Origin of the sequence: Pseudoalteromonas shioyasakiensis, from assembly GCF_024518675.1 — a bacterium.
Taxonomy (GTDB): Bacteria; Pseudomonadota; Gammaproteobacteria; order Enterobacterales; family Alteromonadaceae; genus Pseudoalteromonas; species Pseudoalteromonas shioyasakiensis_B.
In genome coordinates, this window is sequence record NZ_JANIGL010000001.1 from 1 (window position 1) to 57,671 (window position 57,671).

General features: G+C 40.7%; 51 protein-coding genes, 1 rRNA gene, 2 pseudogenes and 1 riboswitch. Of the genes and pseudogenes, 31 read left to right on the top strand and 23 right to left on the bottom strand.

Annotated features, from left to right (window positions below):
* Positions 1-112: ribosomal RNA gene (rrf, locus tag NQT69_RS00005) — 5S ribosomal RNA — on the top strand; the annotation flags it as partial.
* A 490-nt stretch (positions 113-602) separates the two neighbouring features.
* Here rrf and NQT69_RS19560 read toward each other — a convergent pair.
* Complete coding sequence (locus NQT69_RS19560; RefSeq protein ID WP_372822927.1) at positions 603-878, bottom strand: helix-turn-helix domain-containing protein; 276 nt, start codon at positions 876-878, stop codon at positions 603-605.
* Between the two features lie 265 nt (positions 879-1,143).
* Positions 1,144-1,434 (bottom strand): annotated as a pseudogene (locus tag NQT69_RS00010) (TonB-dependent receptor); the annotation flags it as partial.
* A gap of 582 nt (positions 1,435-2,016) precedes the next feature.
* Between NQT69_RS00010 and NQT69_RS00015 the strand changes: the two are divergent.
* Together NQT69_RS00015 and NQT69_RS00020 are read left to right on the top strand one after the other, a co-directional pair.
* Positions 2,017-3,030, top strand: a complete 1,014-nt coding sequence (locus tag NQT69_RS00015) for a DUF5924 family protein (protein WP_256825690.1) — start codon at positions 2,017-2,019, stop codon at positions 3,028-3,030.
* Between the two features lie 16 nt (positions 3,031-3,046).
* Positions 3,047-4,045, top strand: coding sequence for a DUF2971 domain-containing protein (locus tag NQT69_RS00020; RefSeq protein WP_256825691.1), 999 nt, complete (start codon positions 3,047-3,049; stop codon positions 4,043-4,045).
* Positions 4,046-4,244: 199 nt separating this feature from the next.
* Here NQT69_RS00020 and NQT69_RS00025 read toward each other — a convergent pair whose 3' ends face one another.
* A complete protein-coding gene (locus tag NQT69_RS00025) occupies positions 4,245-4,751 on the bottom strand; it encodes a M48 metallopeptidase family protein (protein WP_256825692.1) in 507 nt (168 codons plus the stop codon).
* A 4-nt stretch (positions 4,752-4,755) separates the two neighbouring features.
* Entirely contained in the window at positions 4,756-5,604 is an 849-nt protein-coding gene (locus NQT69_RS00030) for a DUF72 domain-containing protein (RefSeq protein WP_256825693.1), read from the bottom strand.
* A gap of 202 nt (positions 5,605-5,806) precedes the next feature.
* On the opposite strand from NQT69_RS00030, the gene aspS reads away from it, so the two are divergent.
* Both aspS and NQT69_RS00040 read left to right on the top strand, forming a co-directional pair.
* Complete coding sequence (gene aspS / locus NQT69_RS00035) at positions 5,807-7,585, top strand: aspartate--tRNA ligase (RefSeq protein ID WP_256825694.1); 1,779 nt, start codon at positions 5,807-5,809, stop codon at positions 7,583-7,585.
* 91 nt (positions 7,586-7,676) lie between these two features.
* Positions 7,677-8,270: a pentapeptide repeat-containing protein gene (locus tag NQT69_RS00040; protein ID WP_256825695.1), complete on the top strand. Its 594-nt coding sequence runs from the start codon at positions 7,677-7,679 to the stop codon at positions 8,268-8,270.
* Between the two features lie 40 nt (positions 8,271-8,310).
* On the opposite strand, the gene NQT69_RS00045 is transcribed toward NQT69_RS00040, so the two are convergent.
* Positions 8,311-8,634: a hypothetical protein gene (locus tag NQT69_RS00045; protein WP_256825696.1), complete on the bottom strand. Its 324-nt coding sequence runs from the start codon at positions 8,632-8,634 to the stop codon at positions 8,311-8,313.
* An 86-nt stretch (positions 8,635-8,720) separates the two neighbouring features.
* A pseudogene (locus NQT69_RS00050) lies at positions 8,721-9,510 on the bottom strand (alpha/beta hydrolase family protein); the annotation flags it as partial.
* Between the two features lie 200 nt (positions 9,511-9,710).
* Here NQT69_RS00050 and NQT69_RS00055 point away from each other — a divergent pair.
* The gene (locus NQT69_RS00055; protein WP_099295799.1) at positions 9,711-10,550 is read left to right on the top strand and encodes an isopenicillin N synthase family dioxygenase; all 840 of its coding nucleotides are present in this window, start codon (positions 9,711-9,713) and stop codon (positions 10,548-10,550) included.
* 47 nt (positions 10,551-10,597) lie between these two features.
* Here the strand turns inward: NQT69_RS00055 and NQT69_RS00060 are convergent, their stop codons facing one another.
* Positions 10,598-11,014, bottom strand: coding sequence for a DUF1801 domain-containing protein (locus tag NQT69_RS00060; RefSeq protein WP_256825697.1), 417 nt, complete (start codon positions 11,012-11,014; stop codon positions 10,598-10,600).
* Positions 11,015-11,144: 130 nt separating this feature from the next.
* Here NQT69_RS00060 and NQT69_RS00065 point away from each other — a divergent pair, with 130 nt between their 5' ends.
* Positions 11,145-12,545 carry a DEAD/DEAH box helicase gene (locus NQT69_RS00065; RefSeq protein ID WP_256825698.1) on the top strand — a complete coding sequence of 467 codons (1,401 nt, stop codon included), beginning with the start codon at positions 11,145-11,147 and terminating at the stop codon, positions 12,543-12,545.
* Positions 12,546-12,589: 44 nt separating this feature from the next.
* On the opposite strand, the gene NQT69_RS00070 is transcribed toward NQT69_RS00065, so the two are convergent.
* Positions 12,590-13,336 (bottom strand): DUF3307 domain-containing protein, encoded by a 747-nt coding sequence (locus NQT69_RS00070; RefSeq protein WP_256825699.1) that lies wholly within the window; start codon positions 13,334-13,336, stop codon positions 12,590-12,592.
* The gene (locus NQT69_RS00075) at positions 13,333-13,956 is read right to left on the bottom strand and encodes a hypothetical protein (RefSeq protein ID WP_256825700.1); all 624 of its coding nucleotides are present in this window, start codon (positions 13,954-13,956) and stop codon (positions 13,333-13,335) included. The genes NQT69_RS00070 and NQT69_RS00075 overlap by 4 nt, the downstream gene beginning before the upstream one ends.
* 154 nt (positions 13,957-14,110) lie before the next feature.
* Here NQT69_RS00075 and NQT69_RS00080 point away from each other — a divergent pair, with 154 nt between their 5' ends.
* The 13 genes from NQT69_RS00080 (at position 14,111) to NQT69_RS00140 (ending at position 25,491) form a co-directional block, all read left to right on the top strand.
* Positions 14,111-14,629 carry a LabA-like NYN domain-containing protein gene (locus NQT69_RS00080; protein WP_256825701.1) on the top strand — a complete coding sequence of 173 codons (519 nt, stop codon included), beginning with the start codon at positions 14,111-14,113 and terminating at the stop codon, positions 14,627-14,629.
* A gap of 129 nt (positions 14,630-14,758) precedes the next feature.
* Complete coding sequence (locus NQT69_RS00085; protein ID WP_256825702.1) at positions 14,759-15,187, top strand: hypothetical protein; 429 nt, start codon at positions 14,759-14,761, stop codon at positions 15,185-15,187.
* 1 nt (position 15,188) lies between these two features.
* Positions 15,189-15,401 (top strand): helix-turn-helix transcriptional regulator, encoded by a 213-nt coding sequence (locus NQT69_RS00090; protein WP_256825703.1) that lies wholly within the window; start codon positions 15,189-15,191, stop codon positions 15,399-15,401.
* Positions 15,402-15,749: 348 nt separating this feature from the next.
* Positions 15,750-16,664 (top strand): N-acetylglucosamine kinase, encoded by a 915-nt coding sequence (gene nagK, locus NQT69_RS00095; protein WP_256825704.1) that lies wholly within the window; start codon positions 15,750-15,752, stop codon positions 16,662-16,664.
* Positions 16,664-17,782 carry an N-acetylglucosamine-6-phosphate deacetylase gene (gene nagA, locus NQT69_RS00100; protein WP_256825705.1) on the top strand — a complete coding sequence of 373 codons (1,119 nt, stop codon included), beginning with the start codon at positions 16,664-16,666 and terminating at the stop codon, positions 17,780-17,782. The genes nagK and nagA overlap by 1 nt, the downstream gene beginning before the upstream one ends.
* Positions 17,783-17,844: 62 nt before the next feature.
* A complete protein-coding gene (gene nagX, locus NQT69_RS00105) occupies positions 17,845-18,987 on the top strand; it encodes a transmembrane glucosamine N-acetyltransferase NagX (protein WP_256825706.1) in 1,143 nt (380 codons plus the stop codon).
* A 216-nt stretch (positions 18,988-19,203) separates the two neighbouring features.
* Positions 19,204-19,998: a glucosamine-6-phosphate deaminase gene (gene nagB / locus NQT69_RS00110; RefSeq protein WP_256825707.1), complete on the top strand. Its 795-nt coding sequence runs from the start codon at positions 19,204-19,206 to the stop codon at positions 19,996-19,998.
* A gap of 135 nt (positions 19,999-20,133) precedes the next feature.
* Positions 20,134-21,057, top strand: a complete 924-nt coding sequence (nudC, locus tag NQT69_RS00115; RefSeq protein ID WP_256825708.1) for an NAD(+) diphosphatase — start codon at positions 20,134-20,136, stop codon at positions 21,055-21,057.
* A 16-nt stretch (positions 21,058-21,073) separates the two neighbouring features.
* Entirely contained in the window at positions 21,074-22,255 is a 1,182-nt protein-coding gene (locus NQT69_RS00120; RefSeq protein ID WP_256825709.1) for a cystathionine beta-lyase, read from the top strand.
* Between the two features lie 121 nt (positions 22,256-22,376).
* The gene (locus NQT69_RS00125; protein ID WP_256825710.1) at positions 22,377-23,195 is read left to right on the top strand and encodes an ABC transporter permease; all 819 of its coding nucleotides are present in this window, start codon (positions 22,377-22,379) and stop codon (positions 23,193-23,195) included.
* Positions 23,192-24,103 (top strand): ABC transporter ATP-binding protein, encoded by a 912-nt coding sequence (locus NQT69_RS00130; RefSeq protein WP_256825711.1) that lies wholly within the window; start codon positions 23,192-23,194, stop codon positions 24,101-24,103. Before NQT69_RS00125 ends, NQT69_RS00130 begins: the two co-directional genes overlap by 4 nt.
* The gene (locus NQT69_RS00135) at positions 24,103-24,477 is read left to right on the top strand and encodes a PH domain-containing protein (protein ID WP_256825712.1); all 375 of its coding nucleotides are present in this window, start codon (positions 24,103-24,105) and stop codon (positions 24,475-24,477) included. The genes NQT69_RS00130 and NQT69_RS00135 overlap by 1 nt, the downstream gene beginning before the upstream one ends.
* Before the next feature lie 219 nt (positions 24,478-24,696).
* The gene (locus NQT69_RS00140; RefSeq protein ID WP_256825713.1) at positions 24,697-25,491 is read left to right on the top strand and encodes a putative porin; all 795 of its coding nucleotides are present in this window, start codon (positions 24,697-24,699) and stop codon (positions 25,489-25,491) included.
* A 62-nt stretch (positions 25,492-25,553) separates the two neighbouring features.
* Here the strand turns inward: NQT69_RS00140 and NQT69_RS00145 are convergent, their stop codons facing one another.
* Complete coding sequence (locus NQT69_RS00145) at positions 25,554-26,330, bottom strand: nucleoside-binding protein (RefSeq protein ID WP_256825714.1); 777 nt, start codon at positions 26,328-26,330, stop codon at positions 25,554-25,556.
* 88 nt (positions 26,331-26,418) lie between these two features.
* A complete protein-coding gene (locus NQT69_RS00150; protein ID WP_256826705.1) occupies positions 26,419-27,732 on the bottom strand; it encodes a Na+/H+ antiporter NhaC family protein in 1,314 nt (437 codons plus the stop codon).
* Between the two features lie 268 nt (positions 27,733-28,000).
* Between NQT69_RS00150 and dapB the strand changes: the two genes are divergently transcribed.
* The 5 genes from dapB to NQT69_RS00175 all read left to right on the top strand — a co-directional run bounded on the left by dapB (position 28,001) and on the right by NQT69_RS00175 (position 35,108).
* Positions 28,001-28,801: a 4-hydroxy-tetrahydrodipicolinate reductase gene (gene dapB / locus NQT69_RS00155; RefSeq protein WP_256825715.1), complete on the top strand. Its 801-nt coding sequence runs from the start codon at positions 28,001-28,003 to the stop codon at positions 28,799-28,801.
* 207 nt (positions 28,802-29,008) lie between these two features.
* Positions 29,009-30,145 carry a glutamine-hydrolyzing carbamoyl-phosphate synthase small subunit gene (carA, locus tag NQT69_RS00160; protein WP_256825716.1) on the top strand — a complete coding sequence of 379 codons (1,137 nt, stop codon included), beginning with the start codon at positions 29,009-29,011 and terminating at the stop codon, positions 30,143-30,145.
* Between the two features lie 16 nt (positions 30,146-30,161).
* On the top strand, positions 30,162-33,380 hold the full coding sequence (carB, locus tag NQT69_RS00165) for a carbamoyl-phosphate synthase large subunit (protein WP_256825717.1): 3,219 nt from the start codon (positions 30,162-30,164) through the stop codon (positions 33,378-33,380).
* A 51-nt stretch (positions 33,381-33,431) separates the two neighbouring features.
* The gene (gene greA, locus NQT69_RS00170; protein ID WP_087531652.1) at positions 33,432-33,908 is read left to right on the top strand and encodes a transcription elongation factor GreA; all 477 of its coding nucleotides are present in this window, start codon (positions 33,432-33,434) and stop codon (positions 33,906-33,908) included.
* 156 nt (positions 33,909-34,064) lie between these two features.
* Entirely contained in the window at positions 34,065-35,108 is a 1,044-nt protein-coding gene (locus tag NQT69_RS00175; RefSeq protein WP_256825718.1) for a S66 family peptidase, read from the top strand.
* Positions 35,109-35,147: 39 nt separating this feature from the next.
* On the opposite strand, the gene NQT69_RS00180 is transcribed toward NQT69_RS00175, so the two are convergent.
* Positions 35,148-35,804: a nitroreductase family protein gene (locus NQT69_RS00180; RefSeq protein WP_256825719.1), complete on the bottom strand. Its 657-nt coding sequence runs from the start codon at positions 35,802-35,804 to the stop codon at positions 35,148-35,150.
* A 23-nt stretch (positions 35,805-35,827) separates the two neighbouring features.
* Positions 35,828-36,118, bottom strand: coding sequence for a putative quinol monooxygenase (locus tag NQT69_RS00185; protein ID WP_256825720.1), 291 nt, complete (start codon positions 36,116-36,118; stop codon positions 35,828-35,830).
* A gap of 115 nt (positions 36,119-36,233) precedes the next feature.
* Between NQT69_RS00185 and NQT69_RS00190 the strand changes: the two genes are divergently transcribed.
* A complete protein-coding gene (locus NQT69_RS00190) occupies positions 36,234-37,169 on the top strand; it encodes a LysR family transcriptional regulator (RefSeq protein WP_256825721.1) in 936 nt (311 codons plus the stop codon).
* A 27-nt stretch (positions 37,170-37,196) separates the two neighbouring features.
* Here the strand turns inward: NQT69_RS00190 and NQT69_RS00195 are convergent, their stop codons facing one another.
* The 3 genes from NQT69_RS00195 to NQT69_RS00205 form a co-directional block, all read right to left on the bottom strand.
* Positions 37,197-38,651 (bottom strand): serine hydrolase, encoded by a 1,455-nt coding sequence (locus NQT69_RS00195; protein ID WP_256825722.1) that lies wholly within the window; start codon positions 38,649-38,651, stop codon positions 37,197-37,199.
* A gap of 172 nt (positions 38,652-38,823) precedes the next feature.
* Positions 38,824-42,000, bottom strand: a complete 3,177-nt coding sequence (locus NQT69_RS00200; protein WP_256825723.1) for an efflux RND transporter permease subunit — start codon at positions 41,998-42,000, stop codon at positions 38,824-38,826.
* A 3-nt stretch (positions 42,001-42,003) separates the two neighbouring features.
* Positions 42,004-43,176, bottom strand: coding sequence for an efflux RND transporter periplasmic adaptor subunit (locus NQT69_RS00205; RefSeq protein WP_256825724.1), 1,173 nt, complete (start codon positions 43,174-43,176; stop codon positions 42,004-42,006).
* A 127-nt stretch (positions 43,177-43,303) separates the two neighbouring features.
* Here NQT69_RS00205 and NQT69_RS00210 point away from each other — a divergent pair, with 127 nt between their 5' ends.
* Positions 43,304-43,567, top strand: a complete 264-nt coding sequence (locus NQT69_RS00210; protein WP_256825725.1) for a YkgJ family cysteine cluster protein — start codon at positions 43,304-43,306, stop codon at positions 43,565-43,567.
* 72 nt (positions 43,568-43,639) lie between these two features.
* Here NQT69_RS00210 and NQT69_RS00215 read toward each other — a convergent pair whose 3' ends face one another.
* Positions 43,640-45,496, bottom strand: a complete 1,857-nt coding sequence (locus NQT69_RS00215) for a TonB-dependent receptor plug domain-containing protein (RefSeq protein ID WP_372822789.1) — start codon at positions 45,494-45,496, stop codon at positions 43,640-43,642.
* Positions 45,497-45,697: 201 nt separating this feature from the next.
* Between NQT69_RS00215 and NQT69_RS00220 the strand changes: the two genes are divergently transcribed.
* Positions 45,698-46,198: a peptide-methionine (S)-S-oxide reductase gene (locus NQT69_RS00220; RefSeq protein ID WP_256825726.1), complete on the top strand. Its 501-nt coding sequence runs from the start codon at positions 45,698-45,700 to the stop codon at positions 46,196-46,198.
* A 74-nt stretch (positions 46,199-46,272) separates the two neighbouring features.
* On the opposite strand, the gene NQT69_RS00225 is transcribed toward NQT69_RS00220, so the two are convergent.
* From NQT69_RS00225 to NQT69_RS00240, 4 genes are all read right to left on the bottom strand, one after another.
* Complete coding sequence (locus NQT69_RS00225; RefSeq protein WP_256825727.1) at positions 46,273-46,821, bottom strand: DUF4136 domain-containing protein; 549 nt, start codon at positions 46,819-46,821, stop codon at positions 46,273-46,275.
* Positions 46,822-47,000: 179 nt separating this feature from the next.
* Positions 47,001-49,778 carry an ATPase gene (locus tag NQT69_RS00230; RefSeq protein ID WP_256825728.1) on the bottom strand — a complete coding sequence of 926 codons (2,778 nt, stop codon included), beginning with the start codon at positions 49,776-49,778 and terminating at the stop codon, positions 47,001-47,003.
* Positions 49,778-50,323, bottom strand: a complete 546-nt coding sequence (locus tag NQT69_RS00235; RefSeq protein ID WP_256825729.1) for a condensin complex protein MksE — start codon at positions 50,321-50,323, stop codon at positions 49,778-49,780. The genes NQT69_RS00230 and NQT69_RS00235 overlap by 1 nt, the downstream gene beginning before the upstream one ends.
* A 26-nt stretch (positions 50,324-50,349) precedes the next feature.
* Positions 50,350-51,609 carry a hypothetical protein gene (locus NQT69_RS00240; RefSeq protein WP_256825730.1) on the bottom strand — a complete coding sequence of 420 codons (1,260 nt, stop codon included), beginning with the start codon at positions 51,607-51,609 and terminating at the stop codon, positions 50,350-50,352.
* Between the two features lie 162 nt (positions 51,610-51,771).
* Here NQT69_RS00240 and nhaD point away from each other — a divergent pair, with 162 nt between their 5' ends.
* Both nhaD and lysC read left to right on the top strand, forming a co-directional pair.
* Complete coding sequence (gene nhaD / locus NQT69_RS00245) at positions 51,772-53,019, top strand: sodium:proton antiporter NhaD (RefSeq protein ID WP_256826707.1); 1,248 nt, start codon at positions 51,772-51,774, stop codon at positions 53,017-53,019.
* Positions 53,020-53,133: 114 nt separating this feature from the next.
* Positions 53,134-53,305, top strand: a riboswitch (Lysine riboswitch).
* Between the two features lie 76 nt (positions 53,306-53,381).
* Positions 53,382-54,782: a lysine-sensitive aspartokinase 3 gene (gene lysC, locus NQT69_RS00250; protein WP_256825731.1), complete on the top strand. Its 1,401-nt coding sequence runs from the start codon at positions 53,382-53,384 to the stop codon at positions 54,780-54,782.
* Here the strand turns inward: lysC and NQT69_RS00255 are convergent.
* Entirely contained in the window at positions 54,765-55,505 is a 741-nt protein-coding gene (locus NQT69_RS00255; protein WP_256825732.1) for a 4'-phosphopantetheinyl transferase family protein, read from the bottom strand. The two genes, lysC and NQT69_RS00255, sit on opposite strands and share 18 nt — an antisense overlap.
* 152 nt (positions 55,506-55,657) lie before the next feature.
* On the opposite strand from NQT69_RS00255, the gene NQT69_RS00260 reads away from it, so the two are divergent.
* Positions 55,658-56,980 (top strand): sodium-dependent transporter, encoded by a 1,323-nt coding sequence (locus tag NQT69_RS00260; protein WP_256825733.1) that lies wholly within the window; start codon positions 55,658-55,660, stop codon positions 56,978-56,980.
* Between the two features lie 79 nt (positions 56,981-57,059).
* Here the strand turns inward: NQT69_RS00260 and NQT69_RS00265 are convergent, their stop codons facing one another.
* Positions 57,060-57,506 carry a ferritin-like domain-containing protein gene (locus NQT69_RS00265; protein WP_256825734.1) on the bottom strand — a complete coding sequence of 149 codons (447 nt, stop codon included), beginning with the start codon at positions 57,504-57,506 and terminating at the stop codon, positions 57,060-57,062.
* Positions 57,507-57,671 lie beyond the last annotated feature (165 nt).

Below are 57,671 nucleotides of genomic sequence, written 5' to 3' on the forward strand. Positions count from 1 at the left end.
GGTGACAATAGCGTTTTGGACCCACCTGATCCCATGCCGAACTCAGTAGTGAAACGAAACAGCGCCGATGATAGTGTAGCATTTGTTATGTGAAAGTAGGTCATCGCCAGGCTCCAAATAAGAGAAACCCGTTACAGCAATGTAACGGGTTTTTTGTTGTCTGAAATAAAATGAATTATCTCGCGAGTTAGCGAGCGTAAAGCGTAGGGCTTAACGTGCAGCGCTGTCAAAGTTATTGTAGGAGGAGGCTTCAGCCTCGATTTAAAGCTGATAAAACTCGCAAACCCCATATGCCAGCTAGTGCGGTCCACAACAACTGCATGTTCTCCATATGGTGTCACATCCGAAATGAGCTCTAAGTGCTGCCTCATTATATCCTTACTCAAATAAGGAGCTATGATAGCCTCAGTTTGACCTGTCGCAGGGCAAACAGCATCAAATATATGAGTGGATAGAAATTGTTGCTGCTGACCACGCGGGGCCCTGAGCCTTTCTTTGCCCAAATTTTAGATGTGGTATTTTATTGACCAAACCGCGCTTCATCTTGGAACCAGACATTGACTCTATCAAGTGATACGTGGCCTGGAATTGTGATGTTCGTATTACGAAGGAAATTTTTTAAAGTCTTCTTGCGGCTGAACTGATTGTTTAGGGTGTTTCGTGCGAGATGTAATCCATGACAAATTAAGCTCATGCAATAAGCGATAAACATTATTAAGCTTATACTGCACATCAAATGTCTCGCGAATATACTCACGAATGTCTTCACCGATTAAGCAGCCTCCTTCATCTTTAACTGCATGTTTGCATACATAATCTTTGAGTTGTTGCTTTTGCTTAGGCGTTAGAACATAAGGGCGACCGGGCTGTTTTTTAATATCTCATGCCGCAATGCCATCGGTAAGATAAGCTGTCACCCACTCATTTACCAAGTGCCGACTCACGCCTTTTGCTTGTGCAACTGCCGTACGATTTTTAACTTTAAGAAATTGGCGAACAACTTGATAGTGGGTTTTTAATCGTGCATCTCAGGTGTATGGGAAACCTGAAATATTGGATAATTTAAGCTCAATAACAATGACTGTATATAGCTCTATTAGATCACAAATAACACAAGATTAAAGTAGAACATCAATTAAATGTGATTGGTAATAATCCAATTGATTTACCGCCATATAATGGCAGTCTGTTACTAAGTAACTGGGTATAGCGGCCATACAGGCTTTGCAAACGGATATTTGCACTACCTAAAGCGGGTGAAGTGTTTTGCACGGTTACACCGCCAGTTTCCGGAACTAACAGTAAAATGTTGCCAAGGGGCATTAAGGCTTTCTCGTGTATTTCTTCACTCTTGATTATTTCAGTGTGAGTCGCTGGCTCAGTTACTATACGTCCAAGTCGAGAAGCCGTGACTTGTATTTTCTCTATCGATTTTTTAATGCTCGTCATGGCATGATGCTGTTCGTGGGTGAACGAATAAGCCTTTAACGTGGCTAAAAACATGGGAAATGTATTTATGAGATAGAGATGTGAGGGCGGTAAATATAAGTTGTGACACAGATTATTTTTGCAATATTTTGTTTTATAGCGTGATGGTTTTGCATAACAATTTGAGTTGTCGTGATTTCTGACGGCAGGTAAAAAGCTGATACTCAAGTATTTGCAGGGCAAAAGCAGGTGCTATCACAACACTATATTTCGCAACATTCATCGTCATTCTTTACGATGTTCTCAAGCCACTAGTGGGCTGTCAATATTTATCGTTTGAGTGTAAGGGTGAGCACTTATCGAGGGAGATACACTGTACGCCAAACTTTGTTCAGCAAAGGTGAGCAAAATATACAAAATAGCCAACGTGTTTGAAAATGGCCTCGCCATAGTAATCTCAAAAGTAAAAAGTGTGACTCATAACTAAATAATTTTAGAGCAAAAGTGTAAATCTGTTGTTCATGTATTAAGGTATATTGTTTAGGTGACTAACTAAGATATTAAGTTGTAAAAGGATCTTATTTTTGCATGAACTATTTTAAAGATTTAATAACAAAATTTATAATGATGATGCAAAAGCGACCAGGTTTATTAGCGGTGTTTGCATTTTTCAGCGGTGTAGCTAGTTACGTTTTAGTTGAGCGAAAGGAGTCGTTTTCGCAAATTATAGCTATACTTTTACTCGTCAGCTGGGTGTGGTTAATCGTTGATAATTGGCTGCGCGATAAAGTTGAGCAGCGCTTTGGTGTTGCTGTTTCACCTAACTTTATGCGTTTTGCATTACAGATGGTGCAGCAAGAAAGCTTATTTTTTGCATTGCCGTTTTTTCTCGCGGTGACGTCATGGAACCATCCGCAGGCTGTGTTTACTTCCTTGATTATTCTATGTGCATTTATATCAGTTGTTGATCCGCTTTATTATAAAAAGTTAGCTAAACACAGCATATTATTTACGGTGTTTCATAATTTTGCACTATTTGTGGTAATTTTAGTCACATTGCCAATCCTATTAAATCTTACTACCAGTGAAAGCTTAGGAATTGCCTTGATCACCGCGATTATGTGCACGCTACCGAGTTTAGGAAATTTGATGCCAAATGCGCGTTGGTGGCGTTTTCCTTTGTTAGTTTTATTGTTAGGCGTATTGAGTGCAGGTTTATGGCAATTGCGTAGCTGGGTGCCGCCAGCGGCATTACGCTTAACTGATATTAGGTTATCTCATGAAGTTGACCTGGAACAACGTAAGCCCATCGGTAACGTTAAGCAGTTAGATGTAAATACGTTACGACAGGAAGGTTTATATAGTTGGACAGCGGTGAAAGCGCCAAGAGGCTTAAACGAAAAGATTTTTCATGTTTGGATCCTTAATAACCAAGTTGTGGAGCGAATTGCCTTAGATATCACCGGCGGGCGAGAGCAGGGCTATAGAGCATGGACACACAAATTGAACTTTCCCGCAGACCCTGTTGGCAAATGGCAAGTACAAGTTGTTACCGAATCTGGGCAGCTGATTGGTTTAACTAAATTTACGGTCACTCAATAGAGTTATTTGGAGGTATGTGTTGTTAGTAAAATATTTTGGATTAGTTATCGAAGAAAGTAATTATACAGAGCCACGTAGCAGTTTTTTATCCGATGGTTTGTTTCGCTTTACACAACCGAAGTTCTTAAATGATAAAATGAGTGAGGCAAAACTATTTCCCTATTTTAATGAGTTTTCGCCAGCAGATTTAGATTGGGCTAAAGAGCGATTCCAAAAAGATGGCGGTGACATAAATGATTCATTAGATCTTGCCCTTCTTAAAAAGTTTTATTTAGAAAGACCTTTGGATGATAGATATGGAGATGCTTTTCCTCACCTAGTTGAAAGCCAGTTTGGTTATAGTTCAATGAAAGAGTTTGATAAAGAGCAAGTAAATAAAAAAGTTCAGGAAATTAACAATCAAATTATTGAAAAAATAAGCGCTGCTTGTGGTGTTTTTTCATTATGTAAAAGTGTAACAAGTACCCACATGTGGAATCATTATGCTAGTGAGGGTCAAGGTGTAGCCTTAATATTTGATGAAACACATGAATTCTTTATGAGAAATATTGTAAAAGATGTGACTTATGAAATTAGCAAACGTGCGTCTGTTACATACTATCGTGGTTCGTGGAGGATTAATGGTATGCCAGTCAAAGATTGGAATTCTATTAATAAACCCGAACACTTAAATGATTTAATGTACAAACTCTTATTTTCTAAATCCCCTGATTGGGAGCAAGAAGAGGAGTCGAGAATTGTGTGCTCTTTAGTCGATTGTGATGAGGCTAAAGGAAAGTTTTTTGAATTTTATGACAGTTCGGTAGATAAACTACTCAAGTATCATGAGTGTTATTTGAAAAAAATACCTTTTTCGGCTTTTAACACCTTAGTATTAGGCTATGGAATAGCACCAGAACATAAAAAGTCTATTATTGATAGAATTAAGGCTAATACAGAGTTGGCTCATCTAAAATTGAAAAGTGCAGAATATGATATTTTTGGCGAGCTAGAGCTAATCGATATTGAATACTAGGGATATTGAACTTCATGGTTGAATTTACATCAGTATGTTTAGTTTTAGTCAGGGTAGTATATATAGTGTTGCTACTTCTAATAAATATGCAATAACAATGCATCAATGCTAAAAAGGTATACTTCGAAGGGATAGTCTGCATCGAATAAGTTTTAATTCTGAAGGTGCTGAAGACCCAATTACTTTAGAAAGTTATCTATCATTTTAATAAATAGTAAGGGTTTTTCCCTTGCGTGACTAACACACAAAATATTCGTAAATCTAACTCCAGTTGGTGGTACTCTGGTTCCATGTGACAACACAGGGCGTAAAAACTTTTGTTGTGATCTTTTTCTTTAAAGTGAGCGAGCTCGTGAACCACGAGTGCTTTTAATAATGGCTCTGGCGCGCGCAGTAAATCACTGTTAATAGCTAAGTCATGCTTTCGGGTTTTGCCTTGCATACGGTAGGTATGTGTACCCAGTGCGTTAGTGACCATATCACCTTGCTTTTTAAATGCTGCGCGGCCAAACGGTGGTGCATTTTTTAAGTAGCATTTTTTAAGCTCGGTTGCGTAAGCATATAGCGACTTATCACTTGTTATCGTATGAGCATGCGGGTATTTTTTTGTTAAATACGCACCGTGTTTGTTGTTATTAATGAGCTGCATCACTTGTGTGACAATTTGCTCAGGGTAGCCGGTAAAGTAACGAGAGTAGTCTTTCATAAATTTAAAATAAGCTCGATTGAGTGGCTTCTTTTTCACCTATAAAAGGTGATAAAACGTGGTGGTTATAATTTAAGTCTTGGCAAAACTGACGTGCTAACAATGGAGCTTGGCGGTTATCGGCGGTATGAAAAAACACATAAGGTGTTTTACCTTCATCGAGCCATTGTTGTACTTTTTTAAGCCAAGGCTGGTAATAGCTTTTATAGTCATGTTCTAAACTGGCAATCACAAACCTTGCCATAGGCTGCTCGCCGGTGGCGATGGCATGAACTGGGAGATGAGGCTTTTTTTGCTGCGCATCTATCAAAGCTTCGGTGTTGGGCTTTACCGCAAATAGGGCACGGGTATCCATGGCAACACGGTTAATGTTGCTAGCCATTAATAGCTGGTTTAACGCAACTTCAGCATCGCCCTTTTTAAAAAACTCGCCGTGGCGTACTTCCACTGCGTAATTTATATCGTGTGGCAGCTTAGTAATAAACTGAGCAAGCAGTGGTAATTGTGCAGGGCTAAAGCTACTTGGTAGTTGCAACATGATTTGCCCAACATTGGGTAATAGCGGTTCGAATAAGTTAAACCAAGCAGTTAGCTCATCATCAATGTTGGTTAATTGTAATTCGTGGCTAAAGCGGCGGTGAAATTTAAAGGTAAATTTAAAATCGTTATTAACAGCATCACGCCAGCGCTTGAGTGACTCAGTACTAGGATCGGCGTAAAAACTGGTATTACCCTCGACAGAATTAAACACCTGCGCGTATTCATGCAGCATGTCAGCATTTTTACAATGGCTGGATAACAAATTGCCTTTCCACGCGGTGCTTGACCATTGCGGACACCCTAAATACAACATAAAACGGTTAACTGATTGTGTGTTTTGGCTAGTATATCAAATCTATGAATTGAAAGCATAGTGCCCGCTGCCGTGCTCGCATTTTTAAGTAACTTGGGTATAATGCACCCCCTAAAATGATTAATAAATAGTGGCTTTAACTCCCCAAAAACAGCAAATTCTTAGGGAGAGCGGCTATGAGTCTTAAACTGACAGGAATACTATGCGCTCTATATACTGCGGACAGCTTAACAAAACTCACGTAGATCAAGAAGTTGAACTATGTGGTTGGATAAATAAACGACGTGATCTTGGTGGTCTTATTTTTGTCGATTTACGCGACAGAGAAGGCTTAGTGCAAGTTGTATTCGATCCTGAAGTTGAAGGCTTAATGGATACAGCTAATAAACTTCGCCAAGAATTTTGTGTGCAGCTTAAAGGTGTTGTTCGTGCGCGCCCTGATAGCCAAGTAAATAAAGATATGGCAACAGGTGAAGTCGAGATTTTAGGCACTAGCTTAACGATTATCAACCGCTCAGAGCCGTTACCACTTGACTTTAACCAAGTGAATTCAGAAGAGCGCCGTTTAAAATACCGTTACCTCGATCTTCGCCGCTTAGAAATGAGCGACCGTATTAAGTTACGTGCTAAAGCAAGCAGCTTTGTTCGTCGCTTTTTAGATGACAATGCATTTTTAGATATTGAAACACCCGTATTAACGAAAGCAACACCAGAAGGTGCGCGTGATTATTTAGTACCGAGTCGTGTTCACAAAGGCAGCTTTTACGCATTACCGCAATCACCACAGTTGTTTAAGCAATTATTGATGATGTCTGGCTTTGACCGTTACTATCAAATTGTTAAATGTTTCCGTGATGAAGATTTACGTGCTGATCGTCAACCTGAATTTACTCAAATAGATTTAGAAACGTCGTTCATGAGCTCTGATCAAGTACGCGGTATGACTGAAAAGATGATCCGTGAAATGTGGCAGTCATTACTTAACGTTGATTTAGGCGAGTTCCCAATCATGCCTTATTCAGAGGCAATGAGCTTGTATGGCTCTGATAAACCAGACCTACGTAACCCAATGAAGCTAATTGACGTTGCTGATTTGGTAAAAGACGTTGAGTTTAAAGTATTCTCAGGCCCTGCAAATGATGAAAAAGGCCGTGTTGCAGTATTAACAGTACCTGGTGGCGCGAAGCTTTCTCGTAAGCAGTTAGATGACTACACCAAGTTTATTGGTATTTACGGTGCGAAAGGTCTAGCTTGGATGAAAGTTAACGACCGTGATGCAGGCGCTGAAGGCGTGCAATCACCTATTGCTAAGTTCTTAAACGAAGAAGTGATTAACGAACTTCTAGCACGTACTAATGCACAAACGGGCGACATCATTTTATTTGGTGCAGATAAACGCAACACAGTAAATGAAGCCATGGGCGCATTACGCTTGAAGATTGGTGTTGATTTAGAAATCACTAACCTTGATAGCTGGGCACCACTTTGGGTTGTTGACTTCCCAATGTTTGAAGAAGATGACGAAGGCACACTTCACGCCGTTCACCATCCATTTACTGCACCTAAAGACATCAGTGCTGAAGAGCTTGAAGCAAACCCTGCAGCGGCTATCTCAGATGCCTACGATATGGTATTAAACGGCTACGAAGTAGGCGGCGGCTCTGTTCGTATTCACAATGCAGATATGCAAGAAGCGGCTTTTAGAATTCTAGGTATTGATGCACAAGAGCAACAAGACAAGTTTGGCTTCTTACTTGATGCGCTTAAATACGGCACGCCACCGCATGCCGGTCTTGCGTTTGGTTTAGACCGTTTAGTAATGCTACTGTGTGGTACTGATAACATTCGTGACGTTATTGCTTTCCCTAAAACAACACAAGCTTCATGTTTACTAACTGACGCACCAAGCAAAGCCAATGCAGATTCATTGACTGAGCTTGCTATCAACGTTGTTGAAAAAGCTGAAAAACCAGCTGAATAAGTAACGAACAAACTAGTTTAATGTTAAAAACCCTAAGCTTATTCTTAGGGTTTTTTTATTGCTGTTTTAAGAGGGAGTTATAACAGAAGGTATGTTATTTACACAAAACGATTACTATGAACACGAATTTTTAAAGTTAAAAGCGACAGCAAAGCGCTTTAGTGACATTGAATTTGAGCAATGTCAGTTTATTGAGTGTGACTTTAGCCAAGCTCAATTCAGTAACTGTCGTTTTATCGATTGTGAGTTTATCAATTGTAATTTAAGTGAATTAAATTGGAATTACAGCTCGTTGGAAGAGGTCAGTTTTAAAGGCTGTAAGCTCAACAGCATAGTTTGGGGACAAGTAAACTGGCCGCAACTGGCATTAACTGCGCCCGTTAGCTTTAAAGATTGCGAACTTAGCCATAGCTCATTTTTTGAGTCGCAATTAAAAGCGTTAACAATGACTGATTGCTTTGCAAAGGATGTCGATTTTAGACATGCAAATTTAGCTAAAAGCCAGTTTATAGGCACAGATTTTAGAGACAGTGTGTTTCATCAAACCAATTTAAGTAACGCTAATTTTGTCGGTGCCACACAGTTTAATATTGATATTAAAAATAATGATGTGAGCCGTGCTAAATTTGAACGACTTGAGGCTTTAAATTTATTAGCGGGACTTGATATCGAGCTAGTTGATTAGCCGCAAATATTGACGGCTAATCACTTATAGTAATAAACGACTAGCAAGCAGGGCCGTTTTTATTGCGCGCACTGGCAAGAGCGCGAGCAATTTCAAGCAGCGCAGGGTTAATATCATCAGCGCCATCTTTAATTAGCTTAGTTACATCGCCAGACGAGTATAAGCTATCACGGGGTGATTTAATGCCAAGTTCACGCACAAAATCTTTCGTTTTACCTGTGCTACCGGTTTCAATAAACTTAAAAATAATACGCTCGTTATTACTTTTCGGCTCGGCTTGTAATACCGCGATTTCTTCTTTATAGGCTTCAATGCGACTTTGTAAAATTTCGATACGTTGTTCGATGCTGCTGTATGATTTCATGGGACACTTTTAAATAAACACAAATATTAGCGCTATTATCGCATATATTTTTAATTTATATTCATTTTGCTAAACGAATTATTATTTACGTAGCGCTTGGCCCATGATGCGATAACCTCTGCAGCATAATCAGCATCTTCTTTCTTTGTTAATAAGTGATCAGCATTATCTAAGCTAATAAAGCTTTTTGGGTGTTTAGCACTGGCATAGATTTTTTCGGCTTCACGAATATTAACCGTAGCGTCAATGGGAGAATGCATTACTAAGAGGGCACGTTTTAGTTTACCAATGTGGCTGCGGTCATATTTAGCAATATCGTCTACAAACTGCTTTTTAATGGTGAACTCCCGGCCTGCTAAAGTCACTTTTGCAACACCTGCTGCGTTTATTTCATCAAGATGTGCACTAAAATTATGCGTGACATGTTGGGCATCGGATGGTGCGCCGATGGTCGTCACCGCTTGTACTTCTTTTATTTGCGCTGCGGCTGCCAGCACTGCTGCATCCCCTAAACTATGGCCAATTAACAATTGTGGCGCTTTGAAGTGGGCTCTTAAATGATCCGCAGCGGCGACTAAATCCTGAATATTGGAAGAAAAGTTACTGTTGGCAAAGTCGCCATCGCTATTGCCTAGTCCAGTAAAATCAAAACGTAATACCGCTATACCTTGTTTCGTTAATGCACGGCTAATACGAGTGGCTGCTGCAATGTCTTTACCGGCACGTAAAGCAATGGGCAGATAAGGCGTAAAATTTGATATCGCCAGCTGGTGACTCTAATTGTCCGGCAAGTTGTAACTCACCACTTTGAAAGGTTATTTTTTTGTCGCATAGTATGTGCCTTCGCTCTTGGTTGAATTTAGCAGGGTAGACCATTTTAACGATTTTATTATTTCACTGTGATTATGCTAATACGCAGCTGTTGATCTATATCAACATTTACTTTGTCGCATAGCGAGTGCGGACATAAGTCCTTATGTTTTTAAGGCTATTTTATTATCCTCGCGAAGCGCAACAATGTAGCAACTGCTATGATTAGCAAAGGCTTTTGACAACTTAAATCATTGGATACCAACATGCAACTACCTACTGTCGATTATCAAGCGAGCGATGCAGCCGCTCAATTTGTTGAATCTCTTAGAAACACAGGCTTTGGAGTGTTAAAAAATCACCCAATTCCGCAATCTTTAGTTGAATCAATTTATGAAAATTGGCAGGCGTTTTTTAACTCTGAGCAAAAGCATGAGTTCTTATTTTCTAAAGAAACCCAAGATGGTTATTTTCCGCCGTCAGTTTCAGAGGTTGCCAAAGGTTTTACTGTAAAAGATATTAAAGAGTACTTTCATGTTTATCCAAAGGGCCGAGTGCCTGAGCAACTAGAAGCGGATGTACGTGAGTACTATCGTTTAGCCAATGAGTTTGCGGCAACATTGTTAAGCTGGGTGCAAGCTGAAGCACCAGCAGAGGTACGTGCTAAGTTTTCAATCGATTTGAAAGACATGATAGCTGATTCTGAACAAACGTTACTGCGTATATTGCATTATCCACCGATGACGGGTGATGAAGAGCCTGGTGCAATTCGCGCTGCTGCGCACGGCGACATTAACCTATTAACTGTTTTACCTGCCTCTAATGAGCCTGGCTTACAAGTGCAAAAAACCGACGGTGGTTGGTTAGATGTGCCGTGTGATTTTGGTAGCTTGATCATTAATATTGGTGACATGCTACAAGAAGCGTCGGGCGGGTATTTCCCATCAACGATTCACCGTGTAATTAACCCAACGGGTAAGGCGTCGACTAAGTCACGTATTTCACTGCCATTATTTTTACATCCGCGTCCTGATGTTGTGTTATCAGAGCGTTATACCGCAGACAGTTACTTACAAGAGCGCTTACGCGAGCTAGGAGTTAAGTAACTATTCTACTGTTTACTATAAAAGCGGCATATTGCCGCTTTTATATTTTACGGATATTTTACTTTCATTAGTGCTACAGACAAAGCGATGAGTTGTTCAAGTATGGCTAAGTCTATATTTTTTAAATTGCTGATATAGAGACAACTTTTGCCGGTTGTGTGTTTACCTAGTTTATCAAGTAAGGCCGCAACTTCTTTATTTTCAAACCCTGGCATTATGTAGATAGATAACTTCGTCTTGCGTGGCGAAAAGCCTGTTAATGGCCAGTCACCACTTTGGCCTGAGTCGTATTGATAGCGGTAACGACCAAAACCAATAATATCTTTGCCCCAAACTATAGCTGGTTCATTGGTTACTTTCTCAAACAGTGCAATTAACGTATTTGCATCTTCTAAGCGTTTAGGGTCAGTATTAGCAAGGCATTGTTGTAAGCTTATTTGATTTGCTTGTGTTTTTATTGCCATTTTTCACTCCAGCGTCACTCTGTCTCAGGTTAGCATATTAACAGTAAGGTGAATATTCAATGCATTATTGACCACGATAGGTATAATGCGCGCAACTGGCCAGTTTGGCCTTATTTAAAAGAGAGTTTATATGAGTTTTGATGGGTTAGGTTTATCACAGTCTTTAGTTAACGCAGTTTTAGAAAAGGGCTATGAAACGCCAACACCGATTCAGGCTCAGGCCATTCCAGCGATCATCGAAGGTCGTGATGTAATGGCAGCCGCGCAAACTGGCACCGGTAAAACAGCTGGTTTTACGTTACCGCTTATTGAGTCATTAGCGAAAGGGCAAAAAGCCAAAGGTAACCAAGTGCGTGCGTTAATTTTAGCACCAACCCGTGAACTTGCTTTGCAAGTAAGCGAAAATGTTGAAGAGTATGCTAAGCACTCTAACATAAGCTCGTTTGTTGTGTATGGTGGCGTTAAAATCAATCCACAAATGATGCGCTTGCGTAAAGGTGTCGATATTTTAGTGGCAACCCCTGGGCGCTTGATTGATTTACATAATCAAAATGCATTGAAATTTGATAACCTCGAAGTGTTAGTCCTTGATGAAGCAGACCGTATGCTTGATATGGGGTTTATTCACGATATTAAACGTATCATTAGTAAGTTACCTTCTAAACGCCAAAATTTAATGTTTTCTGCTACGTTTTCAGATGAAATTCGCGCTTTAGCAAAAGGTTTGATCAATGACCCCGTTGAGATTTCTGTGGCGGCAAAAAACACCACAGCAAAAAGTGTTACTCAATCAGTGTATGCGGTAGACAAAGCACGTAAAACAGCGCTTTTGAGTCATTTAATTCGCAGTAATGATTGGCAGCAAGTATTGGTCTTTAGCCGCACAAAACACGGTGCCAACCGTTTAGTTAAACAACTTGAACGTGATGACATTGTGGGTGCTGCAATTCATGGTAATAAATCACAAGGTGCGCGTGTTAAAGCACTCGATGGTTTTAAAAGTGGTGAAGTACGTGTTTTAGTGGCTACTGATATTGTGGCTCGTGGACTTGATATTGTAGAGCTTCCACATGTAGTAAATTATGATTTACCAAACATTTATGAAGATTACGTGCACCGTATTGGCCGTACAGGTCGTGCGGGTGCTACAGGCCATGCTATTTCGTTTGTAACGACTGATGATGCTGCTGATTTATATGGTATTGAGCGTTTTATTGGCGAGCTTATTCCCCGTGCAGAAGAGCCTGGCTTTGAGCCAAGCAATCCTGTGCCAGAAAGAGCGCTTGATGCAAGACCGATAAAACCAAAAAAGCCTAAAAAAGCCAAACAGCCGTTTTCTAAGCCTAAGTCTGATAGCAAAAAGCCAAACAATGGTGGCAATGGAACAGGGCCACGCCGTGGTGGTTCTAAAATGCCGGCAGCTAAAGGCGAGGGGGAGCAACAAAACCCATGGGCAAAACGTCAGTCGGTTGGTGGTAATTCGCAGCGCCGTCGTCGGCCAAATAATGGCGGCTCGCAGGGTAACGCTTAACCTTTGACGTAATAATATATAACGCGCTTTTATAGCGCGTTTTTTTATTGTTTAGTTAAAAAATTAATGGTTAAACCGATAAATAAAGTCACTGTTACACTTAATAAGGTACCTAGCATTACATATTCGGTGAGTTGTTTTTCTTCACTTGCTCGTAAATCCCCAAACCGAAAAATTGATTTTGCAGCGAGTAAAAAGCCAACGCCTGCATACTCTCCCATCAAAATGAATGTCAGCATCAGTACACGCTCTAATAAACCAATACTGTGTCCCGCAGCAGGTATGCTGCCAGAAGTTGAAAAGCCACTTGTGATACGCTCAAGCGCCATACGAATGAACACCGAGCTTGGGTTAAGCACTAATAAATAGCCCGTCAGTATAATTAATGTATCGAGGGCAATAAGCTGGTGTAATAGTTGATAGTAAAAGAGCTGATTATCAGCAAGCCATACAGCGACCATAAGTATGACAATGAGATGAGCACATTGATCCAGCACAAAAGGGACCACCCCTTTGTTTGAGTATGATTTGGCAATATCAATAAAGTAATGGGTAACCGCTATAATCAAGGTTGCTACAAGTATATTAGACCAATCACCCCAACCATATTGGTATTCCCATAGTATTATCACCAGTGCGCTAACTGTACTGTGCATCAAAACATGTAAATAAAGTTTGCTGGCACGAAAATGCCGTGTGTTTCTATCATAGACCCAACTTATTGGTTGCCAGTAGAAATCTGCTAATAAGTGAGCAATGACAAGGCCTGTTAGTAATAAATAAAAACTCATTTCTTTACTCCTTGAAGTTGTTGGATAGCCTCTTTACTGTAATTTAAAAAACGCTCAATTAATTGGTAGTTTGCTAAGTTAAGTAATTTAGTCACATTCTCGCGGCTGGTTTGTAACTCTTTGGCAAGCTGGCTGTGGCTATTATTTACAGCAGTTAAATAATGAAACAACGCATTGGCTTGCTTTTGGCTGATTTTATCGAGTAGCACGTTAATTAAATCGATATTCAGGGCAAAACTGGCATCGAGAGAGCTGTGCTCTATTTGCAGTATTAACAGTTGATTCAGGGTATCTAACCCTTGACCTGAAAGTGTATAAGCAGACCCAGTGGCTGTTTTTATATCCGCGCGAGGGTTATCTAACTGGCCAATAGCCATACTTTGACGTAATGAATAATTAGCAGACTTTAGCTGTAAATAAAGCAATATAGCTGCGCTGCAAACATCACGTGGATCAGGTAATTGTATTTGCAGGGCGTCACCACGATAAACACTGTATTGACCACTAAATTTATTTGCAATGAAGCGCAAGCTTTGATCCAACAGATAAAGCATATCGTCGTATTGGTGTTTAGGAATTTTTTGTGAGTTGATTAAATCGCCGCTGATGACTGCTATCATTTTGTTTACCTAAGGTGATGTAACCTCTATGAGTTACTTTTTACTATGTAACCAAAATTAGTTACTTTTGGGTAAGTAACCAATTTAGGTTACTTTTAGATTTTTTTCAAGTTAACTGTGCTACATTGGTTAAAACACTATTTAAGAGCAGCATATGTCGCAATTAAAAGAGCCATTAACGCAACAAGGACCACCATCTAAACCCAGAGTGGGGATTTTTGTTGATGTGCAAAATATTTATTACACCTGTCGACAAAGTTACGGCAAAAACTTTGATTACAATGCATTTTGGTCTCAGGTGAGTGAGCAATATGAAATTGACTGTGCATTTGCATATGCGATTTATCGTGGTGACGATAAACAATCTCAATTTCAAAATATATTGCGGGCCATTGGTTTTGAAGTAAAGCTAAAGCCATTTATTCAACGCAAAGATGGCAGTGCGAAGGGCGATTGGGATGTCGGTATTACCATTGATATGTTAGAGCAAGGGAAAGAACTCGACCGCGTAATATTACTCTCAGGAGATGGTGACTTTGCTCTGTTACTGGGCCATTTGCAAAAAAAATACAAGGTACCAGCCGAGGTGTATGGTGCGGATAAACTAACCGCTGACGCCCTAAAACAAAGTGCTGAGCGCTTTCATTGTATAGATGATTCACTCTTGCTGTAAAATTGCCATGTAAATAAAACCAATCCTGATGTTAAGAATATTTGACATTGAGGGTGGGCTCTTCTATAGTTCTCAATGTTAGATATATTTAACATTTAGTCTGTAATATTTTACATTAGAGGTAATACGATGAGTTATACACAAAAAACACGGTTGCTTGAAGCGGGCATCACTTTGATAGTGCTATTTAACTATTTACAAGCGGTATTATCCATGACGCCTGAAGCCCAAATGGATCCAACGCTTGCCAGCGGATTACTCATTAAATTGGTAATTCAAACGGTCGTCATGTTAGTGATTATGCATAGTATTTTAGCTGCTTTTAATAGTAAATATGCCAATCAGCCGCTAGATGAACGTGAACAAGCGATCGCGTTAAAAGCAAAAAGAGTGAGCTTAATTATTTTACAAATGGGTGTTATCAATGCTGTATTTGCTATGTTGATTGGTACAGTATACCCAGTGCCTATTAGTCCTTTACATCAGCTAGTGATAGCTGCGCTACTGAGTGAAGTGATTGGCACAGCGGTTGAGTCATGGTTATTGTACAGAGGTTAAAATGGCTAAATTAGCAATTACAAATACAATTAGGATCCAGCGGTTTCATCACAATGAAATGACACAGCAGCAATTAGCGGATCGCGTAGGGGTTACGCGGCAGACTATTGCTGCCATTGAATCTGCTAGGTATTCTCCTTCATTAGAGGTAGCATTTAAAATAGCTGCGGTATTTGAACAACCACTAGAAAATATATTCCAATTCACCCCTTAAACCTTTACTAATTTATTTATAAACTGTACCTTAATAACGTCATTTGATTGCAGATAAAATAACGTTATTAAGCAACTTTTTACTATTATCAATACAAAAATCACTCTATGTTGTGTAAATAGCCTGTATTTAAAATAACCATTACAAATTTATTTTTTATAAAATTACAGCTAATTCAAGTGATTAGAGTTAAACATAAAAGTTATATTAATTTTTATGAAAAATATAATGACAACGCTGTCATTTGTTGTGTAACATTAATTCAACATGGGTTGAGGGTGGATCGCATTAATACAATAAAAAAAGTGCGATTGAAACAAATATAAAACGAAGGTTAGAGGTCGTTAGATGATGGCTAAGAGTGCGAATGAGGACCAATTGTTTATTGGTATCGATGGTGGCGGAACAAAATGCCGTGCAACTATTTACTCTGTACAACATGGGGTATTAGGAACTGGTCTTGGCGGCCCCGCGAATCCATTACATGGGTTAGAGCGCACATTAGAGTCAATAATGGTGTCTACACAACTGGCTATGCGAGATGCTGGTTTACCGCTAGAAAATATTCATCAAATTTATGCTGGCCTTGGTTTAGCAGGCGTAAATTTACCAAGCTTATATGAAAAAATTTCTGAATGGGAACACCCATTTAAACAAATGTTTTTAACCACAGATCTGCATACTGCTTGTATCGGCGCTCATGATGGTGGTGATGGTGCGGTCATAATCACTGGCACCGGTTCTTGTGGATTTTCATATGTACAAGGTCAGTCAGTAAATTATGGCGGTCATGGCTTTGCCCTTGGTGACAAAGGCAGTGGTGCGTGGATGGGGTTAGAAGCAATAAAAGCTGCATTAGTTGACCTAGATGGCCTAGGGCCAAAAACATTACTAACAGCCACAATTAAAGAATACTTTAATACAGAAAATGCAATGGGTATTGCAGAGCAAATGGCTGGTCAACCGTCTAGCAGTTATGCCAAACTTGCACGATATGTATTTGATGCTGCAAATCAAAAAGATGAAGTAGCCTTAAGCATTGTAATTGAAGGCGCAGCCTACGTAAGTCAATTAGCGCACCGTTTATTAGAGAATAACCCACCGCGTTTATCTATGATTGGCGGACTTGCTGAGCCATTAAATCAATGGCTTGACCCTGTTATTGCAAAGCTGGTTGAAGCACCAATACAACCACCAGAAATGGGCGCTATTTACTTTGCGCAACAATCAGTTTTAGAACAAAATCAAAAGGTAGCTTTGTAATGAAAACGTTTTACCGTGCTGAATGCTTATTTACAGGTGAAAACTTTATTGATGACGCTTTATTCAGTGTAGAAGAGGGTGTATTTACATTAGAAAGTGATACTCAAAGTAGTGTAATTGAGCTGGATGGCTTGGTTGCGCCTGGCTTTATTGATGTACAAGTTAATGGCGGCGGCGGTGCATTTTTTAATGCTGAGCAAACCCCACAGTGTTTAGATAGAATCGCCAAAGCACACGGGCAATTTGGTAGTACTGCCTTAATGCCAACGCTAATCACTGATAAAGTTGAAATCATGCAAGCCGCAGCAGACGCCACAGCACAGGCAATTAGCGAGGGTGTCTCCGGCGTTTTAGGTATTCATTTTGAAGGCCCACATTTGTCTTTTCCAAAAAAAGGCACACACAGTGAACAGTTTATACGGCCAATCAGCGAACAAGAATTTGCAATATATGCCCGCCAAGACCTAGGCATTAAAATGGTTACTCTGGCACCAGAGAATGTCAGCATTGCTGATATTGAACGCTTAGTTGAGTGTGGTGTAAAGGTGTCTATTGGGCACACGAATGCCGATTATAATACTACTATGGCCGCATTGAACGCAGGGGCTGATGGTTTTACTCATTTATATAACGCAATGTCTGCGTTTACCTCGCGTGAGCCAGGCGTGGTTGGCGCTGCTTTATGGCACGATAACAGCTGGTGCGGTTTAATAGTGGATGGTCATCACGTGCATCCTTTATCAGCTCAATTGGCAATACGCACTAAGCAGCGTGGCAAAATTATGTTAGTAACAGATGCCATGCCACCTGTTGGCACTGATGATATGGAATTTGACTTTTTCGATGGTCGTAAAGTGATCAGAACCGGCGATAGACTTAACTCTAGCACTGGTGAGCTTGCAGGCAGTGTGCTTGATATGGCCAGCGCTGTCAGAAATACAGTGAATTCATTAGATATAAGCCTAGCAGAAAGCTTACGAATGGCGGCACTGTATCCCGCCCAGTATTTAAACCTCAAGAAAAAGGGACGTTTACTTGATGGCTTTGATGCAGACTTTGTGGTGCTTGATGAGCACCAATATGTCAAAGCCACTTATATTGCAGGTAAAGCAATTTAACGTTTCCCTGGAAAAACCCCGCCGTAGTATCGCGGGGCTTTTTGTTTTAAGAGTAGATAAATATGACAGCAACAGACACACAGCCAAAACCAGCTAAAAAACGTTTAGCATCATTAGATGCATTACGTGGTATGGACATGTTTTGGATTTTAGGCGGGCAATCAATTTTTGCCGCTTTATTTGTATTAACAGGTTGGACTGGTTGGAAGGCGTTCGAGGCGCACACGGTTCACAGCCAATGGCATGGTTTTACATTTTACGATTTAATTTTTCCGTTATTTATATTTTTATCTGGTGTGGCGATGGGGTTGGCACCAAAGCGCATTGATCACCTGCCATGGCAAGAGCGCAAAGTATTTTATCGCAAAGCCATAAAACGATTACTTTTGTTGTCGGCTTTAGGCGTAATGTATAACCATGGCTGGGGGACTGGTATTCCTTTGGCTTTCGATGAAATACGTTATGCCAGTGTGCTAGGGCGCATTGCTATCGCATGGTTCTTTTGTGCCATGTTGGTTTGGCATACGAGTATTCGAACCCAAGTATTTACAGCCATTGGTTTGCTGCTTGGCTATTGGCTACTCATGTGCTTTATTCCTGTTCCGGGTGGGACTGCAGGTGACTTAAGTGCCGCGGGTAGCTGGAATGCATGGTTTGATAAATATTTTTTACCAGGAATTAGTTATCAAAATAGAGCCGTTGATCCAGAAGGCGTATTGTCAAACTTACCAGCTATTGTGAACGCGATGATTGGTGTATTTGCAGGTCAGCTAGTTGCTAAAGCAAGTAAAATTGGTGAGTGGAAAACGGCAGCAATTTTATTTGCAGCAGGGGTTATCAGTATTTGTTTAGGCTGGCTGTGGGATTTACAGTTCCCAGTAAATAAAGAGTTATGGACCAGCTCTTTTGTGCTTGTTACCGTTGGCTGGAGTGCCATATTACTGGCTGTATTTTATGCATTGGTCGATATTCTCAATGGACAAAAACTGGCATACCCGTTTGTGATCATTGGTGCTAACTCAATCATTATTTATTTAGCATCTAGCTTAGTTAATTGGGAGTTTGTCAGTCGTAGCGTATTTGGTGGCTTTATTTCGGCTGCTAGCGAGTCATGGCAGCCGCTCATCGCAGTGATTGCTTTATTACTAGTGCAAATGCTGGTATTGCACTGGATGTATAAACGTAAAATATTCGTCAGTGTTTAAACGAACTTTTATTAGTGAATAAAAAAATAGTTTTTTTATTCACTTTTACTTTACAAACTAATTGTAAATAGTAATAATGACAGCGTTGTCATAATGGTATTAACCTAGACTGATGTATCCCAGTTAGGTTTGATCTAAAGCCCGATTCGATTGCACGTGGAATTGGGTTTTAGATCCCATTTTTTCATCAACTAATTAATAACTGAGCAAACTAATATGCAAATAGTCATTTTGAATGATGCGGCAGCTGTAGCAGCTTATGGCGCAAATATCTTCGCAAAACAATTACAACAAAAACCAACATCAGTGCTCGGTTTAGCGACGGGTTCAACACCGGTTGCTTTATATCAACAATTAATCGCTAAAAATAAAGCCGGTGATATTTCTTTTTCTCAGGCTACGACGTTTAATTTAGATGAATACCTTGGCTTAACGGGCGAACACCCGCAAAGCTATCGCTTTTTTATGAACGAGCAATTGTTTGATCATGTTGATATCAATAAAGCGAATACCTTTGTGCCTCCGGGAGATGCGACAAACCCTGTAACAGCGTGCAAAGAATATGAAGACAAAATTAAAGCCGCTGGTGGTGTTGATGTGCAACTATTGGGGATAGGACGCAATGGTCATATTGGCTTTAATGAGCCATCGTCTGGCTTAACATCGCGCACTCGTGTGAAAACACTGACCAAGGCAACAATTGACGATAATGCACGTTTTTTTGCCGCTGACGAATACCAGCCTCACTTATCAATTACGATGGGGATTGGCACAATTTTAGAAGCAAAAAAAGTCGTGTTACTCGCAACTGGTGAAAATAAAGCTGATGCTGTGCTGGCGATGATTGAAGGGCCATTAATGGCTAAGTGTCCTGCATCTGCATTACAGCTCCATCAAGATGCCGTTATCGTGATTGATAAAGCGGCTGCGAGCAAACTTGAAGATTTAGAGTTTTATCAGCATATTGAAGCTGAAAATCAAAAGTTACAGGCGCAACTAGCAGCCTTGTAATAAGAACCTAATTTATTGTGTGTTCAAAAAAGCCCTTTGGGGCTTTTTTTTTGCCTGTTTTTTAGTTGATTAATCAATTGGGTTTAACACAGTGATATGTTAGTTTTAGCCATCTAAATAGCAAAAGGGGTAACAATGCTAAATTACAGTCACATGGCATTGGATCGCGGATCAAATTTACGAAAAGATACACAATGGTTAGCAGCGCAAAAAAATTCGCAAAGCCGCTGGTTATTAGTGCATAACAATCACACGCTTTTTGATAAAAACAGTGTAACCGTGACCTTTTTATCTCACGACAAAGTCAGTCACCTTAACTTAGAAAACAGTGTGTTTTTAGGTTTTGACGAACAAAAAATTAACCACTTTGCTTTGGACGTCAGTGAGCTAGATGAGGCTGACTTATTAGCGTTAAATTCTGGTGCTGAGTTTGTTGATATTCGTCGCTATGGCGCACAAGTGGATATGTTACATGGGTCAATGGCTGCACTGGCTCGAGGGTTATGCTACTGGCATGCCACACATAAATTTTGTGGTCGCTGCGGTACTGAAAATCAGCTAATTGAAGCCGGACACTCTCGCTTATGCGATAACCCTGAGTGTAAACATCAAACATTTCCTCGCACCGATCCTGCCGTTATTATGGTGGTGACCCGAAAATTTGCCGATGGAGTCGAGCGGTGTTTGCTAGGCCGCCAAGCGGTATGGGCTCCGGGTATGTATTCATCATTAGCTGGGTTTGTCGATCCTGGCGAAACCCTTGAGCAGGCTGTTGCGCGTGAAGTGATGGAAGAAGCAGGAATTGCTGTGAACAATGTTCGATACATAGCTTCACAACCTTGGCCTTTCCCGTCATCGATTATGCTTGGTTTCATCGCAGAAGCTCTAACAGAGACAATTCAAGTAGATAAAGATGAATTAGACGATGCCCAATGGTTTAGCCGTGAAGAGCTTAGTCAATTTGGTGATTGGCATGAGCAAGGGGAGCACTTGAAGTTACCTCGAACCGATTCTATTTCGCGCTATTTAATAAACTATTGGCTTAACCAAGAAGACTAATAAGTAAGGATTAATAATGACCGGTCAGACAAATAAAAACACACAATTAGTCAGCAGTGGTAGAAAAAAAGCCTACACCCATGGAGTTGTTAACCCTGTAGTACAGCGGGCATCCACAGTGGTGTTTGACTCTGTTGACGAACTTAAAAATGCGGCCAAAAAACGCGGCGATAAAACGCTTTTTTATGGGCGTAGAGGCACCACCACTCACTTTGCTTTGCAAGAGGCTATTACTGAGCTTGAAGGCGGTGAAGGTTGTGCGCTATATCCATGTGGTGCAGCAGCAATTAGCAGTGCACTTCTGGCATTTGTAAAAGCGGGCGATCATATACTCATGGTTGATACCGCTTATGAGCCAACACGGGATTTTTGCGATAAAATTCTAGCAGGCTTTGGTGTAGAGACGACCTATTACCCGCCCACTATAGGGGCGGGTATAAAGGCACTGATCAAAGAAAATACGAAAGTATTGTTTTTGGAATCACCAGGCTCAATCACCATGGAAATTCAAGATGTTCCTGCCATGGTTGCTGTTGCGAATGAGCGGGGCGTTATGACCATGTTAGATAATACCTATGGTAATGGCTTACATTATCGCCCATTAGAGCATGGGGTAGATATAAGTATTCAGGCAGCAACTAAGTACATTGTAGGTCATTCTGATGTCATGATGGGCGTAGCCGTCGCTAATAAAAAATATTGGCCAATATTACGAGAGCAATCTTACCTGTTGGGACAATGCACCTCAGCAGATGATGCTTACTTAGCACTTCGTGGACTCAGAACCATGGCCGTGCGACTAAATCAGCACGAGAAAGCAGCTATTGAAGTGGCGACGTGGCTAGAGCAACACAATCTAGTTGATCATATTCGTCATCCTGCATTTAGTACTTGTCCGGGGCATGAATTTTTTAAACGTGACTTTGATGGTAGTAATGGTTTGTTTTCATTTGTAATGAAGCAAGGTAATCAACGCGCCATTGATGCATTTTTAGATAGTTTACAGCATTTTAAAATGGGCTTTTCATGGGGCGGGTTTGAAAGTTTAGTCACCGCTAATTTAACTATGAAGAATTTACGCTCTGCAACAGGCTGGGAGCAAGGGCCTGTTATTCGCTTACATATAGGCCTTGAAGATGTGGATGATTTGATTGCTGACTTAAGCCAAGCACTGGAGATATATCAGCAGCACCTTTAATGTTTTTTAGTTACTTTTAATGTATTGTTACAAAGCTCACCGTCGGTGAGCTTTTTTTTGCTAGTAATTCAACACGTTTGCCCTTAGTGTAATAACTATATTGTATTAAAGAGGAACACTCGTGAGCCAATTACATCCCCAGCGATTAATTAAAATTGCGCAGTTTGAGCTCGTCAGATTATTTTTAACCAAGCGAGGACTGTTAGCCGTAGCGGCTTTTACCATTTGTTGGCTACTCGTTTTACGCTACCCGATAGGGCAAGCGGTTAGTATTATTAGCTCGCCAGAAATGGCTGAACTAGCTAAACAGGTGTTTGGTGCAATAGGGTTAAGTAAATTGCTTGATTGGCCAGAAGCAGAACTTGCGATGTACTGGCTTATTGCTTTATATAGCTTTCCCTGTTTTTGCTTGTTTATATGCAGCGACCAAATTGTCGGTGATAAACAACGAGGTACTCTGCGCTTTTTAACTCTTCGTGCAACTAGAAATGAAATCTTATTGGGACGGTTTTTAGGCCAAGTATTGATATTAGCCGCGTTAATGGCTGTAACACTGATTGCAACATTAGCTGTTATGGTGTTTAGAGATGCCAGTTTATTAATGCATGGCCTCAGCCGCGGTTTTATTATGTTGTGTTACTTGATTGTGGCCGTCATGCCTTTTATCGCGTTAATGGCACTACTAAACACGTTTGCTCGTTCTGCTAGACTAGCATTGGTGCTGGCTATTTTATTTTTTGCCCTAGGCAATATTGTTATTGGCATTTTAGCTTGGCAAATACCTGCGCTAAGCGTCCTTGATTATCTATTCCCAGGGGTACAACTTGATCAAATGGCGGGACAAAATTCAAGCATGTTTAGCAGTTTAGGTATACCGCTACTGCAAAGCGCTATTTTACTCCTTGTTGCGCAACGTATCTTTCTAAGGAGTTCGCTATGAGTACGTTAATACAAGCACAATCATTAACTAAACGTTATGGCAGTAAGCTGGCATTAGATGATGTTAGCTTTGAGATAACAAAAGGTGCGCCTGTTGCATTAGTGGGGCCTAATGGGGCGGGTAAAACCACCTTATTTAGTTTGTTATGTGGCTATATATTACCAACACATGGGCAGCTCAATATTTTAGGTCAGAAGCCTGGCAGCAGTGCATTATTTGGCAAACTCAGTGCGCTCCCACAAGATGCGCAATTAGATCCGCGTTTTAGTATTACACATCAGCTTGCCTTTTATGGTCAGTTACAAGGACTATCCGCCAAGCAAAGCCAGACTGAGGCATTGCGAGTACTTGATTTAGTAGGCTTAACTGAAGTTGCACAGCAACGCTCTGATGACTTATCTCACGGCATGAGAAAACGTGTCACAATTGGTCAAGCGCTTATTGGCAAACCTGAAATTGTTATGCTCGATGAAGCAACGGCCGGTCTTGATCCTATTCATGCAAGAGAAGTTCGTGAGTTAGTGGCTAATCTCAGTGATGAAGCTACATTTATTTTAAGTTCTCATGATCTCACTGAACTAGAGAGGCTTTGTGGTCAAGTGTTACACCTCAATAAAGGCACATTAACAGAGCATCAGGCAAATAATACGCAGCAACAAACTCAGCATTTTATGACTATATTATTTGCCCAGAACTACGATCATATTGAACGCACGATACAAACACTGCCAGCCGTTAGTCGGGTGTATATGAGCCAAGCTAAAGAATATGTAATCGAGTATCAAAAATCAGATGACTTGTTCGATATTGATCTGCTTAACTTTTGCCATCAACAAGGCTGGCGTTATCGTCACTTAGTAAATGGCCACACTTTAGAAAATCAAATTTTTACACAGGAGAAAGTATAATGGGTTTATTCAGCGGATTAATGGGCAATGCCAGTGAAGTCGATGATAGCGATTTAGAAAAAGTATTAGCAAATACTATGATTGACGGCGAGCAGGTCGAGAAAGCTTACAAAGTAGTACGTGATATGTTTATTTTTACCAATAAACGCCTAATTTTAATTGATAAGCAAGGCGTAACGGGTTCAAAAATGGAGATGATCAGCATCGCTTACTCAAAAATCACTAAATTTAGTAAAGAAAGTGCCGGGCACTTTGACCTCGATGCTGAGCTTAAAATATGGGTGGGCTCTGATCCAACACCTATTAGTAAAGATTTTAAAGCCGGTGACAATATTAATGAAGTATATAAAATAATCTCAACATACGCTTTATAATCACCTGATATTGAAGATGTTTTACCTTTATTGATGCCAGCACTTTGGTGTGCTGGCAAACTTTTTATTTACATTTACCTACAGTTTATTACAATTAGTTCTTTAGAAACAATAGCTTGGTTAAGTTTTCGTTCAGTTTCCCCGCGTTAGCATGCACCCGTCTTAGTCAACAGGCTAGGCAAATCAGCATTGTAACAATTTTAATAGGGAAATCTTATCATGAAAAAATTAGCAGTTATTATCTCGAGCATTCTTCTATCTAGCGCCGCGACTGCTGCGGATAGCTACAACTCAATTAGCCATGTGGGATATAAAGATGCCGATGGTAATGACATCATCTCAGCTGATACGGCTTATTACTTTTCACCACGTGAAACTTTAGGTCCATACGATCAATTTGCATACCTTGAGCAAATCACTAATGTTTACGCTAAATATTTGGATGATGATTTTGGTGATAAGCTAGCGTTGGGTGGCGAATACTATATTAAAGACTTTGTGTTTGGTGCAGGTTATACCAATTATGATTCTGACGTTGCTTCAAGCATTGATCAATTCAATGTGTCAGCGGGGTATTTCTTCAATCCAAATGTGTTATTAAAAGCTACTTTTTACGATATCGAAGATAATGAAAACCAAGTTATGTTTGATCTTGTTTATAATCATGAGCTTAATAGCACAGATTACATTGGCTTTACGCTAACCAGTGATGATGAGTTTGATTACCGTGCAGTGAATGCTAAATACTTCATGGATCTTCAACAAGGTAACTACCTAACTGTTGAAGGGACTATCTCAGACACTGATGGCGTAGGTAGCTCATGGGAACTAGGCTCTAACTACTACTTCTCAAAAGCAACATCTGCATTTGTTACGTTTAACAAAAACGATGACTACAGCTTTGGTGCACAACATTTCTTCAACAAGAATATTGGCTTAAAAGCGGGTTACGCGAATAACTGGGATGATTCAGATTATGATGCTTACTTTGCAAATGTAAGCTTACAGTTCTAATAGCATAAATAAAAAAAGCCTACATCACGTAGGCTTTTTTCATTTCATCACGAAGGGGTTATTTAAAATGTCCACTCTACGTGAAATTGAGGTACTGACTCGGTCGTATCAGTACCTAACTTGTTATGCCAATATTGCCATTCTAAACCTAGCAATAAGGTATTTTCTTTCATATTCATAGCATGGCCTAAATCCCAAGTTATAATAGGTTGAGCTAATATCCACGCTTTTACATCTTCACCAAACTCATTCTCACGCGCAGCAATGTATTCTACATGGCCAGTAACATTGAATTTTTGTGAGCCGATAGCAAAGGGATACCCCCATGCAACATCCAACATCCAACTATTGCTTTCAGTGGGTGCGCCACCACGGGCTACCCCATCATTATCATCAATATAGGCCGTCACTAATGTTGATAAAAAAGTAAAACCAGGCGCTTGCCAGTTTACTTTGACACCGGGTAAATACTTTAACACTTTAGAGTCGCCCGCAGCATTAAAGCCAGCCGTTAGGCCAATATCGGCAATCGCACCGTACGACATATCGTTGCCAGAGATTTTTGACAAGCTAAAAGTTGAGTACCATTCACCATAAAAATCTTTATCTTGATAGCCATCATCGGTGGCATCATTAATGTAGTCTATAAAGAAAAAGTTATCACCATAGTCATAGGCTGATGCATGTTGCAGTGATGCGATGGTGGTATTTGATTCTTGCCCAGTGAATGGGTTTTTAAAATCACCATTGTTAAGGTGTAACGCGGTGTTGCTCCAATTAGCCGCTTGGCTTGCGGTGCTTGCCAAGCAAATGGCAGCAAAGATGACGGTTTTGTTCAATGTATTATCTCGAATCTAAAGGTTGTTGATTAATCCAAAAACGAGATTATAGCAGATACGTTAAAAGTTAGCGTATCTGCTTAAAAAATTATGCTTTATTTCGGCGCAGGCAAATGACTGTAATCGCTGTAAACGCGAGAATAAAACAGTAGTATGATGATGTAGATACTTCCCACGGGCTGATTTTAAATGTTGCTCCCAATAACAATGCTTGCGCACCGTAGGGGAGAGAGCCTTGCGTTACACAGGCAAATATATCCAACAAACTGGCTGAGCGTTTACCGCTGATTTCACCGTCATCCGCTAGCTTCTTAGCGATAGGACCTGCGACAATAATAGACACTGTGTTGTTAGCTATACATAAGTTACTAGTCATAACGAGGGCCGCAATACCTAATTGATCAGCTACCTTTCTATGCCATTTAGCAATAACTTTAGTAATTGCTTGAATTTTTTGTGCGATATAATCAAGGCCGCCGTTAATACGAATAAACTCAGACAAACCACCAATAAACATCGATAGCAAAAATATTTCCTGCATATCGGTAAAGCCTTTATAGATGTCTTTTACAAAACTGGCGCCTTCATAACTACCGGTAAAGCCCATTAATGCCGCAAATATAATACCGCTAAACAACACCACAAATACGTTAAAGCCCATTACCGCGAGCACTAAAATAAAGGCATATGGCAGGACTAATAAAATATCGTAATCTTTGGTTTCTACCGCTTGTGCTGCTGGAGTCAAAAAGAATAATAAGCCAATAGTTAGGATAGCTGCAGGCAAAGCAATTTTTAAGTTCTCGCGAAACTTGTCTTTCATTTCACAGCCCTGGGTACGAGTGGCGGCAATAGTGGTATCAGAAATGATTGATAAGTTATCACCAAACATTGCACCTGAAACAATCGTACCTGCCATTAACGCAGGATCAATACCTGTTTTAATTGATACAGCATAAGCTATCGGGCCAATCGCCCCGATAGTACCCATAGAGGTACCCATAGCAGTTGAGACAACCGCGGCAATTAAAAATAAACCAGGCAGTAATAAAGCGGGAGGAATAAGCGATAAACCTGCATTTACCACTGCATCAACACCACCAGTGGCACCTGCTACAGCAGAAAATGCACCTGCGAGTAGGTAGATTAAACACATGGTAATAATATTGTTGTGACCAGCGCCTTTAATAAAAGTCTCAACACTGTGATTTATGGTGTTTTTATTGAGGATAAACGCCAGCATAATCGCAGGCAAAATTGCAACAGGGGCAGGGAGCTGATAAAAAGCGTAATCAACCCCTTGTGATTGTAAGTATAAACCAGCGCCTAAAAATAAGGCCACGAAGGTAAGTAGGGGTAGCAAAGAGAGCTTTGCATTCGTTTTATTAAATGATGGCTGCATCATATTCCTCGTTAGATAACTCATAGACAACTAGGGCAGCCAAAATATCCTTCTTTTAGCAGCATTTAGTTGTTTTTCTTACCACAATGATAAGTAACTCAACAGCGCCCGCAAGCCAAAGACCAAATCGGCGCAAAAGAGAAGTTTAAATGTATAGATGGCTAAAGTCTATGGGTATCTGTTATTATTATTTTTTAAAAGGGTTACCTGACTATTACACGAGTTTTAGATAAAATCTAGTTCACTTAATTTTGCAAAGGTTATTAATATGAATCGAATTGGCGTATTTGGCGCAAACGGAAGAATGGGGTTGGCATTAGTAGAAGCCGCACACAAAAATAACAATGCCGAGTTAGCAGCTGCCTATGTTCGTAGTAGTTCACCTTTGCTGAATATTGCAGTTAATCAATTAAATAGTGCAGCGCCTTTAGCTGTGACGTTTAGCGATGAACGAGAAGTGGCTGATGATATTGATGTGTTAATCGACTTTACGCTCCCAGCGGGTATGCGTAATCACTTAAAAACAGCGCTAGCAAACAATATCGCCATGGTGATAGGCACCACTGGTTTGAACGATGATGATATGCAAGCACTCAATGAAGCTGCAAAGCATATTCCAATCGTTTTTGCGCGTAATTATAGCGTTGGTGTTAATTTACTGCTTAACTTAGTGCAAACCGCTGCGACCAAGTTTGGTGATGATCTTGATATCGAAATCTTTGAGGCGCATCACCGCCATAAAATTGATGCGCCATCAGGAACTGCATTAGCCATTGGTGAATCAATTGCACAGGCAAAAGGGTGGCAGCATGATGAAGTTGCAGTGTATGACCGTAGCCAAGTTGAACAAGCTAAATCACAAAAAGAAATCGGTTATTCAGTGCTTAGAGGTGGCGACATAGTTGGTGAACACACCGCATATTTCGCAACTTCTGGCGAAAGGCTTGAATTAACTCATAAAGCGAGTTCTCGAATGACCTTTGCGTTAGGTGCTGTAAGAGCTGCAGGCTGGTTGAAAAATAAACCAGCAGGACTTTATGATATGCAAGATGTGCTTGACTTGAAGTAGTTAAGGTGCATTTTTAGGGGTTTGAAGTGTTTTTTGGTTAATAGCGCTTATTTTTGCTAATTAATGAATTATCGTTAGACCTAAAGCGTAAATTACTATAAAATAGCGCCAATTTGCCAAAAATTCATAATTGCGTGTTTCCAATCGCTATAAACGGGTAGTAAAGCAAATGACTTTACTCCCGTTTTTTACTGTTAGGAGGTTAACTTGACTAAATCCGCTCTGTTAGTTCTAGAAGACGGCACAGTGTTTCGCGGTACTGCAATCGGCGCTGACGGCATGTCAGTCGGTGAAGTAGTATTCAATACGTCTATGACTGGTTATCAGGAAATTCTGACTGACCCTTCATACGCGGAACAAATCGTAACTTTGACGTACCCACATATCGGTAATACGGGTACTAACAGCGAAGACGAAGAAGCGGGTCACATTTGGGCTAAAGGCCTAGTGATCCGTGATTTGCCACTGCTAGCAAGTAATTTCCGTAACGAGCAATCGTTAGATGATTACTTAAAAGAACGTAATATCTTAGGTATTGCAGACATCGACACCCGTAAACTGACTCGTATTTTGCGCGATAAAGGCGCTCAAAACGGCTGTATTATTGCTGGTGACGAATTAGATGAAAACCAAGCGCTCGCAGCTGCGCAAGCCTTCCCAGGCTTAAAAGGTATGGATTTAGCAAAAGTAGTCTCAACCAAGGAAAATTTTGAGTGGCGTGAATCAAGCTGGACATTAGGCGCAGGGTTTAAAACCTTAGATGCAGCTGATGAAAAGTTTCATGTTGTAGCTTACGACTTCGGTGTAAAGCGTAATATCTTACGTATGTTAGTAGACCGTGGTTGTAAACTAACCGTTGTACCTGCACAAACCTCGGCAGCAGACGTGTTAGCACTAAACCCAGATGGTATCTTCTTATCAAATGGCCCAGGTGATCCAGAGCCATGTACCTACGCAATTGATGCAATCAAAGCCTTTTTAGAAACAGATACGCCAATATTTGGTATTTGTTTAGGTCATCAATTATTAGCATTAGCATCAGGTGCAAAAACCGCAAAAATGAAGTTCGGTCATCATGGTGGTAACCACCCTGTAAAAGACTTAGACCGCGACGTTGTAATGATTACTGCGCAAAACCACGGTTTTGCAGCTGACGAAGCAAGCTTACCAGCTAACCTTCGTGCAACGCACAAATCATTATTTGACGGCACATTACAAGGTATTCACCGCACCGATAAGCCAGCGTTTAGCTTCCAAGGTCACCCAGAAGCAAGCCCAGGTCCGCACGATGCAGCCCCATTATTTGACCACTTCATCGACTTGATGCAAGCGCGTAACAACTAATTAGACTGGAGTAATAATGCCAAAACGTACCGATTTAAAAAGCATTCTTATCCTAGGCGCTGGCCCGATTGTAATCGGCCAGGCCTGTGAATTTGACTACTCTGGTGCTCAAGCGTGTAAAGCACTTAGAGAAGAAGGGTATCGAGTTATCTTAGTTAACTCAAACCCAGCAACAATTATGACTGACCCTGAAATGGCTGATGCGACGTACATCGAACCAATTCATTGGGAAGTTGTTGAAAAAATCATTGAAAAAGAAAAACCAGATGCAGTGCTACCAACTATGGGTGGTCAAACTGCGTTAAACTGTGCGCTAGATTTAGATAAGCACGGTGTACTGGCTAAGCATGGCGTTGAGCTGATAGGCGCAACGGCAGATGCAATCGACAAAGCAGAAAACCGCGAACGTTTCGATGTTGCAATGAAAAACATTGGCTTAGAATGCCCACGTGCTGAAATCGCTCACTCAATGGACGAAGCCCGCGATACAATGTCGCGTATTGGCTTGCCATGTATTATTCGTCCTTCTTTTACTATGGGCGGTACCGGTGGTGGTGTAGCTTATAACTTGGAAGAGTTTGAAGAAATCTGTGAGCGTGGTTTAGACCTTTCACCTACTAGCGAATTATTGATTGATGAATCATTAATTGGCTGGAAAGAATACGAAATGGAAGTTGTACGCGACAAAAAAGACAACTGCATTATCGTTTGTTCTATTGAAAACTTTGACCCAATGGGCGTGCACACCGGTGACTCAATCACTGTGGCTCCAGCACAAACCCTCACCGACAAAGAATATCAATTAATGCGTAACGCCTCTATGGCGGTACTACGTGAAATTGGTGTTGAAACAGGTGGTTCAAACGTACAGTTTGGTGTTAATCCAGTTGATGGCCGTATGGTTATCATCGAGATGAACCCACGTGTATCACGTTCATCGGCACTTGCTTCTAAAGCTACGGGATTCCCAATTGCTAAAATCGCAGCAAAGCTTGCTGTAGGTTACACCCTTGATGAGCTACAAAACGATATCACAGGCGGTAAAACACCTGCATCGTTTGAGCCTTCAATCGATTACGTAGTAACTAAGATCCCTCGCTTTAACTTTGAAAAATTTGCTGGTGCAAATGACCGTTTAACTACGCAAATGAAGTCAGTGGGCGAAGTTATGGCGATTGGCCGTAACCAGCAAGAGTCATTACATAAAGCATTACGTGGTCTTGAAGTAGGTGCAACGGGCTTTAATCCGATAGTGGCACTTGATGACCCGAAAGCAAAAGAAAAAATCATCCGTGAATTACGTGAGCCAGGCGCTGAGCGTATTTGGTACATTGCAGATGCAATGCGCCATGGTATGAGCGTTGATGATGTATTTGAACTGACTAAGATTGACCCTTGGTACCTTGTTCAAATCGAAGACATTCTTAAAGATGAAGCTAAAATCGCTGAAGTTGGTATGGCTGGTCTAAATGCTGACTTCCTACGTAAATTAAAGCGTAAAGGTTTTGCTGACCCTCGTATTGCTGAAATTGCGGGTGTATCAGAAGCTGAAATTCGTAAAAAGCGCCATCAGTTAAACATAGTGCCTGTTTATAAGCGTGTTGATACTTGTGCTGCAGAGTTTAGCTCCGATACCGCTTACATGTATTCATCATATGATGAAGAGTGTGAAGCGAACCCATCTGACCGCGATAAAATCATGGTTATCGGTGGTGGTCCTAACCGTATCGGTCAAGGTATTGAATTTGACTATTGTTGTGTTCACGCGGCGCTTGCACTTCGTGATGACGGTTATGAAACAATCATGGTTAACTGTAACCCTGAAACGGTTTCGACTGACTACGACACATCAGATCGCTTGTTCTTCGAACCAATTACTCTTGAAGACGTACTAGAAATTGTCCGTGTTGAAAAGCCAAAAGGCGTTATCGTGCAGTATGGTGGTCAAACACCACTTAAACTTGCCCGTGAGCTAGAAGCTAATGGCGTGCCAGTGATTGGTACTTCACCGGATGCAATCGACCGTGCAGAAGACCGTGAACGTTTCCAACAATTAGTTGAGCGTCTTGATTTACTGCAACCTGAAAACGCGACAGTAACGTCAACTGAAGAAGCGATTGCGAAATCAGCTGAAATTGGCTTCCCTCTAGTTGTACGTCCTTCGTATGTACTAGGTGGTCGCGCAATGGAAATTGTGTATGACGAACAAGATTTACGTCGTTACATGACTGAAGCGGTATCTGCATCAAATGAAGCGCCAGTTCTACTTGACCGTTTCTTAGATAACGCGATTGAAGTTGACGTTGACGCGATTTGCGACGGCGAGCAAGTGATCATTGGTGGTATCATGGAACACATTGAACAAGCGGGTGTTCACTCTGGTGACTCTGCATGTTCATTACCTGCGCATTCACTAACTCAAGAAGTGCAAGATGTTATGCGTAAGCAAGTAACAGATATGGCACTTGAGCTTGGTGTGGTTGGTTTGATGAATACCCAATTTGCTGTTAAAGATGGCAAAGTGTATTTAATCGAAGTGAACCCGCGTGCTGCTCGTACGGTACCATTTGTATCTAAAGCGACTGGTGTTGCACTTGCAAAAGTAGCGGCGCGTTGTATGGCGGGCCAATCTTTAGCAAGCCAAGGGATCACAAAAGAAGTGATTCCACCGTACTACAGTGTAAAAGAAGTAGTATTACCGTTTGCTAAGTTCCAAGGTGTTGACCCAATCCGTGGCCCAGAGATGCGCTCAACGGGTGAAGTAATGGGTGTTGGTGATACTTTCGCCGAAGCATTTGCAAAAGCACAATTAGGTGCAAGCAATACTTTACCACGCGGCGGTCGCGCGTTACTATCGGTACGTAATAGCGATAAGCCACGTATTGTCGAGCTAGCTAAAACCATGACAGAACTTGGTTTTAAGATAGATGCAACAGGTGGCACAGCCGAAGCCCTTAAAGCGGCCGGTATTGAAGTACGCCGTGTAAACAAAGTATTTGAAGGCCGCCCTCATATTCTTGATAACATCAAGAATAAAGAATACAGCTATATCGTAAATACGACCGAAGGTCGCCAAGCGATCGAAGACTCGAAGGTGTTGCGTCGTGGTGCTTTGCAAAACAAAACCAATTACACGACAACCTTGAATGCGGCATTTGCTAACTGTACTGCTAACCAAGCGGACGACCGTAGTAAAGTGACGTCAGTTCAAGAACTACATCAGCGATTGAACTAAGGAAATGTGCCAAGGCCGTCACTTACGGCCTTGGGATTAAGTGAGAAAAGTATGCAAACAATTCCGATGACAGTTCGAGGTGCAGAGTTACTGCGCAAAGAACTTAACGAATTAAAAACAGTTACCCGTCCAAAAATCGTTGCTGATATAGCAGATGCACGTGAACACGGTGACTTAAAAGAAAACGCTGAATATCACGCTGCGCGTGAGCAACAGGGTTTTTGTGAAGGCCGTATTCAAGAAATTGAAGCGAAGCTTTCAAACGTACAAATTATTGATGTAACTAAATTACCCAACACAGGTAAGGTTATCTTTGGCACTACAGTAACAATCGTTAATGTTGAAACTGATGCCGAAGTGACATACCAGATTGTGGGTGATGACGAAGCAGATATTAAAAACAATCGTATTTCGGTTAACTCTCCGATTGCACGTGGTTTAATTGGTAAGCAAGCAGATGATGCTGTGATCATTAAAACCCCTAACGGCGATGTTGAATACGAAGTTATCGAGGTTGAGTACGTTTAAATACTTTCCTGACTTTGCGTTTTAATAGAAACCGCTGCGTAACTGCAGCGGTTTTTTTATGCTCGTGCTAAATTAGACACAGCTTGATTATTCGGGTACGTTAGAGCCTGTAATACACAAACGTCGTAGTGGCGAAGAAATTTACCAAGGAGTTTTATGGAACCAATTATATTTCCTGCACCTTTGGAAAAAGGTGACAAAATTGCCATTTGTGCATTCTCAAGTTGTGTTGATGTACCTTTTCAGCCACGCTTAGACACAGTTTTAGCAGGGTTGCGTTCACGGGGTTTTGAAGTCATAGAAGGAAATTGTGTCAGAGAGCTTAAGTCAGCAAAAGATCGTGCTGATGAGTTAATGGCTTTTTTACACGATGATTCGATTGCTGCGATTATGCCACCTTGGGGCGGCGAACTGGCGATGGAGATATTACAATACATCGACTTCAATGCGCTTAAAAAATGCCGACCAAAATGGATTGTAGGTTTTTCAGATATCAGTACTTTTATGTGTGTTCTCACCGCTCGCTGTGGTTGGGCAACCTTGCATACTGCGAACCTAATGCAACTGCACCCAGATGAGAATAATCGTTTTTGTTTGCAAATTTTTGATATTTTAAGTCTGGAAAAAGGCGAACAGTTTGAGCAACTGCCAGCTGAGTTTTATCAAACAACGCCAATAGACTACGCTAAAAACCCTGATACTTTATTTGAACTAACCGAGCCCAGCCAGTGGCGTTGTTTAAACTATAAAGACAAAAGAGAAATAGAATTAACTGGGCGACTGTTTGGGGGTTGTTTAGATACCTTGAACGTATTACTTGCTACGCCTTACCTGGACTTACATAACTTTAAACAAACTTACGCCGCAGAGGGGCTAGTGCTCTATTTAGAAAATGCAGAGTTGTCACCGAGTGCGGTTGCGCGCAGTTTAATGGCATTGAAGCTAAATGGTGTGTTTGCAGATATTAATGGAATTATACTAGGGCGAAGTCCATTAGTTAAATCACCTTACCAAGACATTGATTATTACGATGCTATTGAATTTGCACTTGGTAAATGTATTTTCCCCGTTATTATTGATGCCGACATAGGCCATGTTGCACCAAATATGAGTTTAGTTAATGGTGCGTTTAGTACCTTAAAAGCAAGAATTAATAAAGGTATTGCCGATGAAGTGAGTTTAACAACTTCATTAAAATAAGGTGAGTAAGGCTCATGGTTGCCCATGAGCCTTCTGAATTTATAAAATATTGATAATATGCTCTTGTGCTAAACGTGACTTGGGCAGTTTAGCGTTGTAGTCTTCAGTGCTATCATGGTAACCAATGACTAAAGCTACATCGCAAATATAACCACCGAGCTCTTGTTTAAACTCTTCACCGATAAGATCTGCATCTACACCCTCCATTGGGGTTGAATCAATACCTAAACGTGCTGCTGCGTGCATAGTGTTACCCAGCGCAATATAAGTTTGTGCTTTGGTCCAAGTGGCATTATTACCAGCTTCATCAGTATTTAAATCTACAAAGGCGTAAGCACCAAATGCTTGCTCGCGATTTTCTGCGGGCGTACGCCCAATATTTACATCAGCATCGATGACTTTTGCATAATCTTCACGTGTGTAGTGTGGGTTATAAGCGAATAAAATCGTATGCGAAGCTGCTTTAATATGGGGTTGGTTAAATTGGAACTTATTAGCAAAAGTATTGTGCATACGCTCTTTAGCTTCATCAGATTCAATCACAATAAACTTCCAAGGTTGTGAGTTGATAGAGGATGGTGAAAGACGCATAGCCTCAATAAGTACCGCCAAATCTTGCTCAGAGACGCGTTTAGATGAGTCGTATTTTTTAGCGGTATAACGTGCTTCTAAATCTGCAATGATAGGGTGTGTCATTTTTCTTTCCTGTTTAAAACTGTTTACTTAATTAGGGTCAATTTATTAACAGTAAAATGCGCAATTGCGCCTTCTACCGTGGCTGAATACGCTTTTATATGCTCAGTTTGTGTATGTTCTGACCATAACTGAGCCGTTTTCCATTGTTCATACATTATAAAATGGCTTAAATTATCAACATCTTGGTGCAAGTCATAACGAATGCAACCCGGTTCTTTTCTGGTTTCGTCAATTAACTTAAATAGTGCGCTTTTTACTAATTCAATTTTATCTTGTTGGGCCACAATATTTGCTATAACGGTTAGCTGGTTCATTGTTAATCCTTAAGCGTATTAGAACGAATGTTTACTATGGATTGCATAATAGCCCTTGCATTGTTTTTGATAAACAGCATAATTATTGAATCATTATCAAAATAAAATAGATAATATGCAGTTAGATGATTTAAAACTGATATTGAAAGTTGCTGAGTTCAAAAGTATTACCTTAGCTGCGGCAAAACTTGATATGCGAACCGCCACAGCAAGTGCTGCCATCAAACGTGTAGAAGCGGCATTAGGTATTGATCTATTTGTACGCACAACACGCCATCTAAGACTCTCAGCAGCAGGAGAGCGATACATACCACAATGCGAGCAAGCTTTAGCTGTGCTTGAAAACGCACGGCAAAACTTAAAAGGCGAACACGATGAAATTGAAGGTGAGCTGAGAGTCGCGCTATCGTCTGATTTGGGTCGCAATATAGTCATTCCATGGATTGATGAAATTATGGATAAGTACCCTAAGGTAAGCTTACGCGCACATATAAGCGACAGTAATATTGATTTTTACCGCGATTCTGTCGATATTGCACTTCGATATGGCTCACCGAGTGACGCAAACGTGTATGGATTTAAAATCTGCAATGTTCCACGTTTACTGTGCGCGACCAAAGAATACGTGCAGCAACATGGTAACCCTCAGCACCCAGACGAACTTAGCCAGCACCAAGGGCTGTTTTATCAGTTGCAAGATATTATCAATAATGTGTGGGAATTTACTGATGGTGATACTAAATTCAAAGTTAAAATGGATGGAATACGTGCCTCCAATGATGGGGATTTAGTGCGGCGTTGGTGTGTTGCAGGTAAAGGCATCGCAGTCAAATCAGCATTAGATATTGCCGATGACTTGCTAAATGATCGCGTGATCACGCTGATGCCCGGTTATCAACACACTTGTGGCGAACTTTGGTTAATATGCCCAAGCCGCCAATCCATTACGCCAGCAGTGAGATTGCTAAGAGATGCGTGCAGAGAAAAAGCTACTCGTTTGTTACAACAGTTAGTTGATAAAGGTGTTTTAGCTAAAAGTGCACTTGAGTGATGTTTTTCCAGCCAAGTGCATGTTGATTTAAAGTTTGCTGCTGAGTGCTTTAATTGCCTGGGATGCATTGTCACTCTTAGGGTCGAGCTTTAAAGTTTGTTGGTAAAACTCAAGTGACTTTGAAATGTTACCATCAGCTAAATATGCTTCCGCTAAACTGTCGTGGGCATTCGCAGAGTCTGGATTTGTTTGCACATTGAGTTGAAATACAGCAATGGCTTCTTTAACCATCTTCATTTCGAGTAGTTCATAGCCAAAATAATTAATTGAGCGCTCGCGTGGAGTATCACCACTAGAGACCAATTCTGCGTATTTCTTATTTAACTCACTAATACCACCACTTTTTATTGCCTGAAACAGCATGCTATCAACATTTTCGCTTGCTACCTCGTAAGATTTACCATAAACAATATTGGTCAGGCCTTTCGTCATAGGTGTGAGAGGGGCTCCGCCAGTGTTATTTAAAATCACGATGAGTAGCTGATCTTCCAATATACGACTAATAAATGCATTAAATCCATCTATACCGCCACCATGTTGTACTTGTGTTAGTGGTTTGCCATATTTATCACTATTTAATTGATTAACTTCCCAGCCAAATGCGTAATTACGTTGCTGCGTTACGGTATACATTTGCTTTTTTAGCTCTTCATTTATTAGCTTATTTGTATAAAGTGCTTGGTCCCATTTTACGAGATCGCGGGCGGTTGAATAGAGAGACCCCGCGGCATAGGGAATAGACATATCCAAATATTCAGCATTTGTGTAACCGTTCAAGTTATTATTATAGCCAGATGCACGTTGCGTGATTAGTTTTTCATGAGAATCATAGCCGGTATTGTGCATATTCAGCGGAGTAAAAATATTTTCTTGCAACACATCCTGATAACGTTGTTGAGTGACCTTTTCAATCACTGCACCTAAAATAAAGTAGCCTGAGTTGCTGTAGCGAAATTGTGTACCGGGCTCAAATAATAAATCATCACTGCATAACAGCGTTATAAACTCATCAACGCTGTAAGGGTTACGGCTATAATCACCTCTAAATGCTTTTGCATGGGTGTAATTACTTAGTCCTGATGTATGGTTAAGTATTTGGCGTATAGTAATTTTATTGCCAATATCTTTGCGGTAGTTGGGCAGGTAAGTGCTTAAAGGTGCATCGAGCTGTATTTTGTTTTGTTGAACCAACTGTAGAATGAGTAGGGCTGTAAATTGCTTTGTAATAGAGCCGATTCGAAACTTGGTCTGTGATGTATTTTTAATATCCCATTCAAAGTTTGCGTAACCATAGCTTTTTTCAAAAATAACTTCGCCGTGTTTGGCAACTAACACGTTACCATTAAATTGTTTTAACTCATGAAAGCCTTGTATGAAAGAGTCAATTTCTGTGGCTTTATTAGCGGCTAAGCTTATCGTAGATATAAAAAGTAAACTCATAGCTAATAATTGAGTTAGCCAAACTCTAGTCTTGTGACTCATAATTTCCCTTAATTATTATTGTATGTTTTAAATCAATTTTTAGCGTGATAAGTATAAAAAGTAAACTAGTTTCGTGTTGCATTTATGTGCTGAATTTGTTTGATTTTTGTTTTTGACAATAAAAAAGCCCGAGTTGTAAACAATTCGGGCTAGTTGGTTGGGATATCAAAAATTATGAATGGCTAGGGGTTTTATCCTCAGTCAGGGCGCTGGTTACCTGCGTATCGGTCGTAGTATCTTTACCACGTAATTTACGTATCACTCGCTTCGTATCTTCTAGTGCAACGTATTGGCAAGGGATCAAAATCAAGGTGATTACAGTGGCAAATAACACCCCAAAGGCGAGTGACACAGCCATTGGAATTACAATTTGTGCCTGTAGGCTGGTTTCCATAATAATGGGTAATACCCCAATAAAGGTGGTTACTGAGGTCAGTAATATTGCTCTAAAGCGACGGGCACCCGCTTGCATCACCGCCTCTTTAATCGCGACTCCTTCAGCACGTGCTTTATTTACAAAATCAACCATAACAAGTGAGTCATTAACAACAATACCTGCTACGGCAATAATGCCAAACATCGATAGACCGCTCATAGTCATACCTAATGCCATATGACCAAACATGGCACCTACAACACCAAATGGGATCACCGACATAATAATCAGTGGTTGCGAGTATGAGCGAAGCGGTATGGCTAATAAAGCAAAGATAATCATCAGTGAAATAACAAAATCACGTAGTTGTTCATCAGCACTTTCCATCTCTTCTTGAACTCGTCCAGCGACATTACTTTTAACACCAGGGTAATTTTTAAGAAGCGACGGTAAGTATTCGTCACGAATTTCTTGCGCAATGGCAAATGGCTCAACTTTGTCGGTATTAATAGCCGCCCATACATTGACCGTTCTGTTTGAGTTTTCACGGCGGATACTGTTAACACCATCTACTAAGTTGATTTGTGCTACTTCGCTAAGCGGAACTTCAGCACCGGATGGCGTAATAATCCGCGTACTGTGTATATTACTGATAGAGTTACGTTCGTTTTCAGGATAGCGGATCATTACTTTGATCTCTTCGCCTTCACGTAAAATACGCTGAGCTTCTAATCCGTAGTAGCTAAAGCTAACTTGAGATGCAACATCAGTTAGCGTTAAACCCATACTATAGGCAAGCGGTTTTAAATTAAGTTGCACTTCGTCTGTCGCGCTTTGCAATGAGTCGTTGACATCGCCCACACCTTCCATGCTTTGTAATTTTGCTTTTAGTTTTGTTGCCACTTGCTTAAGTTCATCGGCATTTTTACCTTCAAGCCTAAAGCTAACATCACCGTCATCTCGGCCACCGCCAAACAGGTTATCTTGAATTGTAAGGGTTTTAACCCCCGGTAGTGGCGGCATTTTTTCACGCCATAATGCGCTGAGTGTAAAGGTATCAATAGGGCGTTTGTCAGGTTCAATAAGCACGGCCATTAATTGAGCTCCGGTACGGCCTCGAAGACTAACTGAAAGGTCACGAATCATTTTTTGTCCGTACTGGGCTTCAAGTTCTTCATCAACACTAAGTAGTACCGCTTCAATTTTTTTAGCTGTTTCGAGTGTTGCCTGCTCCGACGACTCAAGATTCATTTCTACAACAATGCGCGGAAAATCATGAGGGATTTTAGGGTTAGGTACAAATTTAACCAAACCGCCTGCAAACATACCAGCACTGACAATTAAAATGCATAAGAAACCAATAATTACGGCGTAACGGTAATGAATACAGTGACCTACAAATGGCGTGTAATAATTTTCGACAAATGATTTTAAGCCAGTATCAACAATCATGCGCACTTTGTGTAATGGATTTTTAGGGTTGGGCTTACGTGGGTTCATTGCTGCTATATGTGCAGGCAAAATGAGTTTTGATTCTACCAACGAGAAAATCAAACATAATATAATCACGACACCAATGGCTTTTGAAAACGCAGCGCCGGGACCAGAGGCCATTGCTTGTGGTAAAAATGCGGCAATGGTTGTTAAGACGCCAAATGTCGCAGGCATAGCAACACGCTTTACACCGCGTATAACATTATTAAGAGAGTGGCCGTGTTTTTCAATTTCTGCACTGGCAGACTCACCCACGACTATGGCATCGTCGACCACAATGCCGAGTACAATAATAAAGGCGAATAAAGACACCATATTAATGGTGATGTCTAAAAAGCCCACTGGCATAAATAAAAATGCACCTAAGAATGAGACTGGCAAGCCCATCATTACCCAGAATGCTAATCTCAGTGGTAAAAATAATGCCAATACAATCATGACTAAAATACCACCCCAGATCATATTATCGACCATCATATCAAGTCGACCTTGTAGGTAGTAAGTCATATCAACCATAGGTGTTAGCTTTACACCCTGTGGTAATTGCGACTCTTTTTCTGCCATGTATTGTTTAAGTACTTTGGCAACGTTTGTAATATCTTGATCTTTAGACGCGTTAATTTCAAAAATTAGTGAGTTTTTACCATTGTATTTAGAGTAAAGTAAGCCTTCTTCAAAGCCATCATTAATGGTAGCTACATCGCCTAAGTAGATTTGTGCGCCGTCAGCCAGGGTGATCAAAGGCAGGCTTTCGAATTCGCTGCCTCTATATGCTTGCTTTTCAACTCGCATAGAAATATAGCCATTGTCAGAGCGAATTTGGCCTGCTGACATATTAGTCGAAAAGTTTCTCACTGCGTCAGAGACATCTCTAAAGGTGAGGCCGTATTCACGCAGTTTATCTGGACTGATCTCAATGCCTATTTCGTAATTTAAGCCGCTGAAAAAATCAACTAAATTGACGCTAGGTAAGGCTAGTAATTCATCCTCTAAATTAGTACCTAGTTCTTTTAATTGTGCATAGGTCATGTCGCCATAAAGCGCAAGTACCATTACTTCTTGCTGAAATTTTTCGCGCTGAATAACCGGGCGCTCCATACCTGCAGGGAACGAATTAATAGAATCTACTTGTGCTTTTATTTCGTCGAGGGCTTCTTGCAGGTCATATTTTTCTTCAATTTCGATCCACGCTTGAGAATAACCACGGTTAGAATAGGTGATCAGGCGTTTTATGCCTTCAGTACCTTCGAGGTTTTCTTCAATTTTGATGGTAATCCCTTCTTCAACCTCTTGCGGGGCAGCACCTGGATAGATTGCTTGAACACTTACCCAATTACTTTCAAACTGAGGAAACGCTTGCTTACGAATGGTTAAAGCGGTTAGCAGGCCACCCACAAGTATAAAAATCATAATTAAGTTTGCCGCAACTGGGTTACGGGCAAACCAGGCAATTAAGCCTTTTTCATTCTCAATGCTCATGCTTTATTCCTCTTTTAGTGCAAGTTGGGTTGCACCAGTAGGTTTATCAGTGTCATTAAGTTTGACTTGCATGCCTTCAGTGGGAAAATCTAAAGCCGATGTGATCAATTGCTCACCCTCACTTAACCCTTGTGACGCGATGACCATGCCATTTTGTTCTCTAACGATGTTGAGAGACTTAAACGAAAGCGTTAAATCGTCATTCATTACCACTATTTTGCCGTTTTTCACTAAGTGATGAGGAACGATTATCGCATTATCCAGTTCACGGCCAGCAATAGTGGCATTGATATAAGAGCCATAACGCAGTGGTTGTTCACTTGCATAAGGGGTGTTTACTTGCGCAACCAAATAACTCATACGGCTTTTTTGATCAATAACGCCTTCATTACGGACAATTTCAGCCTGCCACGTTGTAGGCTTACCGGCAAAATCGGCACTGAGTGTGACGGTTGCTCCGATACCGCCGTTTATCAGGTATTGCAGTTCTTTATCAGCAACAGGTAAACGAATTTCGGCAATTGATGTTGAACTGAGTTCACCAAATTTACTGCCAATATTTACAACACTGCCAAGGCTAATATCTCTTGCTGCTATGATAGCGTCATACGGAGCTTTTATATAAGTGCGCTCTAGGTTACGGCTGGCGCGTTTTTCAGCTGCTTGTGCTGCACGATATCGAGCTAGTTTTTCAGCTAGTTGTGGCTTACGAAGATAAAGGTTTGAGGGGATCATTTCGTTTGAGTCATCTTTTATACGATCCCATTCAGCTTTTGCGACGTGGGCTTGAGCACGTTCGATTTCAAGATCAGCACTTGCTTGCGCTAACCCTGCTTGGGCTTCAATTAAAGCTGCTTCATAATCATTTGGATCAATTCGTGCTAGAATATCCCCTTGCTTAACAAAACCACCTTGGACAAATTGTTCAGATACATAAACTACTTGGCCACTTACTTGAGCTGTGAGTAGGGTATGATCTTTCGCTTTAACTACACCATAAGATTTAACATCAAGGGTGATGGCATCAAGGTGAACCGCATCAGTTGAGACGAGAGGGCGGGTATCTTGTTCTGGTTTTTCTTCTGGGGGTTGCTTCATAGATGAGAAACCAACTGCCAGTGCGATGCCGCCTACCAATACGGCAATAGGTAGAATAATTTGTTTTTTAGTAGCCACAAGGCTTTCCTCATAATTAGGTGACAGGGTAAGCATACTGAATAAAGTATTTACAAGTCGTATGAAGATGTAACAAAGCATTACATAATTAACAAAGTATCGGATTAAGGTAATTAAGGGGGCAAAGATGATGATACAATCAATGGCATGCAGACTAGGCTGCGGGGCATGTTGTATTGCACCTAGTATAAGCTCACCTATTCCTGGAATGCCAAATGGGAAAAAAGCGGGTGAGCGTTGTATTCAGCTAGATAACAATAACTTGTGTAAGTTGTTTGGTGATGAAAGACGTCCTAAAGTATGCAGTGATTTTACAGCCACAATTGATGTTTGTGGAACAACGAATGAGCAAGCTTTGCAATTGATCACTGAGCTTGAGCAAATGACTTAACAAGTTTAAGCATGCTGAAAATAAAAAACCGCGTTTAAAACACGGTTTTTTGACATACATTTTTTTACATTGTTACCAGCTGTAGGTTGCACTTAAGGTATATTGCTCACCACGCCCTGGTGTACCCGGTATTTCCTCGAATGACTCGCCCCATAAATTATCCGCTGCAAGCGTGATAAATAAGTTATCAAGCCATGGTGGCGTGACTTTAATGGTTAAATGGGTAAATAATGCGGTGTCGCCACTGCTGCGTAAAGCGTTCTCATGTTGTTTACGCCATTCATTATCAATACGAAATTCGACAATATCGGTTGGGTTCCACACGACTCCAAGGGTAATACGGTGATCTGGGAAGTTTAATGCGTAGAAACTGGCATCTATGTCTTGTGCACCGTAGGTTTCTGCTTTGTGTAGATAGCTATAACTTGTGATTACTTCAACAGTATCAAACTGCTTCGTGGCTAATAATTCAATCCCAGAGGTATCAATATCCACTGGGTTAGCAGCACGGGCATAGACTGAATCAAAACTGTAAGTCCAATCAGTTAAGCTTTCGTCTTGGCGATAAAACAACGCAGAGTTTAGCTGCCATGTTTGTCGCTCAAGTAAAAGCCCAAGCTCTAAGTTTTGCGTGGTTTCACGCTCGAGATCGTAATTACTTCTAAATAACCCGCCTGAGTCACTGCCGCCAATCGCGGTATAGCCGGCGACTTGGCTGGCTTGTGCGTACGACAAGTAAACACTCTGCTCAGTACCATCAGCATTCACTGTGTTCCAGTTAATATCTCCCAATAAGGATACTTCAGAATCATCTCTGTTAGTATCATCAAAGGCTACACCGAAGCGCATGGTGAGCAACTGGTTATCGGCTATAGCTGCTTGATATTCAGGTAGTACACTTATTTTATAATAATTACGAGAGGTGAAGTTATTTTCAAGGGTGGTGGATTCAATCGAATCTTCAATAAATTGTGCAGAATAATTTAAAGCGAATGCTTGATTATAAGCATGTCGCCCTGATAGCCCAAGGGACTTAACTTCGGTTTCATGAAAAGCCTCAAAGGCGCTAGGGTTTTCACGAGAATAAATATAATGATCGTTGTTTTTACGGTAATAAGTAGATATTTCAAATGAACTATTTGATGCGTAGCCCTGCTTATGATTAACCATAAAGAGTTCGGTATCTAAGTCTTCTGTTTCGTTTACCCCAAAAGGGGTGTACATATTTGGCCAGCCAAAAAACTTTTGTTGTGAGCCATAAAAGATATCGGTCTGTGACTGTGGGCCGACTAGCTGTACGCGGCCTGATACACGGCTAAAGTCATGGTCGCCATACTCTATAGTGCCGTCACTTTGTGAATGCGAATATTCACCTTGAAAGCCTAACTGCCAGTCTTTCATCCCCTCAAGAGGCATAGTAATGCCCGCATTCACGCTTTGCAGATTAAAGTCGTTGCTACCAACGCCTAAAGAAGCACTGCCGCCTGTGTTGATTGGTGTCCAACCAAAAGCAACTGTGCCTACAGAGCTATTCATGCCATACAGGGCGTTTTCAACCCCAGTAAAAATATCTGGGCCACTGAGCATTTGTGGAGCAATAGGGATCTCAGCAAAATAATGCCCTGATTGGGGGTCGAATAGCGTCGCACTGCCAACACGAAAGCCGGTGTTTTCAAAAATACCACCGCGAATGGTGACATCGGCTTGTGCTTCGGCCATATTACGTGATTGTAAATCAACACGTGGATCGTATTCTAAGTTAGACACTGGGGCATCAAATGTTCCAACGGGAAGTTGATTGGCCGTGGCTGACGCATGCACCGTAATTTGTTCAATCTCATCGGTATTGTTTTTTTGCTCGGTAGCTAATGTGAGTGTTGAAAAACTACATAACAAGGTAGGTAATGCTAGGTGTACAGGTTTGATCACGTTAAAATCTCTTTGCGCTTATACTAATTGTTCTAGTTGTGCAGTTAGGTACGTCAGTTATTTTATTATTGAGTACATGGTTAGCACGTGATTAAAATAGGGCGCTATTGTATCTGATTGAGAAAAAATTGCATTTGCTAATCATCTCTCTTTGTAACTGCTCAATCTTATTTCTGCTAAACAATTGCTAGGTTGTAATACATGAATACCATTAATAACACTGATTTCGAAACTGTCTATTTTGCTGGTGGTTGCTTGTGGGGTGTGCAAGAATTTTTTAAGCATTTGCCCGGCGTGGTATGCACCCAAGCTGGGCGAGCGAATGGCACAAACACTACGACGCAAGGTGCGTATGATGGTTATGCTGAATGCGTAAAAGTAATATTTGATATAACTAAGGTATCGCTTAATAAGTTAATCGATTACTTTTTTGAAATCATTGACCCTTACAGTATTAATAAGCAAGGAGATGATGTAGGGCCTAAATACCGTACGGCAATTTACAGTGAACAGAAGGCTCATTTAACCCTTGCTCATGCTTATATTCAAAACCGAGATGACGCCGATAAGGTCGTGGTTGAAGTACAAGCATTGATAAACTATGTTGCAAGCGATGCTGAGCATCAAGACCGGTTAACTCATTTTCCTGATGATTACTGTCATATTCCCTTGTCCTTGCTACACAAATATAAAGTGGATTAGGTTTGAATATTAAATTGTTTAGACACAAAAAAGCTCACTAAAAAGTGAGCTTTTTTTACATTATTTATAGCAGATTATTCAGCTAGTTTTTCAGGCGGGAAGCCAGAAAGAATAGTTGCGACAGCTTCTTTTACTGCTTCGTTACGCTCTTCAGGTGATTGCTTTTTCTGTAAGCGGCCTTCGCGAGCACCACGCCATACTAGTTGGTTAGATTCACGGTCAATTACGTCTAAAATAAGCGTACCCACATCGTATTCGTGAGTAGTGGTTTGCGTGTTATAGCCCATACCCCAGTAATTCCAGCGTGCGCCGTAGCCTACGTTAAACGTATCTACGTCGATTTTAGTATCAACTGAAGCGTGGTAGTTAAGTAGCACATCAGCAGCAGAAATATCAACAAGTGACATACCTTGAGCAGCTAACTGAGTATTAACCGCTTCACGAACACGTTGCTCCATTAATGGACTAATTTGGTAATTACCTGCATTCGCTAAAGTTGCTTGTGGTAACCAAGCAAAGGTCTTGTAGTTAGTAAAATCAACAGATTTATCGTAATCCACATCAGGGGTTTTAGCACATGCTGCAAGTAATAATACAGCAGCCGCAATTAGTAGGTTTCTCATGGTGTTTGCTCCTCGGCAAATTTATATCTCTATTTGTTTGATAACATAACATAAAAATAATTCAACGGAATGTTATTTTTTGTCAATTTAGTTAAAACATTAGTATAAATTTAGGGTTATTGCGTAAGCTTAGTCCTTACAAAATGAATAACCCATTAACTGGTGAATTTATTTAGTCGTTATTCATGTTCCACTTCAATCCAGTCTTTTTCATCCACCCAGTTTTGTGCACCATCTTTAACAGAACGGATTGGCACAATGTAGTCACAACTGACTTGCGGCTTAACTGAGGCAAAAATTGGCACAAAACCAAAACTCAATGCTGTTTCGATAATGGCTTTTTGGTTTTGCGGATCGATATCGGCAGCCTCATCAATATAGATAGGGATGCGGTACAGGTTTTGCTCTTGATCGCTTAACAAGTAACGAATAAACAACATGCCGCATAACAATTTAATTGTAATACGAGTACCGTTAGAACCTGCCGAGTCGATTTTATCGAAATGCTCGGTTTCACCTGCACGGTTAACCACTTCAAAGCGAATATCAAACAAGTCGGTCAAGGTTAAACCAGCCTTATCAGAGGCCAGTTGTATTAAGTGATCTTTCGCTTCGTTTACTGCGCTTTCGCTATAAGGTTCTTGGCTTAATAAATCAAGGGTATCGCCATGCTCAAACTGATTGGAAGCGCTGATAATGGTATCAATACTATCAACCAGCATTTTGCGCGGTATCACGTTAATTTTAAACGCTTGTAGGTTTGAAATGCGGTGCTGACTAATGCCTTTATTAAAACTATTCATTTCACGGCGTAAGCGATCTAAATCTTCACGTAGGCCTTTAATGGTTGCTGCAACTTCGGTAAGTGCAACCCGCGCTTGGCGCTCTACAGCATCGCGTTCGTTATCAATATTATGAAATGCACTGATCAGTTTTTGGTATTTAGTAAACTCATCATTTTCGTTATCAAATTTAGTAATACCAGCGTTATAGATATGCAAATAGGTATTACGTACGTTGATATCAAAGTTACGTAGTTCTTGGCAATCTTTATTAAAGTGATGCACTAAATCGCTTAAGTTATCAAAGTCGATTTGTATATCAATCATGTATGGGGTGACTTTGCCACTGTATAAATCTAAGGTGTGATCAATTCGCTCTGCTTTTACTTGGCGTAAGCGCTCGCTTTGGCGTGATATAAGCTCTTTTTTCGATTTGATGATTGAGCGTCTATCAGCAATTGAACCACTATTTTTTTGAATATCTTGGAGGTAGTCATTTACTTGTTCGCGCTCGGCGACTAACTGCTCTTTTAGTAGTGCCTGTGCATCAATAGATTGCAGCATGACCTCGTATTGCTCAAAGCGTTTTAGCGCGCTTTCACAGCTCATTAGCTCATCGTAAAGGGCTTCTTTTTCTTTTTGCTTATCAGCAACATTTGCAGCCACTTCACGTTGTTGTTTGAATTCTTTTAAAGAGTTTTCAAGGGCGGTTAATTGGGCTGTGAGTTGCTCTTTGTTCTCACCTGTTTGCATCTGTACAGGGGAGAGCTTTTTCAGTTTAATAGTCGCGCCTGGCAGGGTAAGTACGCCGCCTTTAACGTTATCAGATAATTGCTCTAAAAACTGACCAAATGCATCTTCATCGCTGATATCAATGTCACCGCTGCTGGTGGTCGCAAACGAGAGAATATCAGGGTTTAGAATACGTGAAATTTCTTCCACTTCTTTAAGCGATAAGTCCTCACGCATGCGGGTGAACAAATTAAATTCAAGGTTTTTAAGTTGCAGTTTTAAACTTTTAATTTGCTTTTGGGTTTCACTGATCCGGTAATCAAGGGTATGTAAACTTTGCCCTTGTGCACTATTAATTGAATGCGAAAGTGACTCATAATCTTGTTTTAACTGGGCAAGGCTGACTTTAAGCGTGGCCATATTAACCAGTTCAAACTCTGCTTTTAAGGCATTAAAGTCTAAAAACCATTGCTCAATTTGGGTCTGCTTACGTTCTATATCACGCGATTGCTGAACGTAGAGCTGCTGCTTTTGTTCAAACTCGTGTTTTTCGTGTTCAATGTCTTCTAGGGCAACGTTAAGCTCACTAAGTTGTGCCTCTTGGTAAGTATCAAAGTCTATTAACGCTTGATCAATTTTAGGGGCGTAAGCGGCCAACTTTCCTTTGAGAACGGTTTGGTTTTCAAGCATTGATTCAAGTGCGCTGATTGGCTCTTGCATTGACTCAAGGGCTTTTAATTCACGTTTAGCACGATTTACTTTATCAAATGAGCGACGCCATACTTCATAAAAGTCGACTTTTGAATTTGACATATGGCGTTCAAACACGCGCAGCATAAAACGTTTTACATCTGCAGCGCCGAGCTTGTGTAAGTTTAAAATACGACGGAAGATTTCTTTATAAATCGCCGAGTCTTGCACATTGTTAAGTGGGATCATTTTTAAGTTAATGTCGCCATCAAACGGTGTTGCGCCGCCTGTTAATAAAGCGTTTAGCTCTTGGGCTTTGAGTTCAATCGGGTTAAAACCTTGCTCTTTTAAGTGATTAAATAGCTTGGTGAACTTAATAATGGTTTTGCCTTGCGTGTATTGCTCAAGCTCAAGCTTGCCTTGATAGCAAAAAAACTGATGAGCGTAGCCAGCAATTTTACCTAGCCCAGCAACACCGATGACCACTGGGCCTTGCGGTAAATTTGCTTCGAGTAAAATGTAAGATTGATCTGATGAGAAATAAAACTTACGGGTTTCATCTAAATCATGGCCATCCCACTCTGTAAGACGTAAATCATTGATAAGTGGAAACTGCAGAGCGTTAATAACCGAACTTTTACCGGTGTTATTTGGCGCGCAAATAGAGCTGCTTTTATCAAGGGGGATAACACACTTGGCGTAACCGGCGGTGTTTAAAAGCGCCAGTTTACTGAGGCCGTATAAATTTTGCATTACTCGCCCTCTCCTAGGTAGGTTTCTTCGTTTACTTCCATTAATGCATCGATGTAGCGGTAAACAGGGGCTTGTAACATAAAGCCACCTTCAACTTCGCGGGCAAGGCCGAGTCGAATCATACGTAAATAAACGTCTTTACGTAAATCTGAACCCGAAAAAATTTCGAGCTGATCAAATAAATGTTTGTTCATTTGCACTAAGGTTTGCATTAATTCTAAGTCGTTCACTTCATCAAATAGTGCGCGCATAGGATCTTTGCCAGTATTGGCATAATGCTCAATTAATATATAAACGGTGAGCGCGATTGCACGAGAAATTTTGCCCATGTTTGGTGTGCTCTCGTCACTGGCAAAATAATAAAAGCCACGGCTATCGTGTTGCAAGTCATGGCCGAGAGAGTTAAATAACGCACTGTATTGCTCAATGTGTTGATCAAGCTCTTGCCACATTAAGGTGTCTTGTTCGCTAATGTGGTAACCCGTTACCAGTTTTTTATTGATTGCTTGTAGATGTGTTAGCTCATCTAAATTAATTTCGGTCATAGTGATTACTCGTTCCCTGTTTGCTTTTACTTGCAATCAACAGGTTTAGAATTAAATGGAAAAAGGGAGAAATGTTGCCCGGCGATTTTAACTCGCATTTTTTCGTCGCTTTGGCTTATTTCAATATCAGTATCGCTAATTAATTTTTGATATAAAAACAGCATTTCATCGGCATCAAGCTCAGGGTAACTTTCACCTAGAAAAGTTAATAAAGGCTCAGGCTTTTTACGTTTAGCATTAAAACGCTTTTTGAAGCTGGTTTTAACATTGTTATAATCAGGGATATTTGGCGTCGCATAAGCGGGTACATCTTGCTGGTCGGGCAGTTCATATTCATTGTGTTCAAATTCCACCAAGCCTGCCATATAAGCCACCATGTGACGCTGTTGACCCAGTGAAAAACGCTGTGCATCAGAGACAAAATGCGGTTGCACACTGCTTAGCATGTTGTCGACACCATTTTTACGAATTAAGCCTAGTACTTTCGCTGCTTGGCGGGTGATCAAATTATTACGGCGTAACTCTTCACGCAGCGGCATAAGCATGTCGGCACTTTTACGTAAGCTCTCGCGGCCAACAAGATGCATTTCTAAAATACGCGTACGTAATTGCTCTAACATGCGTTTATCTTGATACGCTTTGCCTGAGCGTTCGATATACGCGATTTGTGTACTTATTTGCTCTTCAATGGTGCTAAAGCAAGCATGAAAATCACCACGAATATCCACCATTTCGAGCATAGGCTCAATGTATTCGTCAAAGGCTTCAATTACCGCTTTATAACGCTTTTGCAAAGATTGTACGGCATTATTTGCCTTAGCTTGCTCGACAATATTTAAAATCGCATTTTCATTGTGAGCAAACAGTTTCATTATTTTACGTACCCGATCATCCATAATCCGACTAAAGCGGCGTAATTCATCGTAGTCTTCAATCTCACCGGCATTGGCTAAGCGGTTGCCTAAGCGGGCAAGGTCATCCACTAATACACTTATCTCTTGCGCAAGTCCCAAGTGTTCTTCTTGCAATAAAAAGGTCGCAAAATCAGCAATAGCACGGTTAATCTCAAGCTGAGACGATTTTGCTAATGGAATAATAATATCTTGATTTAAAAGTCGGTTGGTTTCTTTGTAAATACGCTCGTTTGACCAAGTTGGTTGTTTTTGTTTGATCGCATTTTGTACGTCTTTTAAGCTAAAATCAGCCATTTTAAATCGTTTAAATAATAGTTCTAGCATTCCCCAGTGCTCGGTTAGGGTATTTAGTAACTTTTTAGCTGGGATCATAACGCTCCAGTAAATCTCTTTTTGGGCTGTATCAGCGATTAGTAATAAAATAGGTAATTGGCAATAGTTTTACAAAGCCTTTGGTGCTAGACTGCGCGCCGTGTCACATAAGTGACATCAAGAATGCAATTTTTACATTTTTCTAAAGGTTGTTCAAATACCATGGTAACGTCAATTATCCTAACCCTGATAACGCTGGCATTCGTGCTCATCGTTATAGAGGATATTATCCATGTAAACAAGGCCAAAACCACGCTTTTCTTTGGCACTTTATGCTGGATTATCTTATTTATCTCGCCGCTTAACGGGCAAAGCCCCGAAAATATACAACATCAACTTGATCACAATATTTTAGAGATTGCCACACTATGGTTGTTTTTAATGGCTGCAATGACTTTTGTTGCCTATTTGAACTCCAAAGGTTTTATCCAAAATATTGTGCACAGAGTGATGCCAAGTGCCATTAGCGAACGTAAGCTGATGTTTTTAATTGGTGGCTTTTCCTTCTTATTTTCGTCGATATCAGACAACATTACCGCCACGCTTATCTCACTTGCAGTCGTGATGTCGTTAAAACTCGATCCGAAAAAGCTTATTAAATACGCTACTTTAATCGTTTTTAGTGTTAATTCTGGCGGGGTATCACTTATCACCGGTGATGTGACTACACTGATGATTTTCCTCGATGGCAAAGTCAGTATTGCTAATTTGCTACTGCTTATTGTACCGGCATTGGCGAGTGTTGCTCTGCTGGCGATTATGTTGTCGTTTGGTTTAAATGGTGCCGTGGAGTTTACCAAACAACAAGAGCGACGTATTGAAAAAACCGATATCACCATAGCGGTTATTTTCTTATCGACGATTATTGCAACATTAACACTTAGCGTGCTTTACAGTGTACCGCCGTTGTTGACCTTCTTGTTCGGCTTATCGCTGATGTTTTTAACAGCCCAGTTTTTAATGCGCAAAAAAGACGTAAACAAAAAAATCATCGATTACATTCGTGAAATAGAATACGACACCTTGTTATTCTTTGTGGGTGTATTGTTGTTAGTCGGAGCTTTAAAAGAAGTGGGTGTGTTAAATCAATTCACTAAATTATATGAACTGATGCCTGCTCAGTATGCAAACTATTTAATGGGGATATTATCAGCTGCGGTTGATAACGTGCCGCTGACAGCTGCATTGCTCAAAGCTGATATTATAATGAGTCCACAGCAATGGCTGTCGTTTACCTATGCTACAGGTGTGGGCGGCTCTATGCTTATCATCGGCTCAGCCGCCGGTATTATCGCTATGAGCAAAGTAAAAGCGCTGACCTTTATGAGCTATTTACGTATGTCAGTGTATTTATTAATTGCTTATACTGTCGGTTATATGGGTTCATATGTCGCCGGTAGCTTTATTTAATCGAGCGAGATTTAATAAAATTGCTTGACAGCTAGACGTCTAAACGATAACTTTCAAAGCCCGCTTAACAGTGGGCTTTGTTATTTTAACCGTTTATTAAAGCTGGTTAATCTAACATTCAGAAGAGGTGCGATATTTAGGTACTTAATGTGAAGCGACGTTTGCTTTTGATCATTAAGGAGGGAAATACTCGCCGAGAAGAACAACTGACGTCACAGTGGTTTTTCGGTTTATGGGGCTGAATCCTCAAAACTGTCACCAATTTAGGTGGAGAGCTTCTGGCAGTGGACTTTTCTTATCAAGCACCCCCTTGCCGAGTTCTTCTTGTATTATCGTGGTTGAATGCCACAACAGGAGACGACATGAATACCCAAGTAGTTACAAATAACACGCAACAAATAAGCAATACAAAATCAGATTACGTAGTGGCTAAATTTGGTGGCACCAGCGTGGCTAATTTTGACGCTATGAGCCGTTGCAGTGAAATTATTGTAGCTGATAACACCGTACGCGTTGTAGCAGTGAGTGCCAGCGCCGGTGTAACAAACCATCTTGTCGCTTTATGCAATAAAGCGTTACCAGCTTCAGAGCGTAGCGAACACATAGAGGGCGTGATTGCTATTCAAGAAGCAATATTGAATGAGTTATCACTCGATGCAGATTTAGCCCATGGCTTTGACGAGACGATTAAAGCTTTTAAATCACTTGCCAGCGAGCCCCTCAAATCAAAGCAACAACATGATGAACTATTAAGTTTTGGTGAGCGTTTATCGTCTTATTTATTCACTCAAGTGCTGCGTTTAAATGGCTTAGACGCGGTACGTTTTGATGTACGCCAAGTGTTAAAAACAGATAGCCAGTTTTCAAAAGCAACCCCAGATGTTGCAGCAACGGCCAGTGCAGCAAAAGCGCACTTAATCCCATTATTAAAAGAGCATGTTGTGGTTACCCAAGGCTTTATTGGCAGTGATGCACACGGGCAAACAACCACCCTTGGCCGTGGTGGTTCTGATTACAGTGCGGCGTTATTAGCTGAAGCCATTAACGCAAAAAGCGTACATATTTGGACGGACGTTGTAGGCATATTCAGCACTGATCCGCGTTTGTGTGTAAAAGCAACGCCTATTGCCCGTTTAAGTTTTGATGAAGCCGCAGAAATGGCAACATTCGGTGCAAAGGTATTGCACCCAGCGACTATTTTACCCGCCAGTAGAAGCCATATTAGTGTGTTTGTAGGTTCAAGTCGTGAGCCTGAGCGTGGTGGTACGTGGATCGAACGTGAAAAATCACAAGTACCTGGTATTCGTGCAGTAACACAACGTAAAAACCAAATTTTGTTGACCTTAAAAAGCCCTGAAATGCTTTTAGCTAGTGGTTTCTTAGCCCGTGTATTTACTATATTAAGTGAGTTTAATATCTCAGTTGATTTAGTAACAACCTCTGAAATTAGTGTGGCAATTACGCTAGATAATGCGCCGAATGCTTCTCGCCCTGAGCTAGATCAAGAGTGTTTAGATAAACTGGCTGAATTTTGTCATGTGTCGGTTGAAAACAACTTAACACTGGTGGCGCTGATAGGTTCTGAAATTCAGCTGCGCCAACAAGAAGTTAATTTAATGAATGTGCTTAGCGATTTTAATATTCGTTTAATTTGTCATGGTGCAAGTAAGCACAATTTATGCTTTTTAGTTGAACAAGCTGAATCAGACTTAGTTGTTCAAGCCATTCACAGCCGCTTACTTGAACTAGAAAGCGCCGCTTAATTGACTTAAATCATCAATATAAAAGCACTGCCAGTCAGTGCTTTTTTTATTGATGATAGTTATATCAAAGCCTTTAAATTCACAACTTTTGGCAGTTAAATTAGCCGTTGTAAGTTCGTTGAAAACATTGGGGCTGAGTAACTGAGCAATAGGGCGGCTGGTTGCTTTAGCTAAGGCTTCTTTTAAGGTCCAAATTCTAAAAAAGCGCTGGGCAGCATATTTATCAGTTTCGGTTATCAAGTCTACCTCATGCTGATGATAAAAATGCTTTGCTAGTTTTTCAAACGGGCGTTTTAAACTGATTTTTTCTATATCAAAACCAAATTCGATCTGCTCAATATTCAGCGCTGCTCCAACAAAACCATTTGAGTGTGATAGACAACTGCTCAGTACCGTATCGCTATTTTGTATATGCAATAAAAGTTTACTGCTTTGCTCATCAAATTCAGAGCTGATTTGATTAGCGGGAGTACCTGCAAATTCTGTAAAACAGTGTTTAACTAAAAATTTAAGTAATAGCCGAGTGGCGAGGTATTCTTGTTTTGCTTTGCTGCTTTTTCTGCGCTCAATAATTGCTAATTCGAAAGGGCTTAATAATGCTGCTAATGAGAACTGTGCAAGATTAATATGCTCTGCGTTTAATAGCAAAACGCATTGAGTATTGATATCTTCAGCGCTACATGAAGCTACTGTAAGGTGTTGATCGAAATATTGATTAGCCATAGCGTCCAGTTATTAGCAGTGAAAAGAAACAAGTTGGGTATAAATTGCGCACTTGATTGTGGTTCAAGCATGCGTAGGTAAATTTATTACTCAGTCGCTGTGAAATATGGTTTAATTCACATTAATGAAAAATAATAACAGATAGTAGATGTATGGCACAATTGCGTGATGGTTTTCAAAGCCGACTTGGTTTTGTATTGGCGGCGTCTGGCGCTGCGGTTGGTTTAGGTAATATTTGGGGCTTTCCTACGCAAGCGGCGAATCACGGTGGCGGTGCGTTTTTACTGGTTTATTTTATCGTGATATTTTTATTGGCCGTGCCTGCATTATACACAGAGCTATTTTTAGGTCATCAAGCCCAAGCGAATCCAGTTAAAGCACTTAAAAACGCATGGCAAGATCAAGCGCCAAAAGTAGGGGCCGCTGCTGGCTATTTAGGCTTAGCAGGGGCAATAGTAATGCTAAGTTTTTATTCGATTGTTGCCGGGTGGATGATAGCCTATGCCCTTGAACCCATTGCTACTTTTCTTGGTTTTACTCAGGTAAGTCAGTTTCTACAAACAGATTCTACAGCGCGTAATTTTGTATTTACGCCGCTAATGCTCATTCTGACTGCAAGCATCATTTTGCGAGGGGTTAAATCAGGAATTGAAACCTGGTCTCGTCGCTTAATGCCTATGTTGTTGGTTTTATTAGTTGGTTTAATTTTTTACATTGCCACGCTTGATGGCGCAAGTGAAGGCTTTGCCGCCTACTTGGTTCCTGATTTTAGCCAAGTGTTTGATCCTAATTTAATTATAGCGGCTATGGGGCAGGCGTTTTTCTCCCTATCATTGGGTGTGGGCTGTATGATGATTTATGGCTCTTACCTACAGCCTGATGCCAATTTACCTCGATTAACGGCCTCAGTAGCACTACTTGATACTGGTGTCGCATTCTTAGCAGGTTTGTTAATCATCCCTGCAATTTATGTGGCTCAGCATAACGGAGTACAAGTATTTAGTGATGGCAAACTCGTTGGCGAAGCACAGCTTATTTTTGCAATTTTGCCCCAGCTATTTAATACCATGGGTGAAATAGGTTTAGCGGTTGGATTATTGTTTTTCGTACTCATGTCGATAGCCTCACTGACCTCGACCATTTCATCAACTGAAATCCCTGTGGCCTTCTTAGTTGAAAATCATCAAGTTGAGCGTAAATCCGCGACCTTAATGGTTAGTCTAACGGTATTGGCTGCATCGTCATTAATCATCTTTAACTTTGACTGGTTATTTGGTCTAGTGATCATGGTGCTGACGCAATATCAGCTACCATTAATGGGGTTGTTTTACTTTATAACAGTAGGCTGGTTGTGGCACCGTGGTAACCAACTACACCAAGCAAGCAGCGGCTTTAAATTTTGGTTTGCTCAGTATATCCGTTTTGTCTGCCCAATTTTAATGACCGCCGTGTTTGCTAATGTAGCGTTTGGGTAAATAGAGTCATTAGTTTTCTTTCTTGTTCTTATTTATAAAAAGCCCAACGCGAAGTTGGGCTTTGGCTTAACGAATTATATTAGTGCTTTTGTTGCATGCGGCTCATTTCTGTATGGCAGCTTTGCATTGTCAATAACACTTTAGATAATGCCGCTTCACAGTCATGTGGCTGTGGCTTTTTCATAGCGGCTTTAATTTCTTCCAATGTTTTATCTTCCACTTCTTCAAGCTCTTTAACGTAAGTTTGATCGTTGTCTGAACTGAACTTAGTGATTAAAGACGTATATGCACGACGTGCTTCAACAGCAAATGATGAGCCATCTTCGCGCTCACCTTTTTCATTGATAGCATAGGGTTGTAGGCTTTCTACACTTACTTTACGGGCATCTATCATACGTTGAAAAAGTGCGCCTACGGCGGGGTCGTCAACTTTGTCCTGTGCTTTTTCATAAAAGTCGATGCCGCTGTTCATTACTTGGATAATGTCAGTGATATGATTCGCTTCTTGTCCTTGATGGGTATTCATAATAATGACCTCTTTAAGTTAAATGAATTAAATGTCATTTAACTTAAAGCAAGGCGCATTCCAGATGGAAAAATTAAATTAACCATTTGATATTTATTAATTTTTAATTTGTTCGATGTGTGTTTTTAATTTTATCAGCTTACTCTACTCGCAAATTTTACAAAC

Excerpts from the sequence above, each read along its gene's own strand:
- NQT69_RS00140 (WP_256825713.1), top strand. The coding sequence starts at position 24,697 with ATGAAAAAATTAGCAGTTATTATCTCGAGCATTCTTCTATCTAGCGCC.
- dapB (WP_256825715.1), top strand. The coding sequence starts at position 28,001 with ATGAATCGAATTGGCGTATTTGGCGCAAACGGAAGAATGGGGTTGGCA.
- NQT69_RS00130 (WP_256825711.1), top strand. The coding sequence starts at position 23,192 with ATGAGTACGTTAATACAAGCACAATCATTAACTAAACGTTATGGCAGT.
- NQT69_RS00210 (WP_256825725.1), top strand. The coding sequence starts at position 43,304 with ATGATGATACAATCAATGGCATGCAGACTAGGCTGCGGGGCATGTTGT.
- nagK (WP_256825704.1), top strand. The coding sequence starts at position 15,750 with ATGATGGCTAAGAGTGCGAATGAGGACCAATTGTTTATTGGTATCGAT.
- NQT69_RS00255 (WP_256825732.1), bottom strand. The coding sequence starts at position 55,505 with ATGGCTAATCAATATTTCGATCAACACCTTACAGTAGCTTCATGTAGC.
- NQT69_RS00180 (WP_256825719.1), bottom strand. The coding sequence starts at position 35,804 with ATGACACACCCTATCATTGCAGATTTAGAAGCACGTTATACCGCTAAA.
- greA (WP_087531652.1), top strand. The coding sequence starts at position 33,432 with ATGCAAACAATTCCGATGACAGTTCGAGGTGCAGAGTTACTGCGCAAA.
- carB (WP_256825717.1), top strand. The coding sequence starts at position 30,162 with ATGCCAAAACGTACCGATTTAAAAAGCATTCTTATCCTAGGCGCTGGC.
- NQT69_RS00085 (WP_256825702.1), top strand. The coding sequence starts at position 14,759 with ATGAGTTATACACAAAAAACACGGTTGCTTGAAGCGGGCATCACTTTG.
- NQT69_RS00060 (WP_256825697.1), bottom strand. The coding sequence starts at position 11,014 with ATGGCAATAAAAACACAAGCAAATCAAATAAGCTTACAACAATGCCTT.
- nagA (WP_256825705.1), top strand. The coding sequence starts at position 16,664 with ATGAAAACGTTTTACCGTGCTGAATGCTTATTTACAGGTGAAAACTTT.
- lysC (WP_256825731.1), top strand. The coding sequence starts at position 53,382 with ATGAATACCCAAGTAGTTACAAATAACACGCAACAAATAAGCAATACA.
- NQT69_RS00045 (WP_256825696.1), bottom strand. The coding sequence starts at position 8,634 with ATGAAATCATACAGCAGCATCGAACAACGTATCGAAATTTTACAAAGT.
- aspS (WP_256825694.1), top strand. The coding sequence starts at position 5,807 with ATGCGCTCTATATACTGCGGACAGCTTAACAAAACTCACGTAGATCAA.
- NQT69_RS00135 (WP_256825712.1), top strand. The coding sequence starts at position 24,103 with ATGGGTTTATTCAGCGGATTAATGGGCAATGCCAGTGAAGTCGATGAT.
- NQT69_RS00220 (WP_256825726.1), top strand. The coding sequence starts at position 45,698 with ATGAATACCATTAATAACACTGATTTCGAAACTGTCTATTTTGCTGGT.
- NQT69_RS00230 (WP_256825728.1), bottom strand. The coding sequence starts at position 49,778 with ATGCAAAATTTATACGGCCTCAGTAAACTGGCGCTTTTAAACACCGCC.
- NQT69_RS00260 (WP_256825733.1), top strand. The coding sequence starts at position 55,658 with ATGGCACAATTGCGTGATGGTTTTCAAAGCCGACTTGGTTTTGTATTG.
- NQT69_RS00195 (WP_256825722.1), bottom strand. The coding sequence starts at position 38,651 with ATGAGTCACAAGACTAGAGTTTGGCTAACTCAATTATTAGCTATGAGT.
- NQT69_RS00175 (WP_256825718.1), top strand. The coding sequence starts at position 34,065 with ATGGAACCAATTATATTTCCTGCACCTTTGGAAAAAGGTGACAAAATT.
- NQT69_RS00025 (WP_256825692.1), bottom strand. The coding sequence starts at position 4,751 with ATGAAAGACTACTCTCGTTACTTTACCGGCTACCCTGAGCAAATTGTC.
- nhaD (WP_256826707.1), top strand. The coding sequence starts at position 51,772 with ATGGTAACGTCAATTATCCTAACCCTGATAACGCTGGCATTCGTGCTC.
- NQT69_RS00040 (WP_256825695.1), top strand. The coding sequence starts at position 7,677 with ATGTTATTTACACAAAACGATTACTATGAACACGAATTTTTAAAGTTA.
- NQT69_RS00065 (WP_256825698.1), top strand. The coding sequence starts at position 11,145 with ATGAGTTTTGATGGGTTAGGTTTATCACAGTCTTTAGTTAACGCAGTT.
- nagX (WP_256825706.1), top strand. The coding sequence starts at position 17,845 with ATGACAGCAACAGACACACAGCCAAAACCAGCTAAAAAACGTTTAGCA.
- NQT69_RS00190 (WP_256825721.1), top strand. The coding sequence starts at position 36,234 with ATGCAGTTAGATGATTTAAAACTGATATTGAAAGTTGCTGAGTTCAAA.
- NQT69_RS00015 (WP_256825690.1), top strand. The coding sequence starts at position 2,017 with ATGAACTATTTTAAAGATTTAATAACAAAATTTATAATGATGATGCAA.
- NQT69_RS00120 (WP_256825709.1), top strand. The coding sequence starts at position 21,074 with ATGACCGGTCAGACAAATAAAAACACACAATTAGTCAGCAGTGGTAGA.
- NQT69_RS00080 (WP_256825701.1), top strand. The coding sequence starts at position 14,111 with ATGTCGCAATTAAAAGAGCCATTAACGCAACAAGGACCACCATCTAAA.
- NQT69_RS00200 (WP_256825723.1), bottom strand. The coding sequence starts at position 42,000 with ATGAGCATTGAGAATGAAAAAGGCTTAATTGCCTGGTTTGCCCGTAAC.
- NQT69_RS00150 (WP_256826705.1), bottom strand. The coding sequence starts at position 27,732 with ATGCAGCCATCATTTAATAAAACGAATGCAAAGCTCTCTTTGCTACCC.
- NQT69_RS00055 (WP_099295799.1), top strand. The coding sequence starts at position 9,711 with ATGCAACTACCTACTGTCGATTATCAAGCGAGCGATGCAGCCGCTCAA.
- NQT69_RS00185 (WP_256825720.1), bottom strand. The coding sequence starts at position 36,118 with ATGAACCAGCTAACCGTTATAGCAAATATTGTGGCCCAACAAGATAAA.
- NQT69_RS00240 (WP_256825730.1), bottom strand. The coding sequence starts at position 51,609 with ATGATCCCAGCTAAAAAGTTACTAAATACCCTAACCGAGCACTGGGGA.
- nudC (WP_256825708.1), top strand. The coding sequence starts at position 20,134 with ATGCTAAATTACAGTCACATGGCATTGGATCGCGGATCAAATTTACGA.
- NQT69_RS00075 (WP_256825700.1), bottom strand. The coding sequence starts at position 13,956 with ATGATAGCAGTCATCAGCGGCGATTTAATCAACTCACAAAAAATTCCT.
- NQT69_RS00225 (WP_256825727.1), bottom strand. The coding sequence starts at position 46,821 with ATGAGAAACCTACTAATTGCGGCTGCTGTATTATTACTTGCAGCATGT.
- NQT69_RS00070 (WP_256825699.1), bottom strand. The coding sequence starts at position 13,336 with ATGAGTTTTTATTTATTACTAACAGGCCTTGTCATTGCTCACTTATTA.
- NQT69_RS00030 (WP_256825693.1), bottom strand. The coding sequence starts at position 5,604 with ATGTTGTATTTAGGGTGTCCGCAATGGTCAAGCACCGCGTGGAAAGGC.
- NQT69_RS00265 (WP_256825734.1), bottom strand. The coding sequence starts at position 57,506 with ATGAATACCCATCAAGGACAAGAAGCGAATCATATCACTGACATTATC.
- NQT69_RS00090 (WP_256825703.1), top strand. The coding sequence starts at position 15,189 with ATGGCTAAATTAGCAATTACAAATACAATTAGGATCCAGCGGTTTCAT.
- NQT69_RS00235 (WP_256825729.1), bottom strand. The coding sequence starts at position 50,323 with ATGACCGAAATTAATTTAGATGAGCTAACACATCTACAAGCAATCAAT.
- nagB (WP_256825707.1), top strand. The coding sequence starts at position 19,204 with ATGCAAATAGTCATTTTGAATGATGCGGCAGCTGTAGCAGCTTATGGC.